The organism is Variovorax sp. GW821-FHT09B01 (assembly GCF_059418345.1).
This window is the reverse complement of record NZ_JBWKPQ010000017.1, coordinates 57,041-112,071: the sequence shown is the minus strand read 5'-3', so window position 1 is coordinate 112,071 and position 55,031 is coordinate 57,041. Positions and strand designations below refer to the sequence as shown.

Below are 55,031 nucleotides of genomic sequence, written 5' to 3'. Positions count from 1 at the left end.
GAAGCCCTGGCTCGCGCACACGATGCTCGCCAACGCCTGAGCGTTCCCGTTTCACTTCCTTCGACAACCACCCAATGAAAATCGCAGTTCTCCCTGGTGACGGCATCGGCACCGAAATCGTGGCGGAAGCCGTCAAGGTGCTCCAGGTGCTCGACCTGAAGTTCGAGCTGGAGACCGCCCTGGTCGGCGGCGCCGCCTACGAGGCCCATGGCCACCCGCTGCCCGATTCGACGCTCAAGCTCGCCAAGGAGGCCGACGCGGTGCTGTTCGGCGCGGTGGGCGACTGGAAGTACGACAAGCTCGACCGGCCGCTGCGCCCCGAGCAGGCCATCCTGGGCCTGCGCAAGAACCTCGGCCTGTTCGCCAACTTCCGCCCGGCCATCTGCTACGAGCAGCTGGTGGGCGCCTCGAGCCTCAAGCCCGAGCTGATCGCGGGCCTGGACATCCTCATCATCCGAGAGCTGACCGGCGACATCTACTTCGGCCAGCCGCGCGGCCGCCGCACCGCGGTCGACGGCCACTTCCCGGGCGCCGAGGAAGCCTTCGACACGATGCGCTACTCGCGCCCCGAGATCGAGCGCATCGCGCGCGTGGCCTTCGAGGCCGCCCGCAAGCGCAGCAAGCGCGTGACCAGCGTCGACAAGGCCAACGTGCTCGAGACCTTCCAGTTCTGGAAGGACGTCGTGACCGAGGTCGGCAAGGACTATCCGGACGTCGAGCTCGACCACATGTACGTCGACAACGCCGCCATGCAGCTCGTGAAGGCGCCCAAGAAGTTCGACGTGGTGGTCACCGGCAACATGTTCGGCGACATCCTCTCGGACGAGGCCGCGATGCTCACGGGCTCGATCGGCATGCTGCCCTCGGCCTCGCTCAATGCCAGCAACCAGGGCCTGTACGAGCCCAGCCACGGCAGCGCGCCCGACATTGCCGGCAAAGGGGTCGCCAATCCCCTGGCTACAATACTGTCCGCTGCCATGATGCTCCGTTTCTCCCTCAACCAAGCCGAAGCTGCCGACCGGATCGAGTCGGCGGTCAAGCATGTGCTGGCCTCCGGCCTGCGCACGGGGGACATCTGGTCGGAGGGCACCCGCAAGGTCGGCACCATCGAGATGGGCGACGCCGTGGTGGCGGCACTCTCGGCCTCGATCACCAAAAAGACGATTACCGGCTAACCGCAGCCCGCTTCGTCACGCCCACCCGGCTCCTGACGAGTCGGGCGCAAAGAGAAACCAGCGACTTTCTTTTTTCTTAAAGGGCACACTCAAATGGCGAACGCATCTCAACCTCTGGTCGGCCTCGTGGGCTGGCGCGGCATGGTCGGCTCGGTCCTGATGGACCGCATGCAGGCCGAAAACGACTTCGGCCTCATCGAGCCGGTCTTCTTCTCGACCTCCAACGCCGGCGGCAAGGCCCCGGCGATGGCCAAGAACGAGACCGCCCTCAAGGACGCGCACGACATCGAGGCCCTGAAGAAGTGCGACATCGTCATCACCTGCCAGGGTGGCGACTACACGACCGAGGTGTTCCCCAAGCTGCGTGCCGCCGGCTGGAACGGCCACTGGATCGACGCCGCCTCCACGCTGCGCATGAAGGACGACGCGATCATCGTGCTCGATCCGGTCAACCTGCCCGTGATCCAGAACGCGCTCACCAACGGCGGCAAGAACTGGATCGGCGGCAACTGCACCGTGAGCTGCATGCTGATGGGCGTGGGCGCGCTCTACAAGGCCGGCCTGGTCGAGTGGATGACCAGCATGACCTACCAGGCCGCCTCGGGCGGCGGCGCGCAGCACATGCGCGAACTGCTGACGCAGTTCGGCACGCTCAACGCCGAGGTCCGTTCGCTGCTCGACGACCCCAAGTCCGCCATCCTCGAGATCGATCGCAAGGTGCTGCACAAGCAGCAGAACCTGAGCGCGGCCGAAACCGCCAACTTCGGCGCCCCGCTCGGCGGCTCGCTGATCCCCTGGATCGACAAGGACCTGGGCGACGGCATGTCGAAGGAAGAGTGGAAGGGCGGCGCCGAGACCAACAAGATCCTCGGCCAGGGCGCGGGCTTCGGCACCGCGGCCACGCCGGTCGACGGCTTCTGCGTGCGCATCGGCGCCATGCGCTGCCACAGCCAGGCGCTGACCTTCAAGCTCAAGAAGGACGTGCCGGTGGCCGACATCGAAGCCATGATCGCCGCCGACAACGCCTGGGTGAAGGTGGTGCCGAACACCCGCGAAGCCACCCTGCAGGACCTGACGCCCGTGGCGGTGACCGGCACCATGGGCATCCCGGTGGGCCGCATCCGCAAGCTGGCGATGGGCCCGGAGTACGTCGGCGCCTTCACCATCGGCGACCAGCTCCTCTGGGGCGCCGCCGAACCGCTGCGCCGCATGCTGCGCATCCTGCTGGAAGCCTGATGGGGACAGTTCGCGCCCGTTGCCTACCCCCTTGTTGTCGAAAGGCGACAGAAGATGTGTTCGTAAGTATGCGCGCACTGGGTAGAACGGGCGCACTGCCTTGTCAGTAGGGGGTGATGATGCTAACGTCCTCTTACAATTTCTGGGCCTGAGCCGCCCCCCTATCAGCATGACAAGACATCTGTTGCCCGCGGCCTGCCCATCGGCCGCTCGCTCCTCCCTTCCCCTGAACGGCGTTCGTCTGTCCGTCCTGAGTGCGGCGGTGGCCGTGGCGATGGGTCTGGCCAGCACCGATGCGAGCGCGTTGGCACTGGGTCCGCTGAAGGTGCAGTCGGCGCTGGGCGAACCGCTGCGGGCCGAGATCGACGTGACCGAGATCACGACCGCCGAAGCCGACAGCCTCAAGATCAACGTGGCCACCGCCGACGCCTTCAAGGCGGCCGGCGTGCCCTACAACCCGGCCCTCGGCGACGTGCGCGCGACGCTGCAGCGCCGCGCCGGCGGCCAGTACGTGGTGCGCCTCAACGGCAGTCGTCCGCTCAACGACCCCTTCATCGACCTGCTGCTCGAAGCCAACGGCAGCACCGGCCGCATCGTGCGCGACTACACCGTGCTGCTCGATCCGCCGGCCGCGCGCCCCGCGGCCGATGCCGGCACGCCGATCGCCCCCGTCTCGCCGCGGGTCGCGTCACCCGTCGAGCGCCCGGGCCCGGTCGTCGCGCGCACGCGCCGCGCACCGGCCGAGGCGCCCGCGCCGGTCACCGTGGCACCGGCACCGTCCGCGACCTCCTCCGCCGCGCCCGTCGCCCCTTCGCCCCGTCCGGCGGGCAGCGGCGAACAGCTCACGGTGCAGCGCGGCGACACCGCCGGCAAGATCGCGGCGGCCAACAAGCCGGCCGACATCTCGCTCGATCAGATGCTGGTCGCGCTGCTGATGGCCAACCCCGATGCCTTCATCGGCGGCAACGTCAACCGCATCAAGGCCGGCGCCGTGCTCGACCTGCCGAGCGCCGCCGAAGCCGGCGCGGTGCCGGCCGCGGAAGCCCGCCGCACGGTCACGGCCCAGAGCCGCGACTTCGGCGCCTACCGCCAGCGGCTGGCCGAGAACGCCCCGACCTCGAACGTGGCCGGCGCCAGCCGCCGCGCCGGCGGCCGGGTGCAGGCCAATGTCGAGGACCGCAACGCAGCCGCCGCCGCGCCCGACAAGCTCACCATCTCGCAAGGCAGCGCCACTGCGCGTGCCGCCGAGGAAAAGGTCGCGCAGACCCGCCAGGCGCAGGATCGCAGCGCCCGCGCCGCCGAACTGTCGAAGAACATCGAGGAGCTCAACAAGCTCAAGGCCGCGGGTGGCTCGACCGCCGCGGCGCCTTCGGCAGCACCCACGCCCGCCGCTGCGGCCGCCCCAGTCGCCGCGCCCGCCACGACGCCGGGCATCCCGGTGCCGGTCGCCGGCCCCGCCGCCACCGCACCGAGCCCCGCTGCCGCGCCTGCACCGGCACCGGCACCCGCTGCAGCCACGCCGGCCCCGGCCGCAGCGACGCCCGCCGTCGAAGCTGCGCCAGCGGCAGCAGCCGCCGCAGCCGCCGCGGCCGCCACCCCCACCGAAGGCGCTGCAGCCACCGGCGCCCCCGCTCCGAGCCCCGCGGCCAGTGCCGCGGCACCCGCACCCAAGCCCGCGCCCAAGAAGGTCGTGGCACCGCCACCTCCGCCGCCCGAACGCAGCTTCCTCGACGAACTGCTCGACAACCCGCTGATGCTGGGCGGCATCGCGCTGATCGCGCTGCTGATCGGCTTCCTGCTCTACCGCGTGCTGGGCCGTCGGCGCGAGGAAATGAGCGAAAGCGTGTTCCTCGAGAGCCGCATCCCCAAGGACTCCTTCTTCGGCGCCAGCGGCGGCGAATCGGTCGACACCAAGAACCGCGGCGACTCCACCGTCTCCTCGCTGTCGTACTCGCCGAGCCAGCTCGACGCCGGCGACGTCGACCCGGTGGCCGAGGCCGACGTGTACCTGGCCTACGGCCGCGACCTGCAGGCCGAGGAAATCCTGCGCGAAGCGCTGCGCGTGAATCCCGACCGCACGGCGATCCACCTGAAGCTGCTCGAGATCCACGCCAAGCGCCGCGACCTGCGCGCCTACGAAGGCCTGGCCACCGAAGTGCACAAGCTCACCGGCGGCAACGGCGCCGACTGGACCCGTGTGGTCGACATGGGCAAGGAACTCGATCCGGGCAACCCGCTGTACGAATCGGGCACGCCGCGCAGCGCCACGCCCGCCGAGAGCGCCGCCCTCGCGACCGCGCTGGCCGCCGCCTCGGCCCGCCCGCCAGTCGCCGCCAAGCCCGCGCCCGCGCCGGCCCCGGTGGCAGCCGCTCCGGCCTTCGTGCCCTCGGTGGCACCGCTCGACTTCGACCTGGACCTGAGCCAGCCGCCCGCACCGCCGCCGCTGGCACCGGTCGGCGCCAGCCTGCCGAAGTCGGCCTATGCGCCCGCCCCGGCCGCGCGCCCGACGACGCCCCCGTCCGCCAGCCTGGCGGCGCAGCCGACGGTCGACCTCGAGAACGATTTCGATACCGCCCCCGGCGCGCTGCCGCTCGACACCCTGCCCGGCTCGCTCAACGACGCCGACAACACCCGCCCGGCCGTGCTGCGCGGCGGTGCCGGCCTGCCGGCCGACTCGGGCTTCATCGAGTTCGACATGAGCGCCCTGGCCGGCCTGCCCGCCCGCTCGGGCAACGGCGCCGACCATCCCGCGCCATCGGCCTCGGCCCACGAGGACGACGAGAGCCCGCATGCCGTCAAGCTGTCGCTGGCGCGCGAGCTGCAGGCCATTGGCGACGTCGAGGGCGCGCGCTCGCTGGTCGAGGAAGTCGAAGCCGAAAGCGCCGGCGAACTCAAGTCGCAGGCGCGGCAGCTGCTCGCCGAGTTGCGCTGAGCGCGCGGCGCCGGCCTCTTTGTTCCTGGTTTCGTGAGGCTGGCGCTCGGCATCCGCTACAACGGCCAGGCCTACGACGGCTGGCAGAGCCAGTCCTCGGGCCGCACGGTGCAGGACAAGCTCGAGAAGGCCCTGTCCCAGTTCGCCGCGCAACGCATCTCCACGCTGTGCGCCGGCCGCACCGACGCCGGCGTGCACGGGCTGATGCAGGTGGTGCACTTCGACACCGAGGTGCAGCGCGAACCCTTCTCCTGGATGCGCGGCACCAACCGCTATCTGCCCGACGACATCGCGGTGCAGTGGGCGCACCCGGTGCCGGCCGAATTCCATTGCCGCGCCAGCGCCCTCGCGCGGCGCTACGTCTACGTGCTCTCGCAGTCGCCGGTGCGCCCCAGCCTCGACGCGGGGCGGGTCGGCTGGTCGATGAACCTGCTCGACGGCGATGCGATGCGCGCCGCGGCCGCGCTGCTGATCGGCGAACACGATTTCAGCTCGTTCCGCGCCTCGGCCTGCCAGGCCCGCTCGCCGGTCAAGAACCTGCGGCGCATCGAGATCACGCGCCACGGTGAGGGCGAGCGCTGCCGCTGGCAGTTCGAGTTCGAGGCCGACGCCTTCCTGCACCACATGATCCGCAACCTGATGGGCTGCCTGGTGCGCGTGGGCCGGGGCGCCGAGTCGCCCGAGTGGATCAGCGAGGTGCTCGCCGCGCGCAGCCGCGACGCGGCGGCGCCGACCTTCTCGCCCGATGGGCTGTACTTCCTCGGCCCGTTGTACGACGCCAAGTGGGGTCTGCCGGCCGAGGCCACCTTCCAGGCCGCCCGCGCGGCCTATGATGGCCCGCCATGAGCCTTCTCCCGCCGCGCACCCGCATCAAGATCTGCGGCCTCACGCGCGAGGCCGACCTCGATGCCGCCGTGGAAGCCGGCGCCGATGCGGTCGGCTTCGTGCTCTACCCGAAGAGCCCGCGCGCCATCGCGCCCGAACGCGCGGCCGTGCTGGCCGCGCGCCTGCCGCCCTTCGTCACGCCGGTGCTGCTGTTCGTCGATGCGCAACCCGCCGAGGCCATTGCCGCCCTGGCCCGGGTGCCGGGTGCCATCGCCCAGTTCCATGGCGATGAAACGCCCGCCGACTGCCTCGCGGCGAGCGGAAACGGCCGCTTCCGCTTCATGCGCGCGGCCCGCATTCCCCTCGGCGAGGCCGGCGCCCACTTCGACCTCGTAAAATACGCATCCGATTTCTCAAACGCCCAGGCCATCCTGCTCGACGCCCATGTCGACGGTTATGGCGGTGGCGGCAAGGCATTCGATTGGTCACTTCTTCCACCCGCCGTCGACGCTCACCTCGTCTTGAGTGGTGGACTCACACCTGCAAACGTGGGCGATGGCATTCGCACGCTGCGGACACGCTGCAAGACGCTGTCCGTTGATGTGAGCTCGGGCGTCGAGATCGACGGTCCCGGGAACAAGGGCCTGAAGGACGCCGGCAAGATCCGGCAATTCGTCGCCGCGGTGAGAGCGGCCGACGCCTCGTCCTTCTCCAGTTAGCCGCCGCACCCGGTTGTCGACCGGGCTGCGGCCCAACGATCGAGAACCATGCAAAGCACCTACCAGCAACCCGACGCCACCGGCCATTTCGGCAACTACGGCGGCACCTTCGCGAGCGAGACGCTCACCCACGCGATCAACGAGCTGCGCGACGCGTACGCGAAGTACAAGGAAGACCCGGCCTTCCTGGCCGAATTCCACTACGAGCTCAAGCACTTCGTCGGCCGGCCCTCGCCGATCTACCACGCCGCGCGCACCAGCCGCGAGATGGGCGGCGCGCAGATCTACCTCAAGCGCGAGGACCTCAACCACACCGGCGCCCACAAGATCAACAACGTGATCGGCCAGGCGATGCTCGCGCGCCGCATGGGCAAGCCGCGCGTGATCGCCGAGACCGGCGCCGGCCAGCACGGCGTGGCCACGGCCACCATCTGCGCGCGCTACGGCCTCGAATGCGTGGTCTACATGGGCAGCCAGGACGTGAAGCGCCAGAGCCCCAACGTCTACCGCATGAACCTGCTCGGCGCCACGGTGGTGCCGGTCGAGTCGGGCAGCAAGACGCTGAAGGACGCGCTCAACGAGGCGATGCGCGACTGGGTCACGAACGTGGAGAACACCTTCTACATCATCGGTACCGTCGCCGGCCCGCACCCCTACCCGATGATGGTGCGCGACTTCCAGAGCGTGATCGGCACCGAGTGCATCGAGCAGATGCCCGCGATGCTGGCGGCCGACGGCATCACCGGCGAAGCCGAGGGCAAGCAGCCCGATGCGGTGGTCGCCTGCGTGGGCGGCGGCAGCAATGCGATCGGCATCTTCCATCCCTACATCCCGTTCGCCGGCACGCGGCTGATCGGCGTCGAGGCCGCGGGCGAAGGCCTGGACAGCGGCAAGCACGCCGCCTCGATCCTGCGCGGCAGCCCGGGCGTGCTGCACGGCAACCGCACCTACCTGCTGCAGAACGAGGACGGCCAGATCACCGAGACGCACAGCGTCAGCGCCGGCCTCGACTACCCCGGCGTGGGCCCCGAGCACGCGTACCTGGCCGACATCGGCCGCGCCGAATACGTGGGAGTCACCGACATCGAGGCCCTCGAGGCCTTCCACTACCTGTGCCGCACGGAGGGCATCATTCCCGCGCTCGAATCCAGCCACGCCGTGGCCCACGCGCTGAAGCTCGCGAAGACCATGCGCCCCGACCAGTCGATCCTGGTCAACCTCTCGGGCCGCGGCGACAAGGACATCGGCACCGTCGCCGACCTCGCGGGCGTCGACTTCTACGACCGGCCCTCGATGCGCGGCCTGAGCGTGAAGGGAGGCAAGTGATGAGCCGCATTGCAGCCACCTTCGAGGCGCTGAAGAAGGACGGGCGCCGAGCGCTCATCCCCTACGTCACCGCCGGCTTCCCCTTTGCCGACATCACGCCCGAGCTCATGCACGGCATGGTCGCGGCCGGTGCCGACGTGATCGAGCTCGGCGTGCCCTTCTCCGACCCGATGGCCGACGGCCCGGTGATCCAGCAGGCCGGTGAAGCCGCACTCGCGCTGGGCATCGGCATGAAGCAGGTGCTGGCGATGGTCGCGGCCTTCCGCGCGAAGGACATGGGCACGCCCGTGGTGCTGATGGGCTATGCCAACCCGGTCGAGCGCTACGACCTCGTGCACGGCAAGCACGCCTTCATCCGCGACGCAGCCGCGGCCGGCGTCGACGGCCTGCTGGTGGTCGACTACCCGCCCGAGGAGTGCGAGCAGTTCGCCGCCGATCTGCGCGAAGCCGGCATCGACCTGATCTTCCTGCTGGCCCCCACCAGCACCGACGAGCGCATGGCGCAGGTCGCGCGCATCGCGAGCGGCTACGTCTACTACGTGTCGCTCAAGGGCGTGACCGGCGCCGGCCACCTCGACACCGAGGCGGTCGGCCGCATGCTCCCGCGCATCCGCCAGCACGTGGGCATCCCGGTCGGCGTGGGCTTCGGCATCCGCGACGCCAGCACCGCGCAGGCGGTGGGCTCGGCGGCCGACGCGGTCGTGATCGGCACCAAGATCATCCAGTTGATCGACGGCCAGCCGCGCGAGAAGGTGGTGCCCGCGGTGCATGAATTCCTCGCGGGCATCCGCGAGGCGCTCGATGCCTTGCCGGCGGCTACCGCGAAGAATGCGGCTAGCCGATAATCGCCGCTGCCCTCGTCAGGCCCCTTTCGTCATGCGAAAAGCACGGAAGGAACACTGACGGCCCCGAAGGCTCTCCCGCCTTCGCGCGAACCTAGGAATGCCCATGAGCTGGCTTGAAAAACTGCTACCCGCCAAGATCGCCCAGACCGACCCCGCCGAGCGCCGCCAGGTGCCCGAGGGCCTGTGGATCAAGTGCCCGGCCTGCGAGACGGTGCTCTACAAGACCGACCTCGAGCACAACCAGAACGTCTGCCCGAGCTGCAGCCACCACCATCGCATCGGCGCGCGTCCGCGCCTCGACGCTTTTCTCGATGCCGAGGGCCGCTACGAGATCGGCCAGGAAGTGCTGCCGGTCGACGCGCTCAAGTTCAAGGACAGCCGCAAGTACCCCGAGCGCCTCAAGGAAGCGCTGGAGAACACCGGCGAGACCGACGCGCTGGTCGTGATGGGCGGCTCGGTCCACAGCATCAGCGTGGTGGTCGCCTGCTTCGAGTTCGAATTCATGGGCGGCAGCATGGGCAGCGTGGTCGGCGAGCGCTTCGTGCGCGGCGTCGAGACCGCGATCGAGCAGAAGGTGCCGTTCATCTGCTTCACCGCCACCGGTGGCGCGCGCATGCAGGAAGGCCTGCTGTCGCTGATGCAGATGGCCAAGACCAACGCCGCGCTCACGCGCCTCGCGAAGAAGGGCCTGCCCTACATCAGCGTGCTGACCGACCCGACCATGGGCGGCGTGTCGGCCGGCTTCGCCTTCATGGGCGACGTGGTGATCGCCGAGCCCAAGGCGCTGATCGGCTTCGCCGGCCCGCGCGTGATCGAATCGACCGTGCGCGTGACCTTGCCCGAAGGCTTCCAGCGCGCCGAGTTCCTGCAGACCAAGGGCGCGATCGACTTCATCAGCGACCGCCGCGAACTGCGCAAGACCATCGCCAGCACGCTCGCGATGCTGCTGCGCCAGCCGGCGGATGCGGTGAGCTGAAGTCCCGGCTTCTCGAAAGACGAAGCGCCCGGAACCTCGCGGTTCCGGGCGCTTTTTTCATGGGGCCTGCAAACGGTCAGAGCCGGTAGGCCAGCACCAGCAGGTTGTTCAGCACGATCGCGATCACCTGCAGCACGACGATCGCGGCCAGCGGCGACAGGTCGACGCCGCCGAGCAGCGGAATGACGCGGCGGAACGGCCGCACCAGCGGCTCGGCCAGGCGCGAGATTAGGTCGAGCAGCATCGGCGAGGCGCCCGGCACCCACGAGAGCACCGCGTACACCACCAGCAGCGCGGTCAGGCCCGACACGGCGAGCTGCAGCAGGCCGATGAACGACACCAGCGGCAGCGCGCCGATGCGCCCGAGGTTGCCGATCAGCAGCCACAGCACGAGGAACTTGGCGATCACCAGCAGCCAGGCGGCCACGGCGCTCGCGAGGTCCCACTTCTTGACGGCCGGCAGCAGCCGCCGCAGCGGCAGCACGATCCAGTCGGTGATGGCGAAAATGAAGCGGCCCAGCGGATTGCCGAAGGGCACGCGGTGGTACTGCATGTAGAGCCGCAGCAGGCAGGCGCCGCCGAGCAGGCCGACGATCACGTCGAGGAGGAACGATGGGATCTGATAGAGCATGGCGCGCGAGGTGAAGCGGAGTGCGATGATAGCCACGCAAGGCTCTTCGATGACGACACAACCCCTTCTGAACTCCCTGCCTTTGTTCCCGCTCGGCACGGTCCTCTTCCCCGGCGGCCTGCTGCCGCTGCGCATCTTCGAGGTGCGCTACCTCGACATGATCGGCAAGTGCCGCAAGGGCGGCGTGCCCTTCGGCGTGGTGAACCTCACGAGCGGCACCGAGGTGCGCAAGGCCGGCGCGCAGGCCGAGCGCTTCGCCGAGGTCGGCACGCTGGCCGTGATCCGCGAATTCGAATCGCCGCAAAGCGGCCTGCTGCAGATCGAGTGCGTGGGCACGCAGCGCTTTCGCGTGCGCCACAGCGAACTGCAGAAGCACGGCCTGTGGATCGCCGATGTCGCGATCCTTGCCGACGACGTCGCGCTCGAGATCCCCGAGGACCTGCAGCACACCGCCACCGCGCTGCGCCGCCTGGTCGACACGCTCGAGGAACGCAAGCGCGCGCAGGACGCCACCGGCTCGCCGCCGGTGCGCCTGCCGATCGGCGCGCCCTACCGCTACGACGACTGCGGCTGGGTCGCCAACCGCTGGTGCGAGCTGGTGCCGATGCAGCTCGAGCTGCGGCAGCGGCTGATGGAGCTCGAGAGCCCGCTGATGCGGCTCGAGCTGGTCGGCGATCTGCTGGCGCGCACCGGCATCGCCTGAGCGCTCGGGCGACAGGGCCGAAGGGCCCGCCCCGCTTCGTTTCGCGCTTCGAATTTGATAGCTGATGGCGCAAGGCCGGCGACGGGTTCGCCGGAATTCGCGCGCCATCGCCTGGGCTAAAATCCCGCCTTTCGCGCCGAATTTCCCAGCGCGCGCCTCCCCCACCGCCTCCCCATGTCCGAACAACAGCCGCCCACCCCTGCTCCGGCCGCGACCACGCCCGCCGTCGACGACAACCAGCTCATCGCCGAACGCCGCGAGAAGCTCAAGCTGCTGCGCACCGCGCAGACCGAAGGCAAGGGCGTCGCGTTCCCCAACGACTTCAAGCCGGGCCACCGCGCCGCCGCGCTCGTCGAAGCGCATGGCGCCGTCGAAGCCGAAGCGCTCGAGGCGCAGAACGTCGCCGTGAGCGTGGGCGGCCGCATGATGCTCAAGCGCGTGATGGGCAAGGCCAGCTTCGCGACCCTGCAGGACGCCACCGGCCGCATCCAGCTCTACGTCACGCGCGATGCGGTCGGCGAAGAGGTCTATGCCGAATTCAAGCGCTGGGACCTCGGCGACATCCTCGGCGCCGAAGGCACGCTGATGAAGACCAAGACCGGCGAACTGTCGATCAAGGTCACCACGCTGCGCCTGCTCACCAAGAGCCTGCGCCCGCTGCCCGACAAGTTCCACGGCATGGCCGACCAGGAGCAGAAGTACCGCCAGCGCTACGTCGACCTGATCACCGACGAGTCGGCGCGCGTGCGCTTCACCGCGCGCAGCAAGGCCGTGAGCGCGCTGCGCGAATTCATGGTGGCCAACGACTTCCTCGAGGTCGAGACGCCGATGCTGCATCCGATCCCGGGCGGCGCCAACGCCAAGCCCTTCAAGACGCACCACAACGCGCTCGACCAGGAGATGTTCCTGCGCATCGCGCCCGAGCTCTACCTCAAGCGCCTGATCGTCGGCGGCTTCGAGCGCGTGTTCGAGATCAACCGGAGCTACCGCAACGAGGGCATCTCGGTGCGGCACAACCCCGAGTTCACGATGATGGAGTTCTACGCGGCCTACTGGAACTACCGCGACCTGATGGACTTCACCGAGACGCTGATCCGCACCATCGCCGACAAGGCCGTGGGCACGCAGCAGCTCACCTACCAGGGCAAGCCGGTCGACCTGACGCAGCCCTTCGAGCGCCTGACGATCCGCGAGGCGATCCTCAAGCACACCGATGCGGGCGATGGCGTCGACGACAGCGCCTGGCTCGTCAATGCCCTGCGCAAGCTGGGCCTGAGCGAGGAGAAGGACAAGCTCTCGCAGCGCAGCCTGGCCAGCCTGCAGGTGATGTACTTCGAGGAGACGGTCGAAGAGAAGCTCTGGCAGCCGACCTTCATCATGGAGCACCCGACCGAGATCTCGCCGCTGGCGCGTGCCAACGACGAGCGCCCCGAGGTCACCGAGCGCTTCGAGCTCTACATCACGGGCCGCGAGTTCGGCAACGGCTTCAGCGAGCTCAACGACGCCGAGGACCAGGCCGCGCGCTTCAACGCGCAGGTGGCGGCCAAGGACGGCGGCGACGACGAGGCCATGTACTACGACCACGATTTCGTGCGCGCGCTCGAGTACGGCATGCCGCCCACCGGTGGCTGCGGCATCGGCATCGACCGACTGATGATGCTGCTGACCGACTCGCCGAGCATCCGCGACGTGATCCTGTTCCCCGCGCTGCGCAGGGAATCTTGAGCACCGCGACCGCGAACGCCACCGCGATCGGCATCGACTTCGGAACCTCGAATTCGGCCGTCGCCTGCCGCATCGCGGGCGCCACCCGGCTGCTGCCGATCGAAGGCGCGGCCACCACCCTGCCCACCGCGATCTTCTACAACGCCGAGGACCGCAGCACGCACTTCGGCCGCGACGCGATCGCGCTCTACCTGGCCGGTGTCGAAGGCCGGCTGATGCGCTCGCTCAAGAGCCTGCTGGGCAGCCCGCTGATGCAGGAGAAGACCGCGATCTTCGACGGCCTCGTGAGCTTCGAGGACATCATCGCGCGCTTCCTGCGCGAGATGGCCGAGCGGGCCGCGCGCGAGATGGGCCGCCTGCCCGAGCGCGTGGTGATCGGCCGGCCGGTGCACTTCGTCGACGACGACAGCAAGCGCGACGAGCGCGCCGAGCAGAGCCTGCGCGCCGCCGCGCGCGCCGCGGGATTCCGCGACATCGCCTTCCAGCTCGAGCCGATCGCGGCCGCCTTCGACTACGAGCAGCGCGTGCGCAAGGAATCGCTGGTGCTGATCGTCGACATCGGCGGCGGCACCTCCGACTTCACCGTGGTGCGACTGGGCCCCGAGCGCGCCGCGCGCGAGGAGCGTGGCGACGACGTGCTGGCCACCACCGGCGTGCACATCGGCGGCACCGACTACGACCAGCGGCTCAATCTCGACCGCGTGATGCCGCTGCTGGGCTTCGGCCATCACGGGCCGCAAGGCCGCGAGGTGCCGAGCAAGGTGTTCTTCGACCTCTCGTCGTGGCACCTGATCAACTGGCTGTACCTCGCCAAAGCCACCCGGCAGGCGCGCGAGCTGCGCACCAGCTATGCCGACACCCGGCTGCACGACCGGCTCATGGCGGTGCTCGACGAACGCCACGGCCACCGCGTGCTCGGCGCGGTGGAGCAGGCCAAGATCGACGCCTCGGTCAGCGACGCACCCGCCGTCATCGACCTCGACTGCGCCGAGCCCGGCCTCACGAGCACCCTGTCGCCGGCCGACATGGCGCAGCAGCTCGCGGCGCAGTTCGAGGCGGTGATCGCCTGCGCCCATGCCTGCGTCAAGCGCGCCGGCCTGCGCAGCAACGAGCTCGATGCGATCTACCTCACCGGCGGTTCGTCGGCGCTGCGGCCCTTCCAGCAGGCCCTGCGCAAGAGCTTCGCGGGCGTGCCGCTGGTCGAGGGCGACCTGTTCGGCGGCGTGGCCTCGGGGCTGGCCTTCGCGGCACGCTGAGCGGCGGGCTCCGCGTCATCGGTCGCGCCATCGCGCATGAAGTACCTCTCGGCCTATCCGACGACGCTGCAGGCGCAGGTGCGCAAGCTGCTCGACGAAGAGCGCCTGGGTACCTGGCTGCGCGAGCGCTACCCCGAGGGCGCGCACGCCGTGCAGACCGACCAGGCGCTCTACCTCTACACGACCGGGCTCAAGAACGAGTTCATGCGCAAGGCCGGACCGCTGTCGAAGGTGATCTTCGACAGCAAGCTGCACGTGATCCGCCATGCGCTGGGCACCCACACCACCGTGTCGCGCGTGCAGGGCAGCAAGCTCAAGACCAAGCAGGAGATCCGCGTCGCGAACCTGTTCAAGGCCGTGCCGGCACCCTGGCTGCGCATGATCGTCGTGCACGAGCTCGCGCACATGAAGGAGCGCGACCACGACAAGGCCTTCTATGCGCTGTGCACGCACATGGAGCCGGACTACCACCAGCTGGAATTCGATCTGCGGCTGTACCTGACGCACATCGAGGCGGGCGGGATGCGCCTGTGGGAATCGGCGGCCACGCCGCCCGCCGGATCCTGAGCAGGCGCGGCGGCTTGCCTGGAGCCGCGACCGTACACACAATCCCCCTCGCATGGCGCGCGACTCGGGAGGCGCGCCCCCAAGAGAAAGAGGGAGTCCATGAAACATCCACTGCACCTGACATCGGCGGGCGATCCGCAGTTCATCGGAGAGGTCGTCGAGGGCTTCAGGCTCGGGCTCCTCGAACTCGGCTACGACGTCAACTGGCAGCAGGCGCAGATCGACGCGAGCCGCGTCAACATCGTCATGTTCGCGGCCGGGCTGACCTGGAACCAGCTGGCGCACCTCGGGCCCGACTGCATCGTCGTCAACATCGAGCAGCTGGTCGAAGGCGGCAATGCCTTCACGCCGGCCTACCTGGAGATCCTGCGCAACAGCTACGTGTGGGAATACAGCGCGCTGAACTTCCGGCGCTACGCGGAGCTCGGCATCGCCCGCGCGGACCTGGTGCCCTACGGCTACCAGGCCGGCGCCATCCTGCCGCCGCCGGCGTCCGACCCGCCCGTGGCCGAAGACATCGACGTCCTTTTCTTCGGCAGCCTCAACGATCGGCGCATGCGTCTGCTGGAGGCGCTGCGCGCGCGCGGAATGACCGTCGTGGCGCACCATTCGATCCCGGTGGCGGAGCGCGCCGCCCTGCTGGCACGCAGCCGCCTGCTGCTCAACGTGAGCTTCCTCGACGCCACGCGCACGGTGGAGATTCCGCGGCTGGCAGTCGGTTTCGTCGCGAAGAAGCCGATCCTGACGGAGATCTACGACGACAGCGAGCTGCGGACCGAGCTGCGCGAGGGGGTCTTCGGCGAGCCCTATGAGCGGCTCGCAGACACGGCCGAGCGGCTGCTGTCGGCACCGGAAGAACGCCGGGCACGCGCCGAGCTGGGCCACCGGCTCTTCACGGCCACCTCGCAGGCGATGTTCATCCAGCCCGCGATCGAGCGCTTCTTCGCGTGGCGCTCGCAACAAGCCGGCGGCTGAGTCGACCGCGAGTGCGCAGGCCGGCGCCCCGGTTCAGCGAAAGAAGGCCGACAGCTCGACGGCCAGCGCCTCGACCTCTTCCTGCGACATGTCGGCGATCGCCTCCGGCGCACGCGCATTCTCGGTATCGCGGATGCGCTCGATGTGCTCGCCGCGCGAGACCGAGTCATGGTGCAGGTGGAACATCGGCACGTTCATCGAGTGCCAGCGCACGCCGAGCCGCGAAGCGCGGCGCAGCAGTTCGTCGTCCTCGCCGCCCCAACCCTCGAGCCGCGCGTTGTAGCCGCCCACGCGGATGTACTCGCTGCGCTTGAACAGCACGATGCCGCCGTTGGCATTGGGGTACAGCACGATCGCGTCCTCGGGCAATTGCTGCGGATCGATGGCGGCCAGGCGGCCATAGTCCGGGTCGGCCATGAAGCCCTGCTTGAGCGCGCCGGCGACGTTGATCACCGACCAGTAGGGGCACAGCGCATCGCTGTCCTGCCCTTCCATCAGGGCGTCGATGCAGGCCCGCAGCGACTGCGGCTGGGCGATCGAGTCGGCATCGTGGAAGCAGATCACCGGGCTGCGCGCGAGCCGCACGCCGGTGTTGTAGAGCATCGACTTGGGGAACGGGCCCTCGTGCGGCACGAAGACATGCCGGATGTGCGGATCGTCGAGCCGGCGCCAGTCGAAGCTCGGCGTGGCCGCGGCCTCGAGCAGCCACAGCCGGTAGTCGGTATAGGTGCGCCCCAGGTGCGCGAGCACGGTGTAGAGGTTCTCGCGCCGCTCCTCGTTGGCCTCGCGGTACGACACGATGATGTCGATGTCGCGCAGGGAGGTCTTGTTCGCTTCGGCCATGGCGCTGCGGCCCTCAGAAAGGCCGGTAGAGGATGAAGTTGTCGTCGCCCGCGGGCTGCTTGAAGCGGTTGTCCCGGATCTCGAGCTGCACCGGCTGGGTCTTCTCGTCCTGGTAGCGGTTGAAGATGCCCGCGCCGTTCACCTTCTCGACCACTTCCGCCAGGCCGGGGCCGGCCCAGTTGTCGTGGCCGCGCAGCAGGTAGAAATGCATCACGCCGCACTGCTGGTGCGCCCAGTAGTCGTGCCACGAGAAGGAATCGGGCCGCCAGAGCGAGTTGTGGCCCTCGAAGAAGACGGGGCGGCTCATCGGCATGCACTCGGGCGTGGAGATGAGGATGTAGCGCGAGCGGTAGTTGAGGAACTCCAGCAGGTCCCGGCCCTGCGAATGCAGCATGTGCTCGATCACGTCGCCGAGGATGACGACGTCGTAGAGGTCGCTGCTCTGCTTGTACAGCCCGTCGGCGGTGATCGGCAGGATGTGGTGGTAGCCCGTTTCGCGCAGACCCGGGAAGGCCGCTTCGTCGCATTCGAGCGCGGTGAGCTCGCAGCGCGGAACGATGTCCTTGAGCAGCGCGCCGTACTTGCCGCCCCCGGCGCCGATGTCGAGGATGCGCTGCGGGTCGATCGCCCGGACGATCTCCTGCGTCAGGACGTCGAAGGTGGGCCAGGAATAGCCTATGTGTGCCATGGGAATCCCTCTGCTCTCGCTGCTGTTCTGGGGCGTACGACTGTACAGGAGCGCCCTGGCGCGGCGGGCGCCGCGGTGTCAGGTTCTGCACGGTTGCGCGGGCTTTGATCGCCCACGGCCGGCGGCTAGCGGCTCTTCTGCGAGGCCGCGTCCATGGCGGCCATGTACACCGACCGGTAGGGCTCGGACAGGCTCACGAAATGGACCAGCAGCGTGTCCTCGTCGGCCAGCAGCGGCGGCGTGTTGAGGCTGAGGTTGTCCAGCACGCTGTGCTCGCCGAGCAGGCCCTCCTCCTTCAGCACCTCGTTGGTGTAGTGCTGGTCGCCCAGGCTGCTGTAGACCTGGGACTTGTCGGCCACCTCGCCGATGCGCGCCCAAATGCGTTCCAGCAGCGCGAGGTTGGCTGGCGTGTTGCGAAAGCCCATGACGCCCGAATTGAAGCGCCAGGCACCGACGTCCTTGGCCAGCAGCAGGTCGCGGCCCTGCAGCAGCGGCTCGAAGGGGCGCGCCTGGTTGCGGAAGACCACGTCGGCGTCGACCCAGATCACCCAGTCGTGCTGCGCCAGGTGCTGCTGCAGCAGCCAGGTGCGCACCCACGAGCCGTTGATGCCGGGCCCGATCGCCTCGGGCAGCGCCCGGTACACGTGGTACGCGTGGCCATGGCGCTCGCAGTAGCGGCGCACGTTGTGTTCCGACACGCGCGCGTAGGTCGCGATGTGGTGCGTGTAGAGCGTGAGGAAGGCGATGCGCGCCTGCGGATTGATGCTGGTGCACGCCTCGTCGGACAGCGCCGGATAGTCGGGCGGCTGCAGCACCGGGCGGCCCTGCATCAGGGCGCCGTTGACCTCGCGCACCAGCAGCGCCTGCAGGTTCAGGTCGTGCAGGATCTCGTCGCGCCAGCCGCCGCCAGGCAGCGGCACCGGCAGCGCGGCGAGGTTCACCACGAAGACCCGCGCGTCGTGCCACTGCGAGACGCGCCACGAGACATTGACGTAGGCCTCGGCCAGCACGCTGTTGCAGGGCAGGAGCCCCGCCGGGGCCAGGCGCGCGGTCTCGTCGAGGCGCGGCGATTCGAGCGCGACCACGTGGCCGGCGTCGATGATCAGTTGATGCAGCAGCGCGCGGTTGCCGGGCGTGTTGCGCAGCACCAGCATGTTGGTCATGGCGGGACCGGCGCGGTCGCCGGTCGATGGCCCCTCGAGCGCGACCAGGTCGCGCCCGTGCATCAGCGCCTCGACCGCGACCGGGTGGAACACCACCGAATCGCCGTCGAGGAACAGCAGCCAGTCACCCTCGGCCAGCGTGCGCAGGTGGCGCAGGATCTGGCTGTACTTGGCGCTCGCGCGCAGCGCCGGATGGGCGATGCGCTCGGTATCGGCCCATTGGTGCGGATAGCCGAACAGGCGGCAGTAGTGCGCATGGTTGCGCAGCACCGCCTCGTCCGCGCGCTGAAGAAGGCTGAGGCACAGGGGCATGGGTCACTCCAGGCAGCGGACCGCCGCGGGCGACGATGGCGTCGCGCTAGATGTCGAGCAAGCGGCGCGCATCGAGGTACCCGCGCGAACGCGTGAGCGCCTGCCAGTCGACGGGCTCGCCTTGCGGCAGCAGGCCGCGGCGCCGTGCCTCACTGGCGCGCGCCTCGGCACCGGCCTGCCAGCGACCGGCGCGGTCGGCGGCTTCGAAGCCGTCGAGGAACTCGTCGAGCGGCCGGCCCTCGCCGATGCTCTGGTTGCACAGCAGTGCCAGGTCGCAGCCGGCGCCGAGCGCAGCCAGCGCCGCGTCGGCGAAGCTCAGCAGTTCGCCGTCGATGTAGCGGCCGGCCTCCATGCTGAGGTCGTCGCTGAAGATGGCGCCGTCGAAGCCGAAGCGGCCGCGCAGGATCTCGCGCAGCCAGCGCGGCGAGAAGCCCGCGGGCCGGCTGTCGACCTTCGGATAGATCACGTGCGCCGGCATGACCGCCGCCAGCGCGCCGCCGAGCCAATCGTAGGGCCGCGCGTCGTCGGCCAGGATGGCCTTGAGGCTGCGCTTGTCGACCGGAATCTCGACATGCGAATCGGCATTGACCCAGCCGTGTCCCGGAAAGTGCTTGCCGCAGTTGCGCATGCCCGCGAGCAGCATGCCGTGCATCAGGCTCTTGGCCAGCAGCGCGACCACGCGCGGATCGCGGTGGAAGCTGCGCGTGCCGATCACGGTGCTGCGGCCATGGTCGAGGTCGAGCACCGGCGCGAAGCTGAAGTCGACGCCGCAGGCGCGCAATTCGCCGGCCAGCACCTGGCCCGCCGCGGTGGCGACCTGGCTGGCCTGCATCGCGTCGCGCATCCAGAGCTCGCCCAGCGACTGCATCGTCGGCAGGTGGGTGAAGCCGTCGCTGCGAAAGCGCTGCACCCGCCCGCCCTCGTGATCGACGCAGATCAGCAGGTCGGGCCGGATCGCCTTGATCTCGGCATTGAGCGCCGTCATCTGCGCGCGGCTTTCCCAGTTGCGCGCGAAATGGATCACGCCGCCCACGCGCGGATGCGCCAGCCGGCGGCGGTCGGCATCGGTCAGCGCCGTGCCGGCCACGTCGACGACCAGCGGCGACAGAAGCAGTTCCTCGGTCTTCGCACTCATGGCGCGGGCCCATCCTTGCGTTCGACCACCACGAAGCTCGCGGCGTATTCGGTTTCGTCGGTGACGGTGACGTGGGCCGTGAGGTTCTGCGCCTCGAACCAGGTCTTGAGCTCGCCGTGCAGCACGATCACCGGCTTGCCGCTGCGCAGGTTGGCGATCTCGCACAGCCGCCAGCTCATCGGCATGCGCATGCCCATGCCGATGGCCTTGCTGAAGGCCTCCTTGGCCGAGAAACGGGTGGCGAGGTAGCTGAGGCCGCGCTTGGGCCAGCGCTCGCTGCGGGCCTTCCAGACCGCGAATTCGGCGTCGCTGAGCACCCGGCGCGCGAAGCGCTCGCCCTGGCGCTCGAAGGTCGCGGCGATGCGGCGAACGTCGCAGATGTCGGTGCCGATGCCGTAGATCATGCGGCGGCGTGGGCCTCGGCGATGCAGCGCAGGTAGTCGCGCGTGGTCGCCGCATAGCCCAGCTCGAGCGCGTCGGCCACGAAGGCATGGCCGATCGAGACCTCCTGCACGCCGGGCACCGCCTTCAGGAAGGGCGTGAGGTTGTCGCGGCTCAGGTCGTGGCCGGCGTTCAGGCCCAGGCCGGCGGCGAGCGCGGCGCGCGCCGTGGCCGCGTAGCGCTCGAGCACGGCCTGCTCGTCGGGCGTGCCGCGCGAGGCCGCGAAGGATTCGGTGTAGAGCTCGACGCGGTCGGCGCCGACGGCCTTGGCCGCGGCCATCATCTCGGGAATCGGGTCCATGAAGAGGCTGACGCGCACGCCCAGCGCCTTGGCTTCCGCGATCAGCGGGCGCAGGCGCTCGGCGTCGTCGGGGAAGGTCCAGCCATGGTCGCTGGTGGACTGGGTCTCGCTGTCGGGCACGAAGGTGGCCTGATGGGGACGCAGCTCGCGCACGAAGTCCATCAGGTTCTGGAACGGATTGCCCTCGATGTTGAACTCGATGCCGGGCCAGTCTTTCGCCAGCAGCGCCGACAGGTCGTGCACGTCGTGCGTGCGGATGTGGCGCGCATCGGGCCGCGGATGCACGGTGATGCCCTGGGCGCCGGCCTGCAGGCACAGGGTGGCGGCCTTCACCACGCTCGGAATGCCCAGGTGGCGCGTGTTGCGCACCAGCGCGACCTTGTTGAGATTGACCGACAGCGCGGTGGTGCCGGCCGAGGCAGAGGAAGTGCTCATAGTGCTTGGATATCTCTCATCAACTGCCGCGTACGCAGCGTGGACACGCCGCAATGGTAGTTGAGCAACGCGCGCAGCTGGTTGCGCAGCGCGCTGTTGCTGCCGTTGCTCAGGGTCGCGACCAGCCGCAGCGTGGCCGTGAACGGCGCGCGGTCGTCGAGCGCCGCCTGCAGCCGCTGCCAGTCGGCACCGGCCAGCGCGGCCTCGTCGTCGGCCGCGGCGCGCAGGCCGGCCTCGGCGACCAGGGCGTAGCGGGTGCCGGCTTCGAGCGACTCCAGCGTCAGGGTCTGCACGTCGAGCTGCGGCAGCAGGCCGACCCCGCGCAGCAGCAGCAACTCGAAGGCCCGCAGCGCGGCCGCCTGGGTGGCGGCCTGGGCGCCGCCGTGGTCGCCGGCCAGCACCTGCACCACGCCGCCGTAGGCATCGAACAGGGCCTCGTGCGCGTCGTCGCGCGCCAGCAGGCGCAGCAGCAGCTCGTTGAGGTAGTAGCCCGACAGCAGCGCATCGCCGGTGGGCATGACGTGGCCGCCCATCCATTCCGCGCCTTTGAGGGTGCGGATCTCGGCATCGCCGCCATAGTTGATCTCCAGCGGCTGCAGCGGCAGCAGCACCGGACGGAAGTTGGAGCTCGGCCGCTTCGCCCCCTTGGCCACGAGCGCGATGCGCCCATGGTGGCGGGTGAAGACCTCGAGGATCAGGCTCGACTCGCTCCAGTCGTAGCGATGGAGCACATAGGCCGGTTCGTGCGAAACGCGGTGGGCGGCGGCCACTTCATTCGTAGCCGAACGAGCGCACGCGGGCCTCGTCGTCGGCCCAGCCCGAACGCACCTTGACCCAGAGTTCGAGGAACACCTTGGCGTCGGCCAGCTTCTCGAGCTCGACGCGGGTTTCCATGCCGATGCGCTTGATGCGCTCGCCCTTGTCGCCGATCACCATCGCCTTGTGGCTGTCGCGCTCCACCACGATGGTGGCGGCGATGCGCAGCAGGCGCTTGTGGCCCTTCTTCTGCGGCGCTTCCTCGTCGAACTTGTCGATGACGACGGTCGAGGTGTAGGGCAGCTCGTCGCCGGTGAGGCGGAACAGCTTCTCGCGCACCAGCTCGCTGGCGAGGAACTTCTCGCTGCGGTCGGTGAGCTCGTCCTCGTCGTAGAACCAGGGCTGCTCGGGCAGGTACTTCTCGCAGATGCCGAACAGGCGTTCGACGTCCTTCGCGTTCTTGGCCGACATCGGCACGAACTCGGCGAACTCGTGCTTGGTCTGCATCTGCTGCAGCCAGGGCGCGATGTCGCCGCGGCGCCCGACGTTGTCGAGCTTGTTGGCCAGCAGGATCGTCGGGATGCCCTTGCCGAGCAGCTTGAGCACGCGCTCGTCGGCCGGCGTGAAGCTGCCGGCCTCGACCACGAACAGGATCAGGTCGACGTCGCCGACCGCGCCCTGCACGGTCTTGTTGAGCGACTTGTTCAGTGCGTTGGCATGCAGGGTCTGGAAACCCGGCGTGTCGACGAACACGAACTGCGTGGCGCCGAGCGTGCGCATGCCGGTGATGCGGTGGCGCGTGGTCTGCGCCTTGCGCGAGGTGATGCTGATCTTCTGGCCGACCAGCGCGTTGAGCAGCGTCGACTTGCCCACGTTGGGCTTGCCGACGATGGCGACCAGGCCGCAGTGCTGCGGGCCCGTGGCTTCCGATGGTTTGGATTCGCCCGCCGGGTCCTGGGGCTGTGCTGCTGATTTGATAGCGTCGTTCATTTCGTTTTCACGCGCCGCCGCGTGCCTTGAGGCGGATCAACATGGCGGCGGCTGCCGCCTGCTCGCCGGCGCGGCGCGAACCGCCGATGCCGCGTTCGCGAAGGCCCAGTTCGGGCACTTCGCACTCGACGTCGAAGGTCTGCTTGTGCGCTGCCCCCAGTGTCCCCGCGACGCGGTAGACGGGCAGCTTCATTTTGTGACCCTGCAGCCATTCCTGCAATTCGGTCTTCGGGTCCTTGCCCACCGCCTCCATGCGCGGATTGATCTCGACCGCTTCGTAGAGCCGGTGCACCAGCGCCTGCGCGGCCGAGAAGCCGGCATCGAGGTAGACCGCGCCGATCAGCGCCTCGAGCGCGTCGGCCAGGATCGAGGGCCGGTTCGGACCGCCCGAGCGGGCTTCGCCCTCGCCCAGCCGCAGCAGCGGCGAGAGCGCGAGGCCCACGGCCAGCCGGTGCAGGGTATCCTGCTTCACGAGGTTGGCGCGCACGCGCGACAGATCGCCTTCGGGCAGGGCCGCGAGGCGGGTGTAGAGCAGGTGCGAGACCGCCAGGTTCAGCACCGAGTCGCCGAGAAACTCGAGGCGCTCGTTGTGGTCGGCGGAGAAACTGCGGTGCGTGAGCGCGAGCTGCAGCAGCCGCGGATCGGCGAACGTGTACTTCAGGCGCGACTGGAGCGCCGTGAGGCCGCCATCCACCTTGCTTCCCTGGGCGTTCAGTTGGTCTCGCCCTTGTACTTGAGCACGAGGTAGGCGGGGCCGAACAGCGGGATCTCGCGCTCGTAGGCGAAGGAGATCACGACCTTGTCGTTGACCTTCTTGATGTCGAGGTCCCTGCCCATGACCGACTGGAAGTCGTCGATGGCCTGGGCGCGGTCGAAGATGGCGCGGATCTCGGGCACGGTGCTGCCTTCCTTGGCCTTGTTGGCGGCCTTGTAGATCGCCTGGTACTCGATCAGCGTCGGGATGACCTGGGCGACGACGACGCCCACGCAGGCCAGCACGACGGCCACGAACACGAGCCCGATGAACGAGATGCCGCGCTGGCGCGCCGCACTGTTCCGGCTGGACCGAACAGTTCTCATACCCTCATACCCCTCGAACGAATTGCTTGATGCTTATTGAAACGGACCGATGCGTCCCAGGTCGCCGAAGTTCATCCAGACGAAGAAGGCCCTGCCCACGATGTTCTTGTCCGGCACGAAGCCCCAGAAACGGGAGTCGGCCGAATTATCGCGGTTGTCGCCCATCATGAAGTAGTTGCCGGCCGGCACCTTGCAGGTGACGCCTTCGACCGAGTAGCGGCAGTTCTCGCGGAAGGGGAAGTCGCTGGCGCCGGGCACGAAGGCGGGGCCGGCATCGTCGTTGAGGATCTTGTGCTGCTTGCCCGCGAGGTTCTCGTCGAACTGCTTGAGCAGGCGCATCGACTCGCCGTCGAGGTAGTCGGGCGCGGCCTCCTTCGAGACCGGCTGGCCGTTGATGGTCAGCTTCTTGTTCAGGTAGGCCACCTCGTCGCCGGGAATGCCGACCACGCGCTTGATGTAATCCTGGCTCGGCTTGGGCGGGTAGCGGAACACCACCACGTCGCCGCGCGCCAGCGGCGTGCCGTCGGTGATCTTGGTGTTGATCACCGGCAGCCGCAGGCCGTAGGTGAACTTGTTGACCAGGATCAGGTCGCCGGTGAGCAGCGTGGGCATCATCGAGCCCGAGGGAATCTTGAACGGCTCGTAGAGGAACGAGCGCAGCAGGAACACGACCAGGATCACGGGGAACAGCCCGGCGGTCCAGTCGAGCCACCAGGGCTGCATCAGCAGCCGTTCGCTGGCCTTGGCGTCGGCGGTGTCGACTTGCTTGATGCCTTGCCCGGCGAGCCGCGCATTGCGCTCGGCCAGCGAGCTCTCGAGCGCGGCGGCCGCGCGCTCGCGCCGCGGCAGGAAGTAGAAGCGCTCGGCCAGCCAGTAAAGGCCGGTGACCACCGTGGCCAGGAACAACAGCAAGGCGAAGTTGCCCTCGATCGCTCCGAAGTACCAGGCGCCGATGTAGCCGGCGAATGCCGCGAGGATGAGGGAGGTGATGAATGCCATGTTGATCAGTCTTCGACTTGCAGGATCGCGAGGAAGGCCTCTTGCGGGACCTCGACCGAGCCGATCTGCTTCATTCTTTTCTTGCCCGCCTTCTGCTTCTCGAGCAGCTTCTTCTTGCGGGTGATGTCGCCGCCGTAGCACTTGGCCAGCACGTTCTTGCGCAACGCCTTGATTGTCTCACGCGCAATGATGTTGACCCCGATGGCGGCCTGGATGGCCACGTCGAACATCTGGCGCGAGATGATCTCGCGCATCTTCGACACCACCGCGCGGCCGCGGTACTGCGACTGGGTGCGGTGCACGATGATCGAGAGCGCGTCGACCTTCTCGCCGTTGAGCAGGATGTCGACCTTGACCACGTCGGAGGCGCGGTACTCCTTGAACTCGTAGTCCATGGAGGCATAGCCGCGGCTGACCGACTTCAGCTTGTCGAAGAAGTCGAGCACGATCTCGCCGAGCGGCATCTCGTAGGTCAGCATGACCTGGCGGCCGTGGTAGGCCATGTTCATCTGCACGCCGCGCTTCTGGTTGGCGAGCGTCATGACGGCGCCGACGTATTCCTGCGGCATGTACAGATGCACGGTCACGATCGGCTCGCGGATCTCGCTCATCTTGCCGACCTCGGGCATCTTGGACGGGTTCTCGACCATGATGACCTCGCCGTCGCTGCGCACCACCTGGTAGACCACGCTCGGCGCGGTCGTGATCAGGTCCTGGTCGAACTCGCGCTCCAGGCGCTCCTGCACGATCTCCATGTGCAGCAGGCCGAGGAAGCCGCAGCGGAAGCCGAAGCCCAGCGCCTGGCTCACCTCGGGCTCGTAGCGCAGCGACGAGTCGTTGAGCTTGAGTTTCTCGAGCGCGTCGCGCAGCGAGTCGTACTCGCTGGCTTCGGTCGGATAGAGCCCGGCGAACACCTGCGGCTGGATTTCCTTGAAGCCCGGCAGCGCCTCGGTCGCGGTGGCGGCCGCGCCGCCCGTGCCCGGCTTGATCAGCGTGACGGTGTCGCCGACCTTCGCGGCCTGCAGCTCCTTGATGCCCGCGATGATGTAGCCCACCTCGCCCGCCTCGAGCGAAGCGCGCGGCTCGTTGGCCGGCGTGAAGACACCGACGTTGTCGGCGTTGTAGCTGGCGCCCGAGGCCATCATCTTGATGCGGTCGCCCTTCGCGAGCCGGCCGTCGACCACGCGCACCAGCATCACGACGCCGACGTACGGATCGAACCAGCTGTCGACGATCATTGCGCGCAACGCGGCATCGGGATTGCCGCGCGGTGCCGGCATCTTGTGCACGATCGCTTCGAGGATGTCGTCGATGCCCAGGCCGGTCTTCGCCGAACAGGGAATCGCATCGGTCGCATCGATGCCGATCACGTCTTCGATCTCGGTGCGTGCGTTGTCGGGATCAGCGTTCGGCAGATCCATCTTGTTGAGCACGGGCACCACTTCGACACCGAGGTCGAGCGCGGTGTAGCAGTTGGCCACCGTCTGCGCTTCCACGCCTTGCGATGCATCGACGACGAGCAGCGCGCCTTCGCATGCCGACAGCGAGCGACTCACTTCATAAGAGAAGTCGACGTGGCCCGGCGTGTCGATCAGATTGAGGTTGTAGACCTGTCCATCGCGTGCCTTGTAGTGCAGTGCCGCGGTCTGTGCCTTGATGGTTATCCCACGCTCTTTCTCGATGTCCATCGAGTCGAGCACCTGCGCTTCCATCTCGCGTTCCGCGAGGCCGCCGCAGCGCTGGATCAAACGGTCTGCGAGCGTCGACTTGCCATGATCGATGTGCGCAATGATCGAAAAATTTCTGATGTGATTCATCAACGGGAACGCTTAAGTACTTGAATTGGCTCGTGCACAGAGGGCAACAGGCAAGAAAAAAGGGCGCGTCTCCTGGAGACGCGCCCTGAACCAACAAGCAATGGCAACTGCAGTAGTTGGAACTTCATTGTAGGCAAAAAGGGAAGCACGTACATCCGGGAACAGGGTCCAAACAGGTCGTTGCGGGTCAACAACAAGCAACTTATAAACAACTTATCAACAGGCTTGGTGGAGCACTCTCTGAACAACTTGTGGGCGATCTGTGGAGCGTCGGTGGACTGTCACCTAACATCTCGCATCGTGAAGGAGACCGCTCGGCTTATGCGCCGACTCGCCGCCGAGAGGCCGCTATTCTACCGAAAACGGTCCTTAGCCCTTCCTTAAGTCAGCAAACACTAACAAATCGCCGGCTTGGGGCCGATGCAGATTTTTTTAGAGCGGCGCGCCGAAGCGTCGCAAACAGCTCAAAAAAATGGCCCCAAACCCGACTGACGGGTGGGGCCACTTGACGGCACAGCCGGGATCAGCGTGCGGGCCGGATGAGCGCGTACTGCGCCCACTCGCCACGGCGGAACAGCACGCTGAGCGGCTTGCTCTTGTCGGCCTTGCCCACGGCCGACTCGAATTCGCGGGCGTTCAAGACCTCGATGTTGCCCACGGCCAGGATGATGTCGCCCTCGCGCAGGCCGGCACGTGCCGCGGCCTCGTTCGAGGCATCGACCTTCACGCCGCCCTTGAGCTTGAGCTCCTTCTTCTGCGCATCGCTCAGGTCGCTGACCGCGAGGCCCAGCGACTTGGCGGCGGCCGAAGCCTGCGGCTTGGGCGCCGGCTCCTCGCGGTCGGCAGCGCGCTTGGCCGGCTTGTCGGGCTCGATCTCGGCGATGGTCACGCTCAGGTCGCGCGAGCTGCCGCGGCGGAACACCGTCAGCGTGCTCTTGGTACCGGGCTTGGTGTTGCCCACCAGGCGCGGCAGATCGCTCGGCTTCTCGATCGCCTTGCCGTCGAACTTGGTGATGATGTCGCCCGGCTCCACGCCGGCCTTCTCGCCCGGCGAACCGGCCTCGACGCTGCGCACCAGCGCGCCCTGCGCCTTGCCCAGGCCGATCGATTCGGCGACGTCCTTGGTGACCTGATCGATCTGCACGCCGATGCGTCCGCGCGAGACGCGGCCCGAGGTGCGCAGCTGCTCGCTCACGCGGATCGCTTCGTCGATCGGGATCGAGAACGAGATGCCCATGAAGCCGCCCGAGCGCGAATAGATCTGGCTGTTGATGCCGACGACCTCGCCACGCATGTTGATCAGCGGACCGCCCGAGTTGCCGGGGTTGATCGCCACGTCGGTCTGGATGAACGGCAGGTACTCGCCGGTGTCGCGCTGCTTGGCGCTCACGATGCCCGCGGTGACGGTGTTCTCGAGGCCGAAAGGCGAACCGATGGCCATCACCCATTCGCCCACGCGAAGCTTGGAGATGTCGCCGACCTTCACGGCCGGCAGGCCGGTGGCCTCGATCTTCACCACCGCCACGTCGGTGCGCTTGTCGGCGCCGACGATGCGGGCCTTGAACTCGCGCTTGTCGGGCAGCGTGACCATCACCTCCGAGGCGTCCTCGACCACGTGCGCATTGGTCATCACGTAGCCGTCGGCCGTCAGGATGAAACCCGAGCCCACGCCGCGCGGGCGTTCTTCTTCCTGCGGCTGCGGCCGGTTGGGGCGCGGCCCCTGGCGCGGAGCGCCGGGAATCGGCTGACCGAAGAAGCGGCGGAAGAACTCCTGCATCTCCTCGTCCATCTCGCCGCCATTGCCGCTGCGCTGCGCCACCTTCTCGACGGTGCGGATGTTGACCACCGACGGGCCGACCTGGTCGACCAGGTCGGTGAAGTCGGGCAGCGTGCGGGTGGCGGTCTGCGCCTGCACCGGCTCGGCCGGCATGAACGCCAACCCGGCCGTGAGCGCCAGCATGGACGCGAACACGCCGGAACGGAGCTTGTGTCCCTCGATCTTGAACATCATCGGTTGTCTTTCAAAGAGAACGGCTGCGACTCGAAACAGGTACTGAGAGTTTCCGCTTCTCGCCGGATCGGGCGAGAAAGGTGTCGGACATGTTCTTTTCAACGCGTGCGTGCGAGGCTCTGCGCGAAGGCGTCCAGGGTTTGTTGCGGCACTTCGCCCACCGCCGTGAGCCACCAGTCGTTGGCCGGCTCGGGCAGGCGCCTGCGGATCGCATTGGTCGCGCCGATGGTCAGCACGCCGTCGCGCGGTGCGCGCTTGGCGTCGTAGCGCTCGATGAAGAGCGACACCGAGGCGAGGCCATCGGAGAAGATCCATTGCACGGTGCGGTCCTGCGTCGCGGCGTTCTTGTCGCCGCCCGCGGCCGGCCGCCGGAAGAAGCTGCGCGGCTTGAAGCCGGCCACCGGCGTGCTCAGGGTCCAGCCCTCGTCCTGCGCGCTGGTGCGCTCGAGCTCGAGCTTCTCGATGCGATAGCCGGCCGTGTTGGCCATCATCTGCGCCAAGGCCTGGGCCTTCACGGGCACGTCGAGCTGCAGTTCGGAAAAGGCCGACTGCTCGACCACGCGCGACTGGTCGTCGAGCGTCTGCAGCTTGACGACCAGCCCGGTGCGGCGCTCGCTCCAGATGCGATAACCGAAGCGCAGGCCGTCGTGCGGCGTCAGTTGCACCACGTCGGCGTCGAAGCCGGCCACGCGGTCCTTGCCGATGGGCCGCACGTCGTAGAACTCGCCGATCGACGAATCCTGCTTGTCGGGCAGATTGGGGAAGAGATCGAGGTTCTCGCGCTTTTCGACCTTCACCACCTTGGCTTCGGGCAGGAAGGTCATGACGCTCTGGTTGCGGCGGAAGGTCGAACGCTGCGGGCCGCTCAGCGCCTCGATGCGCTCGATCTGCTGCTCGCCGTCGCGCACATGCCAGATGCGCGCACTCGACAGATCGCCGCCGGGCGCGGACACCACGAAGGTGCCGACGTAGTTGCGCTGGCGCGCGCCCGCGTGCATGCGCTGCAGCCACTCGGTGACGCTCATGGCGGGCGGCTCGCCCGCCGCCTGGGCCGATGCCGCGCCCCGGGTGTTCGCCGCACTGGAACGGGTCTGCGCGGAGGCGATCTGCGCGATGCAAAAAGCGGCAAGCACGAGCACGAACGCGCGTGCGGAGATCGGCATCTGAACAGTCATTGGCAGGGAAGGAGGCAGAGGCGCGCGCTCAGCGCGTGGGTCCTTCGAAGGTCGCGTTGCGCAGGAAACCGGAAGGCATTTGCGAGGCGCCGCCCGCCTGCTGGTGTGCCTCGAGCAACTGGTCCAGGCGCGGATCGCGCAGCATCACCTGCGGCTTGCCGTTGCCCACGATCACGCGCGTGGGCGTGAGCGTCGAACCCTGCGCGCCATTGGTGGCGGCCGATGCGAGCACCGGGCCCGACACGGGTTGTTGCTGCGCCAGTTGGGCGCCGGCCGGGCCGTTGACGACACCGCTGCCGACCCAGCTCCAGCTGATGGCGGCCACGGCCACCAGCGAAGCGGCACCGGCCACCAGCTTCCAGCGGAAGACCGGCTCGTTGGCCGCATCGGCGCGACGCTGAAGCGGCACCACCTGGGCCTCGGGAACGGCCGCCACGGGCCGGATCGACACCGGCTCGGCCGCCAGCCGCTGCTGGAAGCGGGCCAGGAAAGCGCTGCTGTCGCTGCACGCCACGTTGGCGCTCGAACGCAGCACGTCGCCCACCACATGGTAGGCCTGCCACGCCGCGCGGTATTCCTCGTCGCCGCAGACCTTGTCGATGGCCTGCGCGAACTCGTCGCCCTGCAAATGACCATCCGCGAGCGCCGACACCTGTTCTCGAACCGTCATCGTCTGATTCATTTCGTTCACCTGATTTTGCTTACCAACGCTTGCCCGACTGGTTGTCGAGCAGCGGTTTGACCCTGGCCGAAATGGCCTCGCGCGCACGGAAGATCCGCGAACGCACGGTGCCGATAGGGCAATCCATGACTTCGGCAATCTCTTCGTAACTCATGCCCTCGATCTCGCGCAGCGTGACTGCCTGGCGCAACTCCGCGGGGAGCGCTTCCATGGCGGACTCGACCGCGGCCGCGATTTCATTGGCCGCCATGACCGATTCGGGGGTTTCGTCGGTGGTTGGTTCGTTTCCCGGACGGTAAGTTTCATCGTCGTCCTCGGAAGAAGGCCGCAGGGCGCTTTCCGAGATGGTCGGGTCGCGCTTCATGTCGACCAGCGCCTTCTTCGCGGTGTTCACCGCGATCCGGTAGAGCCAGGTGTAGAACTGCGCCTCACCGCGGAATTGGTGCAGTGCACGATAGGCGCGGATGAAGGTTTCCTGCGCGATGTCCTCGACCAGGTCGACATCGCGCACCATGCGCCCGATCAGGCGCTCGATGCGGCGCTGGTACTTGATGACCAGCAGCTCGAAGGCTTTCTGGTCGCCCGCCACCGCGCGCTGCACGAGCTGGAAGTCGATCTCGCCCGGACGCGGCGCCGCAGCGGCGTCGGTCAAGCCGGAATCCGGCGGCACGGGCGGCGGGGACGTGGTCATCGAGAGGGGGATTTCAGGGTGCGTCGGCGGGTGCGGTCGCGCGCCAGACATCGCCGCCGGTGTCGGCAGCGGGGGGGCGCGAATATACCGCACGGCGCAGATCGCGCCAGCGCTCGGGCATCGTCTGCCGCTCGACCCAGAGCCAGCGGTGCGGCCGGCCCGGCTCGCTCAGGCGCAGCAGCAGCAGCGATTGCAGGTCGAGCGCGACGACGGCGCGTGCAGCCAGGACCGAGCGCGCCGGATCCGCGGCATCGGAAGCCGCGGGCGCCAGCGACCAGAACTGGCCGTCGAAATGAAGCAGGCCCGCGCCGTCGCGGCGCAGGCCGATGCCGGCGGCCGCCCCTGCGAACAGCACGCTGAGCAGTAGCAGCGCATGGCGCCAGCCAACGCTATCGAAAAAGTAGCAGGACGCACCCGCGCAGAGCGCGCCGAGTGCCCAGACCACGGTCAGGAGGCGGGCTGCGCCACGCGAGCGCCCCACCGGGTAGGTCACCGACGGTGCGCCGTGCATGGGAGATGAAGACTCAAGCGCGCTTGAACACCAGCGTGCCGTTGGTGCCGCCGAAGCCGAAGTTGTTCTTGACCGCGACATCGATCTTCAGATCGCGCGCCTCGTTGGCGCAGTAGTCGAGATCGCACTCCGGATCCTGGTTGAAGATGTTGATCGTCGGCGGGCTCTTCTGGTGATGCAGGGCCAGCACCGTGAACACCGATTCGATGCCGCCCGCGCCGCCCAGCAGGTGGCCGGTCATGGACTTGGTCGAATTCACGACCAGCTTCTTCGCATGGTCGCCGAAGGCGTTCTTGATCGCATTCGTCTCGTTGAGGTCGCCGAGCTGCGTCGAGGTGCCGTGCGCATTGAGGTACTGCACTTGGTCGGGGTTGACGCCCGCATTGGCGAGCGCCATGACCATCGAGCGGCGCGGGCCGTCGACGTCGGGCGCCGTCATGTGGTACGCATCGCCCGTCAGGCCGAAGCCCGCGACTTCGGCGTAGATCTTGGCGCCGCGTGCCTTGGCATGTTCGTACTCCTCGAGCACGATCACGCCCGCACCCTCGCCGAGCACGAAGCCGTCGCGATCCTTGTCCCACGGACGCGAGGCCGTGGCGGGATCGTCGTTGCGCGTGCTGAGCGCGCGCGGCGCGGTGAAGCCACCGATGCCGAGCGGAGAGATGGTCGACTCGGCGCCGCCCGCGATCATCACGTCGGCGTCGCCGTACTCGATCATGCGCGCCGAGGTGCCGATGGCATGCAGGCCGGTGGTGCAGGCAGTGACCACAGCGATGTTCGGGCCCTTGAAGCCGTACTTGATCGACACGTGGCCCGAGATCATGTTGATGATCGACGCCGGTACGAAGAACGGCGACACGCGGCGCGGGCCGCGGTTCACCAGCTCGCCGTGCGTGGCTTCGATCATCGGCAGGCCGCCGATGCCCGAACCGATGTTGCAGCCGATGCGGACCGCTTCCTCGTACGGGAGTTCTTCGCCGGTCTTGAGCCCGCTGTCCTGCACCGCCTGGATCGCGGCGGCCATCCCGAGATGGATGAAGCGGTCCATGTGGCGCGCCTCCTTCTCCGAGATGTATTGGGCAATGTCGAAACCCTTCACCTCGCCCGCGAATTTGCAGGCGAAGGCGCTCGCATCGAACGCGGTGATGTTCGCGATGCCCGAATTTCCCGCCAACAGGTTGGCCCAGGAATCGGCCACCGTGTTTCCGACGGGAGCGATGCAACCGAGTCCGGTCACGACGACGCGGCGTTTGGTCATGCCGGCAAACCTTTCTGGAAGCGCTGGACGACGGCCGCTCGGCGCATGCGGTTCCGAAAGAAAGCCGCCGGCCGCCGCAGTGTCGTCAGTTGGGGCCGATCAGGCCTTTTGATTCTTGGTGGCGTAGTCGACGGCGTTTTGCACCGTGGTGATCTTCTCGGCGTCTTCGTCGGGGATCTCGATGCCGAATTCGTCTTCGAGTGCCATCACGAGTTCGACCGTGTCGAGCGAGTCAGCGCCGAGGTCGGCCACGAAAGCCTTTTCGTTCGTCACTTGGGACTCTTCCACGCCGAGCTGCTCGGCGATGATTTTCTTGACACGTGCTTCGATATCGCTCATTTGATTCCCTCTGAGGGTTGTAGGTAACCGGTGGATTTTAGCCGGGCGGATTGCGAGCTTCCTCGCAGGCCCGGCACGACGAAAAGCTTGCGCCTTGCGGCTACATGTGCATGCCGCCGTTGACGTGCAGTTCCTGCCCCGTCACGTAGGCGGCCTGGGGAGATGCGAGGTACGCCACCGCATGCGCGATGTCGGCGGGCTTGCCCAGATGGCCCAGCGGGATTTGTTGCAGCAGCGCCTGCTGCTGCGCTTCGGGCAGGCTGGCCGTCATGTCGGTCTCGATGAAACCGGGGGCGACGCAGTTGACCGTGATGTTGCGGCTGCCGAGTTCGCGCGCCAGTGCGCGCGTCATCCCGGCCACGCCGGCCTTGGCGGCCGCGTAGTTGGCCTGGCCGGCATTGCCGGAGGCGCCGACCACGCTGGTGATGCTGATGATGCGGCCGTAGCGCTGCTTCATCATCGGGCGGATCACGGCGCGCGACAGGCCGAAGACGGCCTTCAGGTTGGTGTCGAGCACCGCATCCCAGTCGTCGTCCTTCATGCGCATCGCGAGCGTGTCGCGCGTGATGCCGGCGTTGTTGACCAGCACGTGGATCGCGCCGTAGGCCTTCACGATCTCGTCGATCAGCGCCTCGACGGCCGCGCCGTCGTTCACGTTCAGCGCGCGGCCGCGGCCGTCGTAGGCGCTGAGCATGGCGGTGATCTTGGACGCGCCCTCTTCCGTGGTGCCGGTGCCGACCACCTTGAGGCCGCGCTGCGCGAGCTCCAGGGCGATGGCCGCGCCGATGCCGCGCGATGCGCCGGTGACCAGGGCGACTTGCCCTTCGAATTTGGGAATGCTCATAAGAAGAAAGAGGTCTCTGGGCCTGGCACCGGTCAGCCGGCGAGCGATTGTCGAACGTCGGCGAGCGTGGCCGGGTCGTACACCGACGCGGCTTCGAGCTCGGGGGCGATGCGCTTGGCCATGCCGGCCAGCACCTTGCCCGGACCGCACTCGATGATGGCGGCTACACCGCGCAGTTTCAAGGCCTGGACGCTTTCGACCCAGCGAACCGGGCCGGCAGCCTGGCGCACGAGTGCGTCGCGGATACGGTCGGCGTCGGTCTCGACCGCCACGTCGATGTTGTTGAGCACCGGGACCTGCGGCGCGGCCAGCGTCACCGAGGCCAGCTTCTCGCGCAGCGCCTCGGCCGCGGGCTTCATCAGGCTCGAATGGAACGGGGCCGACACCGGCAGCGGCAGCGCGCGCTTGGCGCCGTTGGCCTTCAGCGTCTCGCAGGCCTTCTCGACCGCCGCCTTGCTGCCCGCGATCACGGTCTGCATCGGGTCGTTGAAATTCACGGCCTCCACCACTTCGGCACTGCCGGCGCCGAACGAGGCGGTGACTTCCTGGCAGTTGGCGATGACCTTGGCGGCCTCCATCCCGAGGATGGCAGCCATGGCGCCGGTGCCGACCGGCACGGCCTGTTGCATCGCCTGGGCACGGAAGCGCACCAGCGGCGCCGCCTGCGCGAGCGTCAGCACGCCCGATGCCACCAGCGCCGAATATTCGCCGAGCGAATGGCCGGCCACCACCGACGGCGTGGCGCCGCCTTCGGCCAGCCAGGCGCGCCAGGCCGCGACACCGGCCACCAGCATCACGGGCTGGGTGTTGGTGGTGAGCGCCAGCGCTTCCTTCGGGCCGCTCTTGATCAGCGCGCCGAGGTCTTCGCCGAGCGCTTCGGAAGCTTCGCGCAGTGTTTCGGCCACGGCCGGGTGATCGCCCCAGGCATCGAGCATGCCGACCGCCTGCGAACCCTGACCCGGAAAGACAAAAGCAAAGGATTTCATTGTTGTATGCGTCACGTCGCGCGGCCCGCCTAGGCAGGACCGGCTGTCTCGCCCACTAATTACTACAGATTCAGCAGCACCGCGCCCCAGGTGAAACCGCCACCCACGCCTTCGAGCATGAGGGTTTCACCCTTCTTCACCTTGCCGGAACGCACCGCTTCGTCGAGCGCCAGCGGAATCGAGGCCGCGGACGTGTTGCCGTGCTCGTTGACGGTGACGACCAGCCGCTCCCGCGGCAGCTTCAGCTTCTTGGCCGTGCCTTCCATGATGCGGATGTTGGCCTGGTGCGGAATCAGCCAGTCGATGTCGGCCTCGGTCTTGCCGGCCTTGGCCAGCGTGGCGCGCGCGGCTTCCTCGAGCACGCGCACCGCGAGCTTGAAGACCGCCTGGCCGTCCATGTGCAGCAGCGGCGTGCCGAGCACGTTGCCGCCCGACACGTGGCCGGGCACGCAAAGAATGCCGACATGCTTGCCGTCCGCATGCAAGTCGGTCGCCAGGATGCCGGGCTCGTCGCTGGCTTCCAGCACCACCGCGCCGGCGCCGTCGCCGAACAGCACGCAGGTGGTGCGGTCGTTGAAATCGAGGATGCGCGAGAACACCTCGGCGCCGATCACCAGCGCGCAGCGTGCGCTGCCGGTGCGGATCATGGCGTCGGCCACGGTCAGCGCATAGACGAAGCCGCTGCACACGGCCTGCACGTCGAAAGCCGGGCAGCCGGCGATGCCGAGCTTGTTCTGGAGGATGGCCGCCGACGAGGGGAACACCATGTCGGGGGTCGAGGTGGCCACGATGATCAGGTCGACATCACTGGCCTTGCGTCCCGCCGCCTCGAGGGCGTGGCGGGCGGCATGCAGGCCCAGGTCGCTGCTGCCCACGTCGGGCGCCGCGAAATGGCGCGCATGGATGCCGGTGCGCTCGACGATCCACTGGTCGGAGGTCTCGATGCCGCGCGCCGCCAGTTCCTTGGCGAGATCGTCGTTGGTCACCCGGCGCGGCGGCAGATAGCTGCCGGTGCCGGTGATGCGTGAATATGGGCTCATCAAAACGTGAAGCTAGACCGCGTCGGCCGTCGCCGCCGATTCCTGCCGCGCAAGCAAAGGCGCGGCGTGGGCGATACGGGCCCGAACGCGGTCGAGCAGGTTGTTGCGAGCGGCATCATAAGCGCGATCCAGCGCATGGCCGAAAGCCGTCTCGTCGGCCGAACCGTGGCTCTTGAAAACCAGTCCGCGCAGGCCCAGCAGCGCCGCGCCGTTGTAGCGGCGATGATCCAACCTGTTTTTGAACGCTTTTAGGACCGGATAAGCCACGATGGCAGCGATCTTCGTAAAGATGCTTCGCGAGAACTCGACGCGAATGAACTCGCCGATCATCGAAGCCACGCCCTCGCTGGCCTTCAACGCCACGTTGCCGACGAAACCGTCGCAGACCACGATGTCGGTCGTGCCCTTGAAAATATCGTTGCCTTCCACGTTGCCGTAGAAGTTCAGATCCTTGGAGTTGGCAGCCGTACGCAGCAGTTGGCTGGCCTTTTTGATCGTTTCGCTGCCCTTGATCGCTTCCTCGCCCACGTTGAGCAAGCCGACCGAAGGCGACTCGTTGCCGGTCAGCGCCGACACCAGCGCCGAGCCGAGCACGGCAAACTGAAGCAGGTCCTCGGCATCGCAATCCACGTTGGCGCCAAGGTCAAGCACCGTCGTGGCGCCACCCTTCGCGTTCGGCAGCTGGGGCGCAATGGCGGGCCGGTCGATGCCGTCGAGCGTCTTGAGCAGGTAGCGCGCAATGGCCATCAGCGCGCCGGTGTTGCCGGCGGAAATCGCGGCCTGCGCCGCACCATCCTTCACCTGCTGGATCGCGACCCGCATCGACGAGTCTTTCTTCTTGCGTAGCGCGATCTCGATCGGATCGTCCATGCCGACCACTTCGCTGGCCGGAACGATCCGGGCGCGAGGATGCGCGACAAAGCCAGCCAACGCATCGGGCGCGCCGACCAGCAACAACGAGGCCTCGGGATGGCGCTCGAGAAAAGCACGGCAGGCCGCGAGCGTGACGCGCGGGCCATGGTCGCCCCCCATGCAATCGACGGCGAGCGTGATTGCCGAAGGCGCAGCAGTGGAAGCCGGGGAAGAAGAAGGCGTAGCCATCAAAACAAAGGCCCGATGCTACAAAAAAAGTAGCTTCGGGCCTTGGCCTTGGAGTGCGAAATCAGGCTTCGGACTTGTTCTTGAGCACCTGACGGCCGCGGTAGAAACCGTTGGGGCTGATGTGGTGACGCAGGTGCGTTTCGCCGGTGGTCGGCTCGACGGCGATGCCGGGCACGCCCAGGGCATTGTGGGAACGGTGCATGCCGCGCTTGGAAGGCGACTTCTTGTTTTGCTGGACGGCCATGATGGCTCCTGGACGGTAAGGTGGGTGAGAGGATGCGGGCTCAGGCTGTAGCAGTGAGGCGGCATGAAGGACATGCCCAGATTCCGAAAGTCTTTTCCAGAATCTGCACTGCTGCGTACGGCGGCGCGCGCGAAGCCCATGATTATAGCCCAGACTGCCCGGATGGGGCTAGTCGCCCTGTCCGGGCTTGCGCGAACGCAACGCACCCAGCACGGCGAAGGGGTTCTCGCGCTCCTTGTCGGGCGACTCGAAATCCGGATCGACGGCCGAGAGCTGGACCGGCGCCGGGCACACGTCGTGCACCGGCATGACCGGGATTTCCATCAGCAGCTCGTCCTCGATCAGCGCGTGCAGGTCGAAATCGCGGCTCGCGACCAGCAGGTCCTCCTCGGACTCCTCGTCCTGAACCGCCGCGGTTTCTTCATCGGCCACGAAGCGGAACCAGCGGTCGACCTGCACCGGCGTGTCGACCGGCGACAGGCAGCGCTGGCAGACCAACGGCACGGTGGCCTCGGCCGTCAGGTGCAGCCAGGGTTCTTCGCGGCCGTCCGCGCCGACGCGCTGCTCGCCATCGGCCTCCCAATGCACCACGGCATCGGAAGGAGCCTCGGCCGCCATCTCGTCGACCAGCCGGGTGTAGTTGCGCACCGGATCGTCGGCGGACAGGGTGGCCGCCGCGGCGGCAAAGCCGGCGACATCGAGTCGGCCGGGGGCAAATTCTCTCTTCATCCGCCCCAGTCTAGCGCGCCGACGCCGGCTTTCCCGTCGGGCCGACCCCGAAGGGGTTGTTGGGCCTCCTTCACAATCGCCGCATGCAACGCACCGTGATCCTCGCCTCCACCTCGCGCTACCGCCGCGAGCTGCTTACCCGCCTGCGCCTGCCCTTCGAGGTGCATGCGCCCGAAGTCGACGAAACGCCGCTGGCCGGCGAAACCCCGCAGGCCCTGGCCCACCGGCTCGCGCTCGAGAAAGCCAACGCCGTGGCCGCCCGCTTCCCCGACGCCGTGGTGATCGGCTCCGACCAGGTGGCCGACCTGGCCGGCGAAGCGCTCGGCAAGCCCGGCGACCATGCGCGCGCCACCGCCCAGCTGCGGCGCATGCGCGGCCAGACGCTGGTCTTCCAGACCGCGGTGGCGGTCGTCTGCCAGGCGACCGGCTTCGTCCAGCGCGACCTGGCCCCTGTGCGCGTGGTGTTCCGCGAGCTCAGCGACGCCGCGATCGAGCAGTACCTGCTGGCCGAGCAGCCCTACGACTGCGCGGGCAGCGCCAAGAGCGAAGGCCTGGGCATCGCGTTGCTCGAGGCCATCGACAGCGACGATCCCAGCGCCCTGGTGGGCCTGCCGCTGATCCGCACCGCCCGCATGCTGCGCGCCGCCGGGATCGACCTGCTGTGAGCCGCGGCAAGCTCTACCTCGTGCCGGCGCCGCTCGATTTCGGCTGCGACACCCAGGCCCCGCTGCAGGACGCGCTGCCGCTCGGCACGCTGCAGACCGCCGCCGGCATCACGCACTGGATCTGCGAGAACGCCAAGTCCGCGCGCGCCTACCTCAAGCGCATCGACGCCGTGGCACCGCTGGCGGCGCCGCTGCAGGCGCAGGCGATCCAGGAACTGCCGCGCGAGGTGCACAAGAAAGGCGACCACGCCGGCCAGTTCGACGCCCGCCCGCTGCTGGCCGCGGCGCTCGAAGGTCACGACATCGGCCTGCTCAGCGAAGCCGGCATGCCGGCCGTGGCCGATCCGGGCTCGTCGGTGGCCCGCGCGGCGCACGACCTGGGCATCACGGTGGTGCCGCTGATCGGCCCGGTCTCGCTGCTGCTGGCGCTGGCCGCCAGCGGCCTCAACGGCCAGAACTTCGCCTTCGTTGGCTACCTGCCGCAGGACGCCGACGAGCGCCAGCGCCGCATCCGCGAACTCGAGGCGCTGGCCCTCAAGACCGGACAGACCCAGTTGTTCATCGAAACGCCCTACCGCAACGCCGCCCTGCTGCAGGCGCTGGTGCAGACGCTGCAGCACAACACGCGGCTGGCCGTCGCGCGCGGCCTCACGCTGGCCGAGGCGAACCTGCGCAGCGAGACGATCAAGGGCTGGCGCGCCAACAAGCCGCCGGCCGGCGTCGACGAACGCCTGCCCGCCGTGTTCGCGATCGGGCGCTGACGATGGCCGTGACTGCGGCCACGCGCTGGGCCTCGCGCGCGCAATTCTTCGCCTCGGGCTTCATCTTCGCGACCTGGGGCGTGCACGTGCCCACGGTCAAGGGGCACTACGGCATCGACGAGGCCCAGCTCGGCCTCGCCATGCTCGCGGCCGGCGCCGGCGCGATGTACGGCCTGACCAGCGCCGGCCGCTGGATCGGCCGCCACGGACCGCGGCGCATGGCCGCGCTGTGCGGCTGCGTCTACGCGCTGCTGCTCTGCGGCCTGATCGCCATGCCCGGCTATGCCGCCCTGCTGGGCCTGCTGGCGGTGTTCGGCCTCGTCACCAGCGTGTTCGACGTGGCGATCAACACCGAGGCCGCGCAGCTCGAGCTGCATGGCGGCAAGCCGCTGATGAGCGGCATGCACGGCATGTTCAGTCTCGGCGGCATGGCCGGCGCGGCCAGCGGCAGCGCGGCGCTCGCGGCCGGGCTTGCCCCGCAGGCGCACCTGCTGCTGGTGTCGGCGGCGATGGTGGCGCTGGTCGCGCTGTCGGCCACGCGCATGCTGCCGAAGCCGCCCGCGGCCGCCGGCGCCACCGAGGCCGATCACGGCTTCCGCCTGCCGCGCGGCGCGCTGGCGGTGCTGGGCGTGCTCGCGGCGCTGGGGCTGATCGCCGAAGGCGCCATCTACGACTGGAGCGTGCTCTATCTGCAGCAGGAACTGGGCAGCCCGCAGCAACAGGCCGCCCTCGCCTACGCGAGCTTCTCGGCCGCCATGGCCGCCGCGCGTTTCGGCGGCGATGCCTTGCGCGCGCGCTTCGCGCCCGCGGTGCTGCTGCGCGGCAGCGGCCTGCTGGCGGCGGCGGCGATGGCGCTGGTGCTGCTCACCGACTGGCCCTGGCTCGCGCTGGTGGGTTTCGCGGGCGTGGGCATCGGCTTCGCGAACGTGGTGCCGATCCTGTTCGCGGCCTCGGCCAAGGTGCCGGGCGTGGAGCCGGCGCGCGGCATCGCGGCCGTCTCGGCGATCGCCTACCTGGGGTTCATGGCGGGCCCGGCGGTCATCGGGCTGATCGCGCGCGCCACCTCGCTGACGGCGGCGCTCTACGTGGTGGTGGTGTTCGCGGTCGCGCTGGCGGCCTCGGCGCGTTACGCCGCGGCCGGCATGCGCGGCGACTGACTGCGCCTCAGCGCAGCGCGGGCACCGACTTCAGCGAACGGATCGTGGCGTCGCCCATGGCGGCGCCGAACTTCTTGGCCAGCTTCTCGGCCACGTTGTCGCGGCGGGTGTAGTCGATGACTTCCTCGGCCTTGATCACCTCGCGCGCCACGTAGTCGACGTTGCCGAGCTGGTCGGCCAGGCCGTAGCTCACGGCCTGCTCGCCGCTCCAGAACAGGCCGCTGAACAGGCCCGGGGTGTCGAGCTTGAGGCGGTCGCCGCGGCCGGTCTTCACCACGTTGATGAACTGCTCGTGGATCTGGTCGAGCATCTTCTGCGCATGTTCGCGCTGCGCGTCGTTCATCGGGCTGAAGGGATCGAGGAAGCCCTTGTTCTCGCCCGAGGTCAGCAGGCGGCGCTCGACGCCGACCTTCTCCATCGCGCCGGTGAAGCCGAAGCCGTCCATCAGCACGCCGATGCTGCCCACGATGCTGGCCTTGTCGACGTAGATCTTGTCGGCGCCGGCCGCGATGTAGTAGGCCGCCGAGGCGCAGGTTTCCTCGACCACGGCATAGACCGGCTTCTTGTGCTTGGCCTTCAGGCGCTTGATCTCGTCGTTGATGATGCCGGCCTGCACCGGGCTGCCGCCCGGCGAGTTGATCAGCAGCACCACGCCCTTGGCGCCGTCGTCCTCGAAGGCGGACTTCATCGCCGCCACGACGAACTCGGCGCTGGCATCGCCGCCATTGGCGATCTCGCCCTTGATCTCGACCACCGCGGTGTGAGCCGTGGTCTTGGCGGTGCTAGGCGCGCCGCGCGACAGCGCGAACCAGGCCAGGAAGATGAAGAAGGCCAGCCAGGCCAGCCGCGTGAAGGTCTTCCAGCGCCGCGTGGACTTCTGCTCGTTGAGGGCCGCGAAAGCCAGCTTCTCGAGCGTGGCGCGCTCCCAGCCGGGACGCTGAGTGGGATCGTTGGACATGGTGCGTTGGGGATCGGGCGAAGACGAAAGAGAAGGCGGGGCCGGCTCGAAAGGCTCGAAACCGTGGGGATCGGTGCGGTTCTGGTCGTTCATGGAAGCGGCAGGCGAACAGGCAGTCGCGAAGCGCGGCGCTTGCTAGAAGTTGAGGGGTTGAAGGTTCCAGGCAGTATGCCAGTGCACCACGCCGTCGCGCTCGCTCAGCGCGATCTTCACGAGGCCGCCGCGGCACGGCCCGCCCGCGCATTCGCCGGTGTCGGGCCGGTACACGGCGCCGTGGGTGGCGCACAGCAGCCACTGGCCGGTGTCGTCGAAGAAGCGGTCGGGCTGGAAGTCCATTTCCATCGCCACGTGGCTGCAGCGGTTGAGGTAGGCGTGCGGCTGGCCCTCGAAGCGCACCGCGAAGGCGCGGCAGGTCTCGCCACCGTAGACCACGTCGAAAGGCACGGCCTGGCTGCCCTCCACCAGGTCGGCGCCATTGCACAGGGGAATGCTGTCTTCGCTCATGGCAGGCGATTGTCGTGTCAGGCGTTGCCCAGCAGCCAGGCCTCGAGGTCGGCGATCGAATGCGCGATGTGCAGCGGCTTGAACTCGGCGAAGCTGTCGGGCTCGTGCGCGCCGTAGCTCACGCCGACGCTGGCGCAGCCCGCGTTCACCGCCAGCTGCAGGTCGTGCGTGGTGTCGCCGATCATCAGCGTGCGCTCGGGGGCCACCTCGAGCTCCTCCATCAGTTCGAGCAGCATGCGCGGATGCGGCTTGCCGAAGGTCTCGTCGGCGGTGCGCGAGGCGTCGAAGCGGTCGCGCAGCGCCACCGTCTTGAGCGCCTCGTTGAGCCCGCGGCGCGACTTGCCCGTGGCCACGGCCAGCTTGTGGCCGCGCGCGCGCAGCGCGTCGAGCATCGGCAGCACGCCGCCGAACAGCACGATGTCGTCCTGGTGCTGCAGGTAGTGATAGCGGTAGCGGGCGCCGAGCTCGGGGTACTTCTCCTTCGGCACGTCGGGCGCGGCGCGCGCCAGCGCCTCGGCCAGCCCCAGGCCGATGACCCAGGCGGCATCGTCCTCGCTGGGCTTGGCGCCGCCGACGTCGACCACCGCCGCCTGGATGCAGCGCACGATCAGTCGCGTGGAGTCGTAGAGGGTGCCGTCCCAGTCGAAGGCGATCAGGTCAAAGCGCGGGGGACGGGCGTTGTCTGCAGAGTCAGTCATGGATGGTGGGCGTGGGGTGTCGTGTCATCGTGTCGAGCGCGGCGGGCGGCATCAGCGAGCGCAATTCGGGCGGCAGCTCGGCCTGCAGCGCGACGCGTTCGCCGGTGGCGGGATGGTTGAACTGCAGTCGCCAGGCGTGGAGGAACATGCGCTTGAGGCCCAGCTTCTGCAGCGCGCGCCGGCGCTCGGATTCGCCGTACTTGTCGTCGCCGGCGATCGGATGGCCGGCCGACGCCAGGTGAACGCGGATCTGGTGCGTGCGGCCGGTCTTGATGGTGACGGCGAGCAATGACATCGGCGTGGCATCGCCGGGCAGCGACAGCGTGGCCAGCGCTCGCACCAGCGTCACGGCGCGCATCGCGTCGGGATGGTCCTTGGCCACCACGCGCACGCGGCGTTCGCCGGCACCGGCGCCGCCGTCGGGCAGCAGGTACTTGGCGAGCGGCGCGTCGAGCACCTTCTTGTTGGCGGGCCAGGCGCCCTCGACCAGCGCCAGGTAGGTCTTGCCGGTCTCGCGCTCTCGGAACTGCTCCTGCAGCGCCACCAGCGCGCTGCGCTTCTTGGCGACCAGCAGGATGCCCGAGGTCTCGCGGTCGAGCCGGTGCACCAGCTCGAGGAATTTCGCGCCCGGGCGCGCGGTACGCAGTTGCTCGATCACGCCGAAGCTCACGCCGCTGCCGCCATGCACCGCCACGCCGGCGGGCTTGTCGACGGCCAGCACGGCCTCGTCCTCGAGCAGCAGCGGGAATTCGCGCGCCGGCGCGGCGCTCGCGGCCTCCTCGGCGCGTTCGGCCACGCGGATCGGCGGCAACCGCACCACGTCGCCGGTCTCGACTCGGGTCTCGGCCTGCGCCCGCCCCTTGTTGATGCGCACCTCGCCCGACCGGATGATCCGGTAGACGTGGGTCTTCGGCACGCCTTTCAGATGGCGGAAGAGGAAGTTGTCGAGGCGCTGCCCGGCCGACTCGGCGTCGATCGTGAGGAAGCGGATGGCCGCCGGCTCTCCGGCAAACTCCTTAGCCGCGGGGGCTTGCTTCGCACCTATAATGTTTTTCACCAGCGCGGTCGTGTAAGTGCTTGATTAGACAGAAGTTTAGAGCACTGCTGTCAAACACCCCGGCGGCGCTGCGAGGTCGATGCCGCTTTGGCGACGAGCCTGCAAACCCCGCGCAACTGCGCAAAGTGGCAGGCCAGACGCCCAAGTCAAGCCGACACCCACGAAACACCGATACGGAATACCAGCCTGCAGCCTCCAGCTGCCGGCGGATCGAAGCGAGTCCCTTTGTGCTGATGCTGCTGATTCAAATATGCCTGCGCTGGCTGACCTGGTCCCGACCAGCGGCCTCGGGCATCGAATCGCCAGAACCGCGCGCCACCCTTGCGCAACGGGCTGTCAAAAAGACAGCCTCTCAGCACCACGAAGGGCTCGCCCCCATCCACGCGCCCCCACTCCGGCTGTCGTCACCGAGCTGACGCTCGAGACGGCCGCTCGCGCTCGCGCGCCGCGGCACCCAGCATCCGGAGCCAAGCGGCAATTCCCCAAGTTTCGCGGGCGTCGTCCGTGCATCGTTGGCCCTCCAGGGCCGGTAGAACGATACATATAAGGACAACGCATCATGAAGCGGATGCTGATCAATGCCACGCAGGCCGAAGAACGCCGCCTGGCCATCGTCGACGGGCAGAAGCTCCTCGACTACGAAATCGAGATCGAGGGACGCGAACAGCGCAAGGGCAACATCTACAAGGCCGTCGTGACCCGCGTCGAGCCCAGCCTCGAAGCCTGTTTCGTCGACTACGGCGAGGACCGCCACGGCTTCCTGCCGTTCAAGGAAATCTCCAAGCAATACTTCGCCGAAGGCGTCTCGGCCAGCCAGGCCCGGATCCAGGACGTGATCAAGGAAGGCCAGGAACTGGTCGTCCAGGTCGAGAAGGAAGAGCGCGGCAACAAGGGCGCGGCCCTCACCACCTTCATCTCGCTGGCCGGCCGCTACGTCGTGCTGATGCCGAACAACCCGCGTGGCGGTGGCGTCTCGCGCCGCATCGAGGGCGACGACCGCGCCGAGCTCAAGGAGGCGATGGACCAGCTCGAGTACCCGAAGGGCATGAGCATCATCGCGCGCACCGCCGGCATCGGCCGCTCGGCGCCCGAACTCCAGTGGGACCTGAACTACCTGCTCAAGCTCTGGACCGCCATCGACGGCGCGGCCAAGGGCGGCAAGGGCGCCTTCCTGATCTACCAGGAATCCTCTCTCGTGATCCGCGCGATCCGTGATTACTTCAATCACGACATCGGCGACATCCTGATCGACACCGACGACATCTACGACCAGGCGCAGCAGTTCATGGCGCACGTCATGCCCGAGCATGCCGCCCGCGTGAAGCGCTACCGCGACGACGCCGCCCTGTTCAGCCGCTTCCAGATCGAGCACCAGATCGAGTCGGCCTACGCCCGGACCGTGCAGCTGCCCTCGGGCGGCGCCATCGTGATCGACCACACCGAGGCGCTGGTCTCGGTCGACGTGAACTCGGCCCGCGCCATCAAGGGCGGCGACATCGAGGAAACCGCGACCCGCACCAACCTCGAAGCCGCCGACGAAGTGGCGCGCCAGATGCGCCTGCGCGACCTCGGCGGCCTGATCGTCATCGACTTCATCGACATGGACGAGTCGAAGAACCGCCGCGAGGTCGAGAGCCGCCTGCGCGACGCGCTGCGCCAGGACCGCGCGCGCGTGCAGTTCGGCTCGATCAGCAAGTTCGGCCTGATGGAAATGAGCCGCCAGCGCCTGAAGCCGGCGCTGAGCGAAGGCTCGTCGATCCCCTGCCCGCGTTGCGGCGGCTCGGGCCACATCCGCGACACCGAATCGAGCGCGCTGCAGATCCTGCGCATCATTCAGGAAGAGTCGATGAAGGACAACACCGCCGCCGTGCACGTGCAGGTGCCGGTGGAAGTCGCTTCGTTCCTGCTCAACGAGAAGCGCACCGAGATCGCCAAGATCGAGCTCAAGCAGCGCGTGAGCGTGCTGATGGTGCCGAACAAGACGCTCGAGACGCCCAACTACAAGCTCGAACGCCTGAAGCACGACGACCCGCGCCTCGACCACATCGAGGCCAGCTACAAGATGGCCGACGAGATCGAGGACCCGACCTCGGTCACGCGCCGCTCGCAGGAGCCCACCAACAAGCAGACGCCGGTCATCAAGGGCGTGCTGCCCGACGCGCCGGCACCCGTGGTGCCGGTCAAGCCCGAGCCGGTGCGCGCGCCCGTCGCCGCCCCCGCGCCGGTCGCACCGCCCGTGGCGGTGGCGCCCGCGCCGGCCGAGCTGGGCTTCTTCGCCCGCATCAAGAGCTGGTTCGGCGGCGGCACGCCGGCGGCCGCGCCGGCACCCGCACCCTCGGCCATTCCGGTCGAGCCACCGAAGCCGACGCGCCGCGAAGGCCGTGACGGCCGCCCTGGCCGCGATGGCGAATCGCGCGGCGCACGCGACGGCGAACAACGCCGTGGCGGCCGCGGCGGCGAAGGCCGCAATGCCGAAGGCCGTGGCGAGAACGGCGCCCGTTCGGGCAACCGCGACGGCGAACGCCGTGGCGGCGGCCGCAATGGCGAACGCCGCGAAGGCGGTCGCGAGGGCCGTGAAGGTCGCGAAGGCCGCGACAACCGCAGCGCCGAGCTGCGCGCCGATGGCCAGCCGCGCGAGAACAACCGCGAAGGCCGTCCGCCGCGCGAAGGCGATCAGCGCCGCGGCCGTGGCGAACGCCGCGAGGGCGAGGGCCGCAACGTGCCGGCCGAAGCGCTCGAAGGCGTCAGCCTCGAAGCCCAGCAGCTCGCACCGAACGCGGTGCCGGGCGAGGAAGGCACGGCTGGCGGCGAACGCGCACCGCGCGCCCGCCGCGAACGGGGTGAACGCGGCGAGCGCGGTGAACGTGGCGAACGCAACAGCGAACGCGGCGAGCGCAATCTGAACGGCGACGCGCCGCGCAGCGAAGCCGCCGCCGGCGAGGACGGCAACGCCGCGCAGGGCGAACGCACCGAGCGTGCACCGCGCAACGGCCGCGAAGAGCGTGGCCCGCGTGGCGACCGCAACGACGGCCGCCGCGAGCGCCGCAACGATGGCCAGCCGCGCTTCAGCGAGGAAGGCGAAGCCGCCACCACCGCATCGGCCGACGCCGAAGCCGGCCGCGAAGCCGCCCCGCAGGACGGCGCCGAGCAGGCACCGCGCCGCGACGGCGAAGAGCGCCGCGGCCGTTCGCGCGACCGCTATGGCCGTGACCGCCGCGAACGCGCACCGCGCGAAGAAGGCGAAGCGCAACCCGTGGCCGCCTTCGACGGCGCGCCCGCCGAGGCGCAGAACCTGCAGGACGCACCCGTCGCGCGCCAGCCGCAGCCGTTCGCGGAGCAAGCGGTGGCCCAGGTCGCCGAGACTGCCGACAGCGTCGCGGTCGTCGCCGAAGCCCCGGCCGCCGCACCGCAGGTGCGCGAGCCCGCGCCGCAAGCGCGCTTCGAGCAGCCGCAGCAACCCGCAGCGCCCGCGGCACCCATCGTGGTCGAACGCGCGAGCGCTCCGCAGCCGGCCGCCAATGGCCGCGCGCTGCCGAAGGTCCAGTCCTTCGAGCTGCCGCTCGACGAGCTCGCGCAGATCGCGCAAAGCTCGGGCCTGCAGTGGGTCAACTCCGACGCCGAACGCATCGCGCAGGCGCGCGCCGCGATCGCCGCCGAGCCGAAGCCGGTCCACGTGCCGCGCGAGCGCCCGCCGGTGATCGTGCTCGACGAAGGCCCGCTGGTGCTGGTCGAAACCCGCCGCGAACTGGCCGCGATGACGCTGCCGTTCGAGCAACCGGCTGGCGAGGCGCAGCCGGAGCAGCGCACGCTCTGAGCATCCGCTCGAGTGCAATGAAGACGGCGCCCTCGGGCGCCGTTTTTCATGGGGCCGGCGCCACCAGCCCCGGCATCTCGAGGATCAGCTGCCCGAAGCGGCAGGCGCAGGGCGTGTGGCCGTTCTCGCTCCAGATCAGCGAGAAGTCCACGCTCGGCAAGGGCCGCAGCCCATAGCGGCCGTCGACGATCTTCATGCCCGGCTCCACGTCCTCGCGCGTGATCACCGTCGCTGCGAGCCCCGCGAGCACCGCCGCGCGAATGCCCTGCGGGCTGGCCGAGGTGAACACCACGTGCCAGTCGATCGGCGCGAGGTCGAGCGCCGCGCCGGCCACCTGCCGGTAGACGCAGGGCTTCGGAAAGAAGGCCAGCGGCAGCGAGCCTCCCTTGGGCGGCTCGAAGGTCTCGGCCGCGGCCCAGACCAGCTGCGTGCGCCGCAGCCGCGTGCCCTCCTCCACCTCGGGCGGCGACATCACGACCGCGAGGTCGAGCTCGCCAGCCTTGATCGCCGCGCGCAGGTCGACGTGCATGCTCACGCAGACCTCCATGCGCACCAAAGGAAAGGCGCGCGCGAACTGCGACAGCAGCGGCGCCAGGCGCTCGCCCAGGAAGTTGTCGGGCGCGCCGAAGCGCACCACGCCCGAGATCGGCGAGGGCTGGAAACGCTGCGTCATGGCATCGAGCGTCGTCAGGATCTGCTCGGCATAGCGCAGGAAATCCTCGCCGTCCTCCGTCACCGTGAGGCGGCGCGTCGTGCGATGCAGCAGCGCGCGGCCCACCTGTTCCTCGAGCCGGCGGATCTGGTGGCTGATGGCCGACTGCGTCAGGTGCAGGCGCTGCGCGGCGCGCGTGAAGCTGCCGGTCTGCTTCACGGCCACGAAGGCGCGCAGCAGGGTGGGATCGAAGTCCATGGCGAAGTGGGCAGGTCGTTTGAGTAGTGACGGAGATTAATGAATCTCACGAAATTAAATCATTTCCCTCATGAAGACCCTTTGCCCAGAATCGCGCTCCTCACGGCCGGCCTCCTCGCCGCGCCGCGCCAACCGGACGCCCCATGACCCTCTCACCCACCGCACGCAATCGCCTCGCGCTGGTCGCCCTCTGCCTCGTCGCCGCGATGTTCGGCCTCGAGATCTCCAGCATTCCCGTGATCCTGCCCACGCTCGAGAAGACGCTGCACGCCGACTTCGAGGCCATGCAATGGATCATGAATGCCTACACCATCGCCTGCACCACGGTGCTGATGGCGGCCGGCACGCTGGCCGACCGCTACGGCCGCAAGCGCGTGCTGGCGATCAGCCTGCTGCTGTTCGGCCTCACCTCGCTGGCCTGCGGCCTGGCGCCAAGCGCGCCGCTGCTGATCGGCGCGCGCTTCCTGCAGGGCCTGAGCGGCGGCACCATGCTGATCTGCCAGATCGCCATCCTCTCGCATCAATTCCAGGAAGGCCGCGAACGCAGCCGGGCCTTCGCCATCTGGGGCGTGGTGTTCGGCGTCGGCCTGGGCTTCGGGCCGATCGTCGGCGGCGCGATCGCCGCGCTGTGGCGCTGGGAATGGGTGTTCCTGGTCCATGCGCCGCTGGCCGCCATCGCCTGGCTGCTGGCGGCCGTCAGCATCGGCGAGTCGCGCGACCCCGAGGCGAAGCGGCTCGACCTCGCGGGCATCGTCACGCTGTCGCTCGCGGTGCTCGGCCTCACGGGCTACATCACGCAGGGGCCCGGGCTCGGCTTCGCGAGCGCGGCGGGCCTGGCCCTGCTCGGCGCGTCGGCCGCGAGCTTCGCCGCCTTCGTTGCGATCGAGCGAAGCCGCGCCCATCCGATGTTCGACTTCTCGGTGTTCCGCATCCGCGCGTTCTCGGGCGCGATCCTCGGCTCGGTCGGCATGAACTTCAGCTTCTGGCCCTTCATGATCTACCTGCCGATCTACTTCCAGGCCGGCCTGGGCTACGACGCGGTGCAGGCCGGCACCGCGCTGCTGGCCTACACGCTGCCGACCCTGCTCGCGCCGCCGCTGGGCGAACGGCTCGCCGCGCGCTTTCGCGCCGGCGCCGTGATCCCGGCGGGCCTGTTCGCCATCGGCGCGGGCTTCCTGCTGATGCGCTGGGGCAGCAGCGTCGCCGAGGCGAGCTGGCTCACGCTGCTGCCGGGCTGCCTGCTGGCGGGCCTCGGGCTAGGCGTGATCAACACGCCGGTGACCAACACCACCACCGGCTCGGTGTCCGCGAGCCGTGCCGGCATGGCCTCGGGCATCGACATGAGCGCGCGGCTCATCACGCTGGCGATCAACATCGCGCTGATGGGTTTCCTGCTGCTCGCGGGCATCGTGGCCGCGCTGCGCCGCGCGCTGCCGGAACTGGCGTCGTCGCTGCCCGCGCTCGCCGAACGGATCGCGGCCGGCCATCTCGCGACGCTGCACCCGGAGTTTCCGGCGCTCGCAGCACTCGATCCCTCGGGTGCGATCGCCCACGGCGCGTTGCTGCAGGGTTTCGGCGGGGTGATGCTCTACGGCGCGCTCGGCGTGTGGGTGCTCGCGGCGCTGAGCGCGCTGGCCTTCCACGGCGGCAGCAGGCGGCCCGCGGTCGCCTGCGCCTCGCGCCCCTGAGGACGCGGTCTAGCGCAACGAAACCGGGTGGTTCTCGATCTGCGCCGCGTTGCGCCAGGCCAGCGCGGCCTGCTCGGCATCGCCGCGGTCCTCGGCCAGTTGCGCGAGCGCGAGCCAGGCGCGGCGGTAGAGCTCGGGGTCCTGCAGCCCCATGCCGGCCTGCGACAGCAGCTGCTGCGCCTTGCCCCAGAGCTGGCGCTTCATGCAGGCCATGCCCGCGAGGTATTGCAGGTTCGCATCGCGCGGGTTGTTGCGCTGCGCGCTCTCGATGCGCGCGAGCCAGTCGGCATCGACCGAATCGAGCCCCGCCTCGAGCGCCAGCGCGAGCTTGACGCGCAGCGCGTCGCCGAGGCCGCGCGGCACCGACACCATGCGCTCCCAGGCCGGCAGCAGCCAGCCGCGCGCCACCGGCAGGTCGCCCTTGAGCAGCACCATGCGCTGCGCGGCGTGGATCGCGACCTCGGGCATCTCGCGCTCGGCCGTCTCGAGTTCGGACCAGGCGCGCAGCAGCTGCGCCGGATCGTGCGCGCCCGACAGCAGCTCGGTCGCGAGCCCGCGCACGATGCTCTGCGCGGCGGCCTCCGAGAAGGCGCGGTGCTTGGCCAGCAGCCGCGCGGTCTCGAGCGCCTCGAGCGTGCGGCGGTCCTGGCGCGCGGCCTTCAGCCGCAGCCGCAGCGCCAGCGTGCGGCGCTGCGCGCCCTGCGGCAGTTCCTCCAGCCGCGCGAGCGCGGCGGCCGGATCGCGGTCCTCGAGCGCCCAGCGCGCGGCGCGCAGCTGCACGCCCTCGCGGGTCTCGGGACTGGCCAGCAGGTTGCGGTCGGCGCTCTCGTTGAGCGCCTGCTGCAGATGGGCGTCGCGCGCCGGACGGTCCTGCAGCGCCTGCGCGCTCTCGGCCGCGAGCAGGTGCGACAGCACGCGCACCTGCTGCGCCTGCGGCAGGCTGGCGCCGAGCGCGGCCAGGGTCTTCTCCTGCGTGAGCGCGGCCTGCGCGGCCTTGCGCGCGCGCGAGAAACGGCCCGAGATCAGCTGCACCATCGCATCGAGCAGCGCCGAATGCAGCATGCGCTCCTTCTGCTGCATGCGCCACTGGCGCGCCTGGGTCGGCAGCGAGAACAGCGCGGCCAGCGCGCGCAGCGCCGCGTGCAGCAGCACGAACAGCGTCAGCAGGATCACCAGCACGAGGTTGAGCGAGAGGTCGACCCGCCAGGGCGGCCAGAACACGGTGATCGTGCCCTGGTTGTTGCCGGCGAACAGCGCGACCGCCGCGGCGACGGCGAACAGCGCGAGGAGCCAGAGTGCGGCGCGCATGAAAAGCCCTGCCTTCTCAGCGGCCGGCCGCGGCGGTGGCCAGGGCGGCGAGCGTGTCGTCGATGCGCGGCGGCTCGGTGGTCTTCACCAGTGCCTGCAGCTGCTGCAACTGCGTTGCGGCCGTCTGCGTGCGGCGCGACGCGGGATCGAAATAGCGGTTGAGCGAGGCCGCCACGTTGGCGAGCTCGGTGCGCGTGACGTCGACCTGGCGCGACAGCAGCGACAGGCGCGCGTTGAGCAGCTTGAGCTTCAGGTTCTCGCGCAGGAAGTAGGTCTGGTCGGGCGCCAGCAGGATCGCCTCGGGCCGTTCGATGCGGCCCACGCGCACCAGCGAGCGCGCCTCGTTGCGCACCGTGAGCAGCGCGCGCTCCCACCAGGGCGCGTCGGCCGGCACCGGGTCGGACTGCCAGGCGTTGAGGCCGGTGCCGCGCATCGCGACCGCGTTGAGCGGCGGCAGGTCGTCCACGCCGCGCATCAGTTCGTCGAGCTTCTGCAGCGCCTCGCCGCCGTCGGCGCTGGCGGTGCTGCGCAGCCGGTCGGCGTCGCGCTGCATGGCGCGCTGCAGCGGCGCCAGCCGCGGCTGGGCGGCGCGCGCGATGCGCAGGTCGCCGGCCTTCAGCGCGGCCAGGAGCGGCTCGACGCTGCCCGTGACCTGCGCCTGCTGCAGCGCGAGCCGCAGCGTGGATTCGATGTCGACCACCAGGTTCTCGTCGCGCGAACGCGAGAGGCTCTGCATCAGTTCCTCGAGCTGCGAACGCTGCAGCGCGACCTCGGCGACGCGGGTCTCGGTGAGCGCCACGCGCGCGGCGGTGTCGCGCACCGTGTCCTTGGCCTCGCGTGCCAGCGTGCGCGCCTCGAGCGACTGCATCAGCGCCTCGCTGCTCTGGCGCGCGAGCTGCTCCTTCATGTTGCCGACCTTCTGCCACAGCGCGATCGACGTCAGCAGCGCGCCCAGCGAGACCAGGGCCAGCAGGCCGAGGCCGATGCGCGTCAGGGTGGTGGCGGCCGCGGCGAGGGCGGCGGGAGATTGGGAAGAAGTCGTCAGCGGAGCCGGCACGGGTGCCTGGGGTGCGGCGGAGGCGGAGGAAGACTCGTCGGACGGAGGCACGGCGCTCATGCGAGGGATTCTATCGACGCGACCAGCGCTTCCAGCAGCGGCGCGCTCTCGCGCACCGTGCCGAAACCCGCGCCACGCGCGGCTTGCGCGATGCGCGGGTGGGTGGCGATGGCGCGCGCGGCCCGCCAATCGATGGCCGGCAGCGCGGCGCGCAGGTTGGCGATCGCCTCCGAACTGCTGAAGAGCCAGAGCGCGCGGCCCGCGGCGCCCTGCTCGGCCAGCAGGCGCTGCTCGCCGTCGAGCACGGGCGCGAGCCGGCGGTAGGCGACCACTGTGTCGCGCCGCGCGCCCGCTTCGTCGAGCGCCTGCGCGAGCCAGTCGCGGCCCGCGGGCCGGCCGTCCGCATCGCCGCCGCGCACGATCAGCACGCGCAGGCCGGGCACGACCCGCGGCCCCACGATCGCCCACAGGGCTTCGGAATCGAAGCGGCCTTCGTCGGCCGCGGGGGTGTCGATGGCCTCGGACGGAACACCGTTGCGTTGCAGCGCGCGCGCGGTGCCGGGGCCGGTGGCCCAGAAGCGGCAACCGGCCTGCGGCGTCGCGCCAACGTTGGCTTCGAAGAAGCGGTCGACCGCCGCGGCGCTCACGAACATCCGCGCCGCATGGTGTTCGTTCCAGGCCGCGCTAAGCGGCGCGGCATCGGCCACCGGCGCGATCTCGATCAAGGGCAGCGCGCGTGCGTCGAAGCCCGCGTCGCGCAGTGCATCGATCCAAGGCGGCGCCTCGCGCGCCGGCCGCGTCACGAGGACGGTCGGCGCTGCGGTCGTCGCCACGGTCCCCACGCGTTTCAGTGGGCGCCCGCGTCGCGCAGCAGCGAGGCCGCGTGCAACCCGAGCGCATCGGCCTGCGCGTGATCGCCGGCCTCGGCGCGCGCGCTCACCTGCAGCATCGGCTCGGCGCCTTCGGGGTCGCCCCAGGCGGCGTCGATGCGCAGGCTGCCGTCGGGCTGCCAGCGCGCATGCGCGGCCAGCGGCATCGAGCAGCTGCCGCCCATCGCGCGGCTCACGGCGCGCTCGGCAGCGGTGGCGAGCCAGTCGCCGCGGTGCGACAGCGGCGCCAGCAGTGCGATCAGGTCGGCGCGGTCGGCGCGCACCTCGATGCCCAGCGCACCCTGGCCCGCGGCCGGCAGCATGGTCTCGGGTTCGAAGGCGATGCGGATGCGGTCCTCGAGACCCAGGCGCTTGAGGCCCGCGGCGGCGAGCACGATGGCGTCGTACTGGCCCTCGTCGAGCTTGCGCAGCCGGGTGTCGAGGTTGCCGCGCAGCGGTTCGATGCGCAGGTCGGGCCGGCGCGCGCGCAACAGCATCACGCGGCGCAGGCTCGAGGTGCCGACCACGGCGCCCTGCGGCAGTTCGTCGAGCGAGGCATAGCGCGGCGACACCAGCGCGTCGCGCGGGTCCTCGCGCTCGAGCACGCAGGCCAGCACGAAGCCCTCGGGCAGCTCCATCGGCACGTCCTTGAGCGAATGGACCGCGATGTCGGCGCGCCCTTCCTCGAGCGCGAGCTCGAGTTCTTTCACGAACAGGCCCTTGCCGCCGACCTTGCTCAGGGTGCGGTCGAGGATCTGGTCGCCGCGCGTGGTCATGCCCAGCAGGCGGACCGAATGGCCTTTTTCTTGCAACAGCGTTTGCACGTGCTCGGCTTGCCACAAGGCCAGCCGGCTTTCGCGCGTGGCAATCACGATATTGCTCAAAACCGCCCCCGAAAAGTACATGAACAGAAACCGGCGGGATGCTAGCATGTTGCGCCGCAGCAACGGCGGCGACGCTCCATTCCAACAGCACTCCAAGTCTCCAGGAACACCATCGAATGAAAGCCAGCAAGACCCCTGCCGCCCCACCGAAGCGCAGGCAAGCCGAAGACCAGCCGCTGATCGACGACATCCGCCTGCTGGGCCGCATCCTCGGCGACGTGATCCGGGAGCAGGAGGGC

Annotated in this window: 56 protein-coding genes (2 of these 56 running past the window's edge); 21 read left to right on the top strand and 35 right to left on the bottom strand. The window is 69.0% G+C overall.

Features of this window, described 5'->3' with window-relative positions:
- The 9 genes from leuD to accD all read left to right on the top strand — a co-directional run.
- Positions 1–40, top strand: partial view of a 3-isopropylmalate dehydratase small subunit gene (leuD, locus tag AC07RV_RS33065; RefSeq protein ID WP_093348732.1) — the 3' end only. 617 nt of this gene lie to the left of the window's left edge; 40 of the gene's 657 nt are visible here — the last part of the coding sequence; the start codon falls outside the window, past its left edge; it ends in the stop codon at positions 38–40.
- A gap of 34 nt (positions 41–74) precedes the next feature.
- Positions 75–1,175, top strand: a complete 1,101-nt coding sequence (gene leuB / locus AC07RV_RS33060; protein ID WP_093348729.1) for a 3-isopropylmalate dehydrogenase — start codon at positions 75–77, stop codon at positions 1,173–1,175.
- Between the two features lie 93 nt (positions 1,176–1,268).
- Positions 1,269–2,411 (top strand): aspartate-semialdehyde dehydrogenase, encoded by a 1,143-nt coding sequence (gene asd / locus AC07RV_RS33055; RefSeq protein WP_057595813.1) that lies wholly within the window; start codon positions 1,269–1,271, stop codon positions 2,409–2,411.
- A gap of 274 nt (positions 2,412–2,685) precedes the next feature.
- Positions 2,686–5,343, top strand: a complete 2,658-nt coding sequence (locus tag AC07RV_RS33050) for a FimV/HubP family polar landmark protein (protein WP_472922544.1) — start codon at positions 2,686–2,688, stop codon at positions 5,341–5,343.
- A gap of 33 nt (positions 5,344–5,376) precedes the next feature.
- Entirely contained in the window at positions 5,377–6,189 is an 813-nt protein-coding gene (gene truA, locus AC07RV_RS33045) for a tRNA pseudouridine(38-40) synthase TruA (protein ID WP_057592268.1), read from the top strand.
- A complete protein-coding gene (locus AC07RV_RS33040; protein ID WP_296780154.1) occupies positions 6,186–6,887 on the top strand; it encodes a phosphoribosylanthranilate isomerase in 702 nt (233 codons plus the stop codon). The genes truA and AC07RV_RS33040 overlap by 4 nt, the downstream gene beginning before the upstream one ends.
- A 48-nt stretch (positions 6,888–6,935) precedes the next feature.
- Positions 6,936–8,213 (top strand): tryptophan synthase subunit beta, encoded by a 1,278-nt coding sequence (trpB, locus tag AC07RV_RS33035; protein ID WP_057592270.1) that lies wholly within the window; start codon positions 6,936–6,938, stop codon positions 8,211–8,213.
- On the top strand, positions 8,213–9,058 hold the full coding sequence (gene trpA, locus AC07RV_RS33030; protein WP_296780151.1) for a tryptophan synthase subunit alpha: 846 nt from the start codon (positions 8,213–8,215) through the stop codon (positions 9,056–9,058). The genes trpB and trpA overlap by 1 nt, the downstream gene beginning before the upstream one ends.
- Positions 9,059–9,161: 103 nt before the next feature.
- Complete coding sequence (gene accD, locus AC07RV_RS33025; RefSeq protein WP_057592272.1) at positions 9,162–10,034, top strand: acetyl-CoA carboxylase, carboxyltransferase subunit beta; 873 nt, start codon at positions 9,162–9,164, stop codon at positions 10,032–10,034.
- Positions 10,035–10,110: 76 nt separating this feature from the next.
- On the opposite strand, the gene AC07RV_RS33020 is transcribed toward accD, so the two are convergent.
- Entirely contained in the window at positions 10,111–10,665 is a 555-nt protein-coding gene (locus tag AC07RV_RS33020) for a YggT family protein (RefSeq protein ID WP_057592332.1), read from the bottom strand.
- 49 nt (positions 10,666–10,714) lie between these two features.
- On the opposite strand from AC07RV_RS33020, the gene AC07RV_RS33015 reads away from it, so the two are divergent.
- From AC07RV_RS33015 to AC07RV_RS32995, 5 genes are all read left to right on the top strand, one after another.
- A complete protein-coding gene (locus AC07RV_RS33015) occupies positions 10,715–11,368 on the top strand; it encodes an LON peptidase substrate-binding domain-containing protein (protein ID WP_281078927.1) in 654 nt (217 codons plus the stop codon).
- Positions 11,369–11,542: 174 nt separating this feature from the next.
- Entirely contained in the window at positions 11,543–13,093 is a 1,551-nt protein-coding gene (gene lysS / locus AC07RV_RS33010) for a lysine--tRNA ligase (RefSeq protein WP_203204870.1), read from the top strand.
- Complete coding sequence (locus AC07RV_RS33005) at positions 13,090–14,349, top strand: Hsp70 family protein (protein WP_208513659.1); 1,260 nt, start codon at positions 13,090–13,092, stop codon at positions 14,347–14,349. Before lysS ends, AC07RV_RS33005 begins: the two co-directional genes overlap by 4 nt.
- 36 nt (positions 14,350–14,385) lie before the next feature.
- The gene (locus AC07RV_RS33000; protein ID WP_296780144.1) at positions 14,386–14,916 is read left to right on the top strand and encodes a M48 metallopeptidase family protein; all 531 of its coding nucleotides are present in this window, start codon (positions 14,386–14,388) and stop codon (positions 14,914–14,916) included.
- 99 nt (positions 14,917–15,015) lie between these two features.
- Entirely contained in the window at positions 15,016–15,891 is an 876-nt protein-coding gene (locus AC07RV_RS32995; protein ID WP_296780140.1) for a CgeB family protein, read from the top strand.
- A gap of 33 nt (positions 15,892–15,924) precedes the next feature.
- On the opposite strand, the gene AC07RV_RS32990 is transcribed toward AC07RV_RS32995, so the two are convergent.
- The 14 genes from AC07RV_RS32990 to AC07RV_RS32925 form a co-directional block, all read right to left on the bottom strand.
- The gene (locus AC07RV_RS32990) at positions 15,925–16,734 is read right to left on the bottom strand and encodes a glycosyltransferase family 2 protein (protein WP_296780137.1); all 810 of its coding nucleotides are present in this window, start codon (positions 16,732–16,734) and stop codon (positions 15,925–15,927) included.
- 13 nt (positions 16,735–16,747) lie between these two features.
- A complete protein-coding gene (locus tag AC07RV_RS32985; RefSeq protein WP_296780134.1) occupies positions 16,748–17,422 on the bottom strand; it encodes a class I SAM-dependent methyltransferase in 675 nt (224 codons plus the stop codon).
- 125 nt (positions 17,423–17,547) lie between these two features.
- Positions 17,548–18,897, bottom strand: a complete 1,350-nt coding sequence (locus tag AC07RV_RS32980) for a glycosyltransferase family protein (protein ID WP_296780131.1) — start codon at positions 18,895–18,897, stop codon at positions 17,548–17,550.
- Positions 18,898–18,943: 46 nt separating this feature from the next.
- Entirely contained in the window at positions 18,944–20,032 is a 1,089-nt protein-coding gene (gene nagZ, locus AC07RV_RS32975; protein ID WP_296780130.1) for a beta-N-acetylhexosaminidase, read from the bottom strand.
- On the bottom strand, positions 20,029–20,436 hold the full coding sequence (gene acpS / locus AC07RV_RS32970; RefSeq protein WP_057592281.1) for a holo-ACP synthase: 408 nt from the start codon (positions 20,434–20,436) through the stop codon (positions 20,029–20,031). The genes nagZ and acpS overlap by 4 nt, the downstream gene beginning before the upstream one ends.
- On the bottom strand, positions 20,433–21,209 hold the full coding sequence (locus tag AC07RV_RS32965) for a pyridoxine 5'-phosphate synthase (protein WP_296780127.1): 777 nt from the start codon (positions 21,207–21,209) through the stop codon (positions 20,433–20,435). The genes acpS and AC07RV_RS32965 overlap by 4 nt, the downstream gene beginning before the upstream one ends.
- Positions 21,206–21,979 carry a DNA repair protein RecO gene (recO, locus tag AC07RV_RS32960; protein ID WP_296780124.1) on the bottom strand — a complete coding sequence of 258 codons (774 nt, stop codon included), beginning with the start codon at positions 21,977–21,979 and terminating at the stop codon, positions 21,206–21,208. The genes AC07RV_RS32965 and recO overlap by 4 nt, the downstream gene beginning before the upstream one ends.
- Position 21,980: 1 nt before the next feature.
- The gene (era, locus tag AC07RV_RS32955; RefSeq protein WP_093348691.1) at positions 21,981–22,955 is read right to left on the bottom strand and encodes a GTPase Era; all 975 of its coding nucleotides are present in this window, start codon (positions 22,953–22,955) and stop codon (positions 21,981–21,983) included.
- 7 nt (positions 22,956–22,962) lie between these two features.
- Positions 22,963–23,649 (bottom strand): ribonuclease III, encoded by a 687-nt coding sequence (gene rnc, locus AC07RV_RS32950; protein ID WP_093348689.1) that lies wholly within the window; start codon positions 23,647–23,649, stop codon positions 22,963–22,965.
- Between the two features lie 17 nt (positions 23,650–23,666).
- Positions 23,667–24,035 (bottom strand): DUF4845 domain-containing protein, encoded by a 369-nt coding sequence (locus AC07RV_RS32945; RefSeq protein WP_296780116.1) that lies wholly within the window; start codon positions 24,033–24,035, stop codon positions 23,667–23,669.
- A 33-nt stretch (positions 24,036–24,068) separates the two neighbouring features.
- On the bottom strand, positions 24,069–25,034 hold the full coding sequence (gene lepB / locus AC07RV_RS32940; RefSeq protein ID WP_208513649.1) for a signal peptidase I: 966 nt from the start codon (positions 25,032–25,034) through the stop codon (positions 24,069–24,071).
- A gap of 5 nt (positions 25,035–25,039) precedes the next feature.
- Positions 25,040–26,851: a translation elongation factor 4 gene (gene lepA, locus AC07RV_RS32935; RefSeq protein ID WP_208513648.1), complete on the bottom strand. Its 1,812-nt coding sequence runs from the start codon at positions 26,849–26,851 to the stop codon at positions 25,040–25,042.
- A 523-nt stretch (positions 26,852–27,374) separates the two neighbouring features.
- On the bottom strand, positions 27,375–28,862 hold the full coding sequence (locus AC07RV_RS32930; RefSeq protein WP_296780111.1) for a DegQ family serine endoprotease: 1,488 nt from the start codon (positions 28,860–28,862) through the stop codon (positions 27,375–27,377).
- A gap of 98 nt (positions 28,863–28,960) precedes the next feature.
- A complete protein-coding gene (locus tag AC07RV_RS32925; RefSeq protein WP_296780109.1) occupies positions 28,961–29,887 on the bottom strand; it encodes a MucB/RseB C-terminal domain-containing protein in 927 nt (308 codons plus the stop codon).
- On the opposite strand from AC07RV_RS32925, the gene AC07RV_RS32920 reads away from it, so the two are divergent.
- Positions 29,877–30,029 carry a hypothetical protein gene (locus AC07RV_RS32920; RefSeq protein ID WP_256222762.1) on the top strand — a complete coding sequence of 51 codons (153 nt, stop codon included), beginning with the start codon at positions 29,877–29,879 and terminating at the stop codon, positions 30,027–30,029. The two genes, AC07RV_RS32925 and AC07RV_RS32920, sit on opposite strands and share 11 nt — an antisense overlap.
- 36 nt (positions 30,030–30,065) lie before the next feature.
- On the opposite strand, the gene AC07RV_RS32915 is transcribed toward AC07RV_RS32920, so the two are convergent.
- The 11 genes from AC07RV_RS32915 to AC07RV_RS32865 form a co-directional block, all read right to left on the bottom strand.
- On the bottom strand, positions 30,066–30,719 hold the full coding sequence (locus AC07RV_RS32915; RefSeq protein ID WP_093348672.1) for a sigma-E factor negative regulatory protein: 654 nt from the start codon (positions 30,717–30,719) through the stop codon (positions 30,066–30,068).
- A gap of 19 nt (positions 30,720–30,738) precedes the next feature.
- Positions 30,739–31,410: an RNA polymerase sigma factor RpoE gene (gene rpoE / locus AC07RV_RS32910; protein ID WP_296780103.1), complete on the bottom strand. Its 672-nt coding sequence runs from the start codon at positions 31,408–31,410 to the stop codon at positions 30,739–30,741.
- A 13-nt stretch (positions 31,411–31,423) separates the two neighbouring features.
- Positions 31,424–31,921, bottom strand: a complete 498-nt coding sequence (locus AC07RV_RS32905) for a hypothetical protein (protein ID WP_093348668.1) — start codon at positions 31,919–31,921, stop codon at positions 31,424–31,426.
- A gap of 13 nt (positions 31,922–31,934) precedes the next feature.
- On the bottom strand, positions 31,935–33,179 hold the full coding sequence (fabF, locus tag AC07RV_RS32900) for a beta-ketoacyl-ACP synthase II (protein ID WP_296780098.1): 1,245 nt from the start codon (positions 33,177–33,179) through the stop codon (positions 31,935–31,937).
- Between the two features lie 99 nt (positions 33,180–33,278).
- On the bottom strand, positions 33,279–33,518 hold the full coding sequence (gene acpP / locus AC07RV_RS32895; RefSeq protein ID WP_007830471.1) for an acyl carrier protein: 240 nt from the start codon (positions 33,516–33,518) through the stop codon (positions 33,279–33,281).
- A gap of 100 nt (positions 33,519–33,618) precedes the next feature.
- Positions 33,619–34,362 (bottom strand): 3-oxoacyl-ACP reductase FabG, encoded by a 744-nt coding sequence (gene fabG / locus AC07RV_RS32890; RefSeq protein WP_057592295.1) that lies wholly within the window; start codon positions 34,360–34,362, stop codon positions 33,619–33,621.
- A 32-nt stretch (positions 34,363–34,394) separates the two neighbouring features.
- Positions 34,395–35,348, bottom strand: a complete 954-nt coding sequence (gene fabD / locus AC07RV_RS32885) for an ACP S-malonyltransferase (protein WP_296780094.1) — start codon at positions 35,346–35,348, stop codon at positions 34,395–34,397.
- 62 nt (positions 35,349–35,410) lie between these two features.
- Entirely contained in the window at positions 35,411–36,388 is a 978-nt protein-coding gene (locus AC07RV_RS32880; protein WP_093348663.1) for a beta-ketoacyl-ACP synthase III, read from the bottom strand.
- Between the two features lie 12 nt (positions 36,389–36,400).
- On the bottom strand, positions 36,401–37,489 hold the full coding sequence (plsX, locus tag AC07RV_RS32875; RefSeq protein WP_296780088.1) for a phosphate acyltransferase PlsX: 1,089 nt from the start codon (positions 37,487–37,489) through the stop codon (positions 36,401–36,403).
- Between the two features lie 61 nt (positions 37,490–37,550).
- Entirely contained in the window at positions 37,551–37,733 is a 183-nt protein-coding gene (gene rpmF, locus AC07RV_RS32870) for a 50S ribosomal protein L32 (RefSeq protein WP_057592299.1), read from the bottom strand.
- A gap of 168 nt (positions 37,734–37,901) precedes the next feature.
- Entirely contained in the window at positions 37,902–38,462 is a 561-nt protein-coding gene (locus AC07RV_RS32865) for a YceD family protein (protein WP_093348660.1), read from the bottom strand.
- 83 nt (positions 38,463–38,545) lie between these two features.
- Between AC07RV_RS32865 and AC07RV_RS32860 the strand changes: the two genes are divergently transcribed.
- From AC07RV_RS32860 to AC07RV_RS32850, 3 genes are read left to right on the top strand one after another with little or no spacing between them, the layout of a single operon-like run.
- Entirely contained in the window at positions 38,546–39,127 is a 582-nt protein-coding gene (locus tag AC07RV_RS32860) for a Maf family nucleotide pyrophosphatase (RefSeq protein WP_296780085.1), read from the top strand.
- Entirely contained in the window at positions 39,124–39,888 is a 765-nt protein-coding gene (locus AC07RV_RS32855) for an SAM-dependent methyltransferase (protein WP_208513643.1), read from the top strand. The genes AC07RV_RS32860 and AC07RV_RS32855 overlap by 4 nt, the downstream gene beginning before the upstream one ends.
- A 2-nt stretch (positions 39,889–39,890) precedes the next feature.
- Positions 39,891–41,045: an MFS transporter gene (locus tag AC07RV_RS32850; protein WP_296780081.1), complete on the top strand. Its 1,155-nt coding sequence runs from the start codon at positions 39,891–39,893 to the stop codon at positions 41,043–41,045.
- A gap of 7 nt (positions 41,046–41,052) precedes the next feature.
- Here AC07RV_RS32850 and AC07RV_RS32845 read toward each other — a convergent pair whose 3' ends face one another.
- The 4 genes from AC07RV_RS32845 to AC07RV_RS32830 are packed head-to-tail and all read right to left on the bottom strand — an operon-like array spanning position 41,053 to position 44,262.
- A complete protein-coding gene (locus tag AC07RV_RS32845; RefSeq protein ID WP_093348650.1) occupies positions 41,053–42,096 on the bottom strand; it encodes a S49 family peptidase in 1,044 nt (347 codons plus the stop codon).
- A gap of 42 nt (positions 42,097–42,138) precedes the next feature.
- Positions 42,139–42,507 (bottom strand): Rieske (2Fe-2S) protein, encoded by a 369-nt coding sequence (locus tag AC07RV_RS32840; RefSeq protein ID WP_093348647.1) that lies wholly within the window; start codon positions 42,505–42,507, stop codon positions 42,139–42,141.
- Positions 42,508–42,524: 17 nt separating this feature from the next.
- Complete coding sequence (locus AC07RV_RS32835) at positions 42,525–43,205, bottom strand: HAD family hydrolase (protein WP_093348645.1); 681 nt, start codon at positions 43,203–43,205, stop codon at positions 42,525–42,527.
- Positions 43,198–44,262, bottom strand: coding sequence for an RluA family pseudouridine synthase (locus AC07RV_RS32830; protein WP_296780076.1), 1,065 nt, complete (start codon positions 44,260–44,262; stop codon positions 43,198–43,200). Before AC07RV_RS32830 ends, AC07RV_RS32835 begins: the two co-directional genes overlap by 8 nt.
- 559 nt (positions 44,263–44,821) lie before the next feature.
- Between AC07RV_RS32830 and AC07RV_RS32825 the strand changes: the two genes are divergently transcribed.
- Entirely contained in the window at positions 44,822–48,076 is a 3,255-nt protein-coding gene (locus AC07RV_RS32825; RefSeq protein ID WP_296780074.1) for an Rne/Rng family ribonuclease, read from the top strand.
- A gap of 46 nt (positions 48,077–48,122) precedes the next feature.
- Here AC07RV_RS32825 and AC07RV_RS32820 read toward each other — a convergent pair whose 3' ends face one another.
- Entirely contained in the window at positions 48,123–48,986 is an 864-nt protein-coding gene (locus AC07RV_RS32820) for a LysR family transcriptional regulator (protein WP_296780071.1), read from the bottom strand.
- A gap of 143 nt (positions 48,987–49,129) precedes the next feature.
- Between AC07RV_RS32820 and AC07RV_RS32815 the strand changes: the two genes are divergently transcribed.
- A complete protein-coding gene (locus AC07RV_RS32815; RefSeq protein WP_296780068.1) occupies positions 49,130–50,674 on the top strand; it encodes an MFS transporter in 1,545 nt (514 codons plus the stop codon).
- 9 nt (positions 50,675–50,683) lie between these two features.
- Here AC07RV_RS32815 and AC07RV_RS32810 read toward each other — a convergent pair whose 3' ends face one another.
- The 4 genes from AC07RV_RS32810 to hemC are packed head-to-tail and all read right to left on the bottom strand — an operon-like array spanning position 50,684 to position 54,813.
- Positions 50,684–51,982, bottom strand: a complete 1,299-nt coding sequence (locus AC07RV_RS32810; protein ID WP_296780065.1) for a heme biosynthesis protein HemY — start codon at positions 51,980–51,982, stop codon at positions 50,684–50,686.
- A 16-nt stretch (positions 51,983–51,998) separates the two neighbouring features.
- A complete protein-coding gene (locus tag AC07RV_RS32805) occupies positions 51,999–53,099 on the bottom strand; it encodes a uroporphyrinogen-III C-methyltransferase (protein WP_093348629.1) in 1,101 nt (366 codons plus the stop codon).
- Complete coding sequence (locus AC07RV_RS32800; protein ID WP_296780059.1) at positions 53,096–53,872, bottom strand: uroporphyrinogen-III synthase; 777 nt, start codon at positions 53,870–53,872, stop codon at positions 53,096–53,098. The genes AC07RV_RS32805 and AC07RV_RS32800 overlap by 4 nt, the downstream gene beginning before the upstream one ends.
- A gap of 14 nt (positions 53,873–53,886) precedes the next feature.
- Positions 53,887–54,813 carry a hydroxymethylbilane synthase gene (gene hemC, locus AC07RV_RS32795; protein ID WP_296780056.1) on the bottom strand — a complete coding sequence of 309 codons (927 nt, stop codon included), beginning with the start codon at positions 54,811–54,813 and terminating at the stop codon, positions 53,887–53,889.
- A gap of 95 nt (positions 54,814–54,908) precedes the next feature.
- Between hemC and ppc the strand changes: the two genes are divergently transcribed.
- On the top strand, positions 54,909–55,031 hold the 5' portion of the coding sequence (gene ppc, locus AC07RV_RS32790; RefSeq protein ID WP_296780053.1) for a phosphoenolpyruvate carboxylase. 2,724 nt of this gene lie beyond the right edge of the window; 123 of the gene's 2,847 nt are visible here — the first part of the coding sequence; the start codon lies at positions 54,909–54,911; the stop codon falls past the right edge of the window.

What these genes read in the sequence shown, in the direction of transcription:
- AC07RV_RS32915 (WP_093348672.1), bottom strand. Translation starts at nt 30,719, where the DNA reads ATGAATCAGACGATGACGGTTCGAGAACAGGTGTCGGCGCTCGCGGAT.
- acpS (WP_057592281.1), bottom strand. Translation starts at nt 20,436, where the DNA reads ATGATCTACGGCATCGGCACCGACATCTGCGACGTTCGCCGCATCGCC.
- lysS (WP_203204870.1), top strand. Translation starts at nt 11,543, where the DNA reads ATGTCCGAACAACAGCCGCCCACCCCTGCTCCGGCCGCGACCACGCCC.
- lepA (WP_208513648.1), bottom strand. Translation starts at nt 26,851, where the DNA reads ATGAATCACATCAGAAATTTTTCGATCATTGCGCACATCGATCATGGC.
- era (WP_093348691.1), bottom strand. Translation starts at nt 22,955, where the DNA reads ATGAACGACGCTATCAAATCAGCAGCACAGCCCCAGGACCCGGCGGGC.
- AC07RV_RS32880 (WP_093348663.1), bottom strand. Translation starts at nt 36,388, where the DNA reads ATGAGCCCATATTCACGCATCACCGGCACCGGCAGCTATCTGCCGCCG.
- AC07RV_RS32990 (WP_296780137.1), bottom strand. Translation starts at nt 16,734, where the DNA reads ATGGCCGAAGCGAACAAGACCTCCCTGCGCGACATCGACATCATCGTG.
- AC07RV_RS32930 (WP_296780111.1), bottom strand. Translation starts at nt 28,862, where the DNA reads ATGATGTTCAAGATCGAGGGACACAAGCTCCGTTCCGGCGTGTTCGCG.
- leuB (WP_093348729.1), top strand. Translation starts at nt 75, where the DNA reads ATGAAAATCGCAGTTCTCCCTGGTGACGGCATCGGCACCGAAATCGTG.
- AC07RV_RS32945 (WP_296780116.1), bottom strand. Translation starts at nt 24,035, where the DNA reads ATGAGAACTGTTCGGTCCAGCCGGAACAGTGCGGCGCGCCAGCGCGGC.
- AC07RV_RS32835 (WP_093348645.1), bottom strand. Translation starts at nt 43,205, where the DNA reads ATGACTGACTCTGCAGACAACGCCCGTCCCCCGCGCTTTGACCTGATC.
- accD (WP_057592272.1), top strand. Translation starts at nt 9,162, where the DNA reads ATGAGCTGGCTTGAAAAACTGCTACCCGCCAAGATCGCCCAGACCGAC.
- rpmF (WP_057592299.1), bottom strand. Translation starts at nt 37,733, where the DNA reads ATGGCCGTCCAGCAAAACAAGAAGTCGCCTTCCAAGCGCGGCATGCAC.
- rpoE (WP_296780103.1), bottom strand. Translation starts at nt 31,410, where the DNA reads ATGACCACGTCCCCGCCGCCCGTGCCGCCGGATTCCGGCTTGACCGAC.
- AC07RV_RS32845 (WP_093348650.1), bottom strand. Translation starts at nt 42,096, where the DNA reads ATGAACGACCAGAACCGCACCGATCCCCACGGTTTCGAGCCTTTCGAG.
- hemC (WP_296780056.1), bottom strand. Translation starts at nt 54,813, where the DNA reads ATGTACTTTTCGGGGGCGGTTTTGAGCAATATCGTGATTGCCACGCGC.
- fabG (WP_057592295.1), bottom strand. Translation starts at nt 34,362, where the DNA reads ATGAGCATTCCCAAATTCGAAGGGCAAGTCGCCCTGGTCACCGGCGCA.
- AC07RV_RS32905 (WP_093348668.1), bottom strand. Translation starts at nt 31,921, where the DNA reads ATGCACGGCGCACCGTCGGTGACCTACCCGGTGGGGCGCTCGCGTGGC.
- AC07RV_RS32860 (WP_296780085.1), top strand. Translation starts at nt 38,546, where the DNA reads ATGCAACGCACCGTGATCCTCGCCTCCACCTCGCGCTACCGCCGCGAG.
- AC07RV_RS32965 (WP_296780127.1), bottom strand. Translation starts at nt 21,209, where the DNA reads ATGAGCACTTCCTCTGCCTCGGCCGGCACCACCGCGCTGTCGGTCAAT.
- AC07RV_RS32850 (WP_296780081.1), top strand. Translation starts at nt 39,891, where the DNA reads ATGGCCGTGACTGCGGCCACGCGCTGGGCCTCGCGCGCGCAATTCTTC.
- AC07RV_RS33015 (WP_281078927.1), top strand. Translation starts at nt 10,715, where the DNA reads ATGACGACACAACCCCTTCTGAACTCCCTGCCTTTGTTCCCGCTCGGC.
- fabF (WP_296780098.1), bottom strand. Translation starts at nt 33,179, where the DNA reads ATGACCAAACGCCGCGTCGTCGTGACCGGACTCGGTTGCATCGCTCCC.
- AC07RV_RS32865 (WP_093348660.1), bottom strand. Translation starts at nt 38,462, where the DNA reads ATGAAGAGAGAATTTGCCCCCGGCCGACTCGATGTCGCCGGCTTTGCC.
- AC07RV_RS32805 (WP_093348629.1), bottom strand. Translation starts at nt 53,099, where the DNA reads ATGAGCGCCGTGCCTCCGTCCGACGAGTCTTCCTCCGCCTCCGCCGCA.
- AC07RV_RS32840 (WP_093348647.1), bottom strand. Translation starts at nt 42,507, where the DNA reads ATGAGCGAAGACAGCATTCCCCTGTGCAATGGCGCCGACCTGGTGGAG.
- AC07RV_RS32820 (WP_296780071.1), bottom strand. Translation starts at nt 48,986, where the DNA reads ATGGACTTCGATCCCACCCTGCTGCGCGCCTTCGTGGCCGTGAAGCAG.
- fabD (WP_296780094.1), bottom strand. Translation starts at nt 35,348, where the DNA reads ATGAAATCCTTTGCTTTTGTCTTTCCGGGTCAGGGTTCGCAGGCGGTC.
- AC07RV_RS32980 (WP_296780131.1), bottom strand. Translation starts at nt 18,897, where the DNA reads ATGCCCCTGTGCCTCAGCCTTCTTCAGCGCGCGGACGAGGCGGTGCTG.
- plsX (WP_296780088.1), bottom strand. Translation starts at nt 37,489, where the DNA reads ATGGCTACGCCTTCTTCTTCCCCGGCTTCCACTGCTGCGCCTTCGGCA.
- AC07RV_RS32815 (WP_296780068.1), top strand. Translation starts at nt 49,130, where the DNA reads ATGACCCTCTCACCCACCGCACGCAATCGCCTCGCGCTGGTCGCCCTC.
- AC07RV_RS32925 (WP_296780109.1), bottom strand. Translation starts at nt 29,887, where the DNA reads ATGAGCGTCACCGAGTGGCTGCAGCGCATGCACGCGGGCGCGCGCCAG.
- trpB (WP_057592270.1), top strand. Translation starts at nt 6,936, where the DNA reads ATGCAAAGCACCTACCAGCAACCCGACGCCACCGGCCATTTCGGCAAC.
- acpP (WP_007830471.1), bottom strand. Translation starts at nt 33,518, where the DNA reads ATGAGCGATATCGAAGCACGTGTCAAGAAAATCATCGCCGAGCAGCTC.
- AC07RV_RS32810 (WP_296780065.1), bottom strand. Translation starts at nt 51,982, where the DNA reads ATGCGCGCCGCACTCTGGCTCCTCGCGCTGTTCGCCGTCGCCGCGGCG.
- nagZ (WP_296780130.1), bottom strand. Translation starts at nt 20,032, where the DNA reads ATGAGTGCGAAGACCGAGGAACTGCTTCTGTCGCCGCTGGTCGTCGAC.
- AC07RV_RS32995 (WP_296780140.1), top strand. Translation starts at nt 15,016, where the DNA reads ATGAAACATCCACTGCACCTGACATCGGCGGGCGATCCGCAGTTCATC.
- asd (WP_057595813.1), top strand. Translation starts at nt 1,269, where the DNA reads ATGGCGAACGCATCTCAACCTCTGGTCGGCCTCGTGGGCTGGCGCGGC.
- AC07RV_RS33040 (WP_296780154.1), top strand. Translation starts at nt 6,186, where the DNA reads ATGAGCCTTCTCCCGCCGCGCACCCGCATCAAGATCTGCGGCCTCACG.
- AC07RV_RS33000 (WP_296780144.1), top strand. Translation starts at nt 14,386, where the DNA reads ATGAAGTACCTCTCGGCCTATCCGACGACGCTGCAGGCGCAGGTGCGC.
- trpA (WP_296780151.1), top strand. Translation starts at nt 8,213, where the DNA reads ATGAGCCGCATTGCAGCCACCTTCGAGGCGCTGAAGAAGGACGGGCGC.
- lepB (WP_208513649.1), bottom strand. Translation starts at nt 25,034, where the DNA reads ATGGCATTCATCACCTCCCTCATCCTCGCGGCATTCGCCGGCTACATC.
- AC07RV_RS33020 (WP_057592332.1), bottom strand. Translation starts at nt 10,665, where the DNA reads ATGCTCTATCAGATCCCATCGTTCCTCCTCGACGTGATCGTCGGCCTG.
- AC07RV_RS32825 (WP_296780074.1), top strand. Translation starts at nt 44,822, where the DNA reads ATGAAGCGGATGCTGATCAATGCCACGCAGGCCGAAGAACGCCGCCTG.
- AC07RV_RS33050 (WP_472922544.1), top strand. Translation starts at nt 2,686, where the DNA reads ATGGGTCTGGCCAGCACCGATGCGAGCGCGTTGGCACTGGGTCCGCTG.
- AC07RV_RS32985 (WP_296780134.1), bottom strand. Translation starts at nt 17,422, where the DNA reads ATGGCACACATAGGCTATTCCTGGCCCACCTTCGACGTCCTGACGCAG.